This is a genomic window from Falsirhodobacter deserti, from assembly GCF_004015795.1.
Taxonomy (GTDB): domain Bacteria; phylum Pseudomonadota; class Alphaproteobacteria; order Rhodobacterales; family Rhodobacteraceae; genus Falsirhodobacter; species Falsirhodobacter deserti.
Genome location: NZ_ML137218.1, coordinates 1,279,329 through 1,336,999 on the forward strand (window position 1 = coordinate 1,279,329; position 57,671 = coordinate 1,336,999).

The window sequence follows — 57,671 nt, forward strand, 5'->3', positions numbered from 1 at the left end:
TCGGGCACGCGCTGCACGCGGTGCACGCCGGATTCGTACTTCAGTCGGGCGAAGACCCCTTCGCCCTGCACCAGCGCAGTTGCTTCGCGGATACCGCCAAGATCGCTTTCCGCAAGGTCGATGATCTGGAAGCTCCATCCCTGCGCTTCGGAATACCGTTGGTACATTCGCAGCAGATCGCCTGCGAAAAGCGCCGCCTCGTCGCCGCCGGTGCCCGGGCGGATCTCAAGGATCGCGGGCCGCGCATCGGCGGCATCCTTGGGCAGCAGCGCAAGGCGCAGGGCCTGCTCCATTTCAGGGATACGGGCGCGCAGAACGGGGATCTCATCCTCGGCCAAGGCGCGCATCTCGGGGTCGGACAACATCGCCTCGGCTTCGGCCAGATCGTCCAGCGCCTGGCGATAGGCGGCGATCTCGGTCACCACGGGTTTCAGATCGCCATATTCCCGCGACAGGGCGGCAATCTCGGACGGCGCGGCGCCAGAGGACAGCTTCGCCTCGAGATATTCGAAGCGGCGGGTGATCTGCGCGAGTTTATCCATCGGAACCATGCGCGTCGGAATGGCGCATGGCGTGACGCCGGTCAAGGGCCGACAGGAATCAGCGCCGCCGCAATGCGCCGCCCCTCTGACAGAAGGATGTTATAGGTACGGCAGGCAGCGGGGGAGTTCATGACCTCCACCCCCACGCCGGCAGCTTCGATTGCCTGGCGAAAGGCGCGCGGTGCATGGGCGATTTCGGAACCGGTTCCAAGGAACAGCACGTCTATCCTGTCCGCAAGCGCCAGCGGCGTTGCGGTATCCTCGTATCCGCCCCAGCCGACCGTGCTCCACGGGGAAACCAGCAAGGGGCCTTCGAGCACTTTGCCGGCAATGCGGAAGAAGCCGGGGCCGTAGCCTTCCACCGGCTGCGCTTCGGGGTACGAGATTTCCTCGATCAGGGGCATCAGGCGTCGATATCCGCAAACTTGGTGCCGGCCTTCGGATTGGCCTTCGGCTCGCGGTTCACACCGATCCAGAGGACAAGGTTCTTGGCCATGTAGATCGAGGAATAGGTACCGAGGATCACGCCGAAGATGATCGTGGAAACAAAGCCGCGCAGCACGTCGCCGCCAAAGATCAGCAGTGCGAACAGTGCGATCAGCGTTGTGACGACCGTCATGATCGTGCGGCTCAGCGTTTCGTTGACCGACAGGTTCATCACGTCGCGCAGCGGCATGGTTTTGTATTTCCGCAGGTTTTCGCGCAGGCGGTCGAATACCACAACCGTGTCGTTCACCGAATAGCCAAGGATCGTCAGAAGCGCCGCAACGGTGGTCAGGTCGAACCGTATCTGGAACAGCGCGAGAATGCCGACGGTTACCAGCACGTCATGGACCGAAGCCACGACCGTGCCGAGTGCGAACTGCCATTCGAACCGGAACCAGATATAGATCCCGATGCCAAGCGCCGCGAGGACCAGCGCGATCACGGCCGAGCGGACAAGCTCCCCCGAAACCTTCGGGCCCACGGATTCGACCGACGGAAAGGTGATCGACGGGTCGATCTCGCGCAGGGCATCCTGCACCCGCGCGACGGTTTCGGGCGTGGCGGCTTCGGCATTCTCTTGTGCCTCGATCCGGATGGAGGCGACGTGCTGGTCGGCGCGGAACCCGGGATCGAACACCTCGGTGATGATGATGTCACCGATGCCCAGCGGCTGCAGGGCAGAGCGATAGGTGCCCACATCCACCTCTTGCGTGGATTCGGTGCGGATCGTGGTGCCGCCGCGGAAGTCGATGCCGAAGTTCAGCCCCATGACCGCCACGATCACCAGCGAAGCGATCATAAGCGCGATGGAGCTGCCAAAGGTCAGCCACTGCCAGCGGAAGAAGTTGATCGTCGTGGTATCGGGGACGAGCTTCAGACGAAGGGCCATGTTCGCCTCTCCTTACACGGTGATGGTCTTGGGCCGGCGCCACGCATACCAGGTGGCGATCAGCGAACGGGCGACGAAAATGGACGTGAACATCGACACGATGATACCGATCCCCAGCGTCACGGCAAAGCCGCGCACTGGGCCGGAGCCCACGGCGAACATGATCACTGCCGTCAGGAACGTGGTGATGTTGGCGTCGATGATGGCCGAAAGCGCCTTCTGGAAACCTTCATCCAGCGCACGCACCGCGTTGCGGCCTGCCCGCAGCTCTTCCCGGACACGCTCGAAGATCAGCACGTTGGCGTCCACGGCCATGCCCATGGTCAGCACGATCCCCGCGATGCCCGGCAGCGTCAGTGTCGCGCCGATCAGCGACAGGACCGCGAAGATGGCAATGACGTTCACGGCCAGCGCGATGTTGGCCATCATCCCGAACCAGCCATAGCAGGCGACCATGAACACCACGACCGCGATCATGGCAACGATCGAAGCCGTCCGCCCGGCATCGATGCTGTCCTGCCCAAGCTCCGGCCCGATGGTGCGTTCTTCAAGGAATTCCAGACCGGCCGGAAGGGCCCCGGCGCGCAGCAGGACGGCAAGTTCCGTCGACTGTTCGACGGTGAAGTTGCCGGTGATGATCCCCGATCCGCCCGGAATGGCCGAGTTGATGACGGGGGCCGAGATGACGCGTTCGTCCAGAACGATGGCAAAGGGACGGCCGATGTTCTGAGCGGTGTAATCGCCGAAGATGCGCCCGCCCGATCCGTTGAAGCGGAAGTTCACTGCAGGGCGGTTGTTCTGGTCGAAGGCGGGCTGCGCATCCACAAGTTGTTCGCCCGAAACCACCGGCGTGGCCTGAACGACATAATAAACGCCCGGCTCATCCTCGGATTCCAGCAGTTCCTGCCCCGGCTCCACCGGCGTGTTCGCGTCGGTGGTGCGGTTGACAACCGTGTTGAAGGTCAGTTGGGCCGTGGTGCCGATCAGCGATTTGAGTTCGGCGGCAGAGCCGATGCCCGGAACCTCGATCAGGATGCGGTCATCGCCCTGACGCTGGATCGTCGGCTCGCGCGTGCCCACTTCGTCCACGCGGCGGCGGATGATTTCCAGGCTCTGCTGCAACGTGCGCTGGTCGGTGGCGGTGCGTTCGGCCTCCGACAGCTGGATGACGATGGTGTCCCCCTCGCCCCGGACGTCAAGATCGTTCTGGCCGGTGCCGGTCACGCTTTGGACGGGTTGGGCCAGACCGCGGGCGATCTGGACCGCACGTGCAATGCCATCGGGGTTGGAAATCTGGATGCGCAGCACGCCCGGTTCGGACGGTGCGCGGCGGATGCTCCCGACCTCTGCCCGTGCGGCGCGCAGGGCGTCGCGCATTTCGGGCCAAAGCCCGTCGATCCGGTCGGCATATACGTCGGAAAGCTGCACTTCGGCCAGAAGATGCGCCCCGCCCCGCAGATCGAGGCCAAGGTTCATCAGGCCCGAAGGCATCCAGCTGGGCCAGCTTTCGATGGCCGCCTGCTGCTGGGGCGTGGGGGCAGTGCCTTGCACCGCCACCGCGGCCAGCGCGTCGTTGTGACTTTCGACCCGGCCATAAAAGGCATTGGGGATGGCGAACAGCACCGCAAGGGCGCAAATGCCCCAGATGAGGAACCGTTTCCAGAGGGGTATCTGCAGCATCTTCAGGTCCGGGTCATGAAAATCAGGCGACGGGTTCGGTCTTGGAGATGACCTGCGCGATCGTGTGGCGCAGGACCTTGACCTTCACGCCCTCGGCGATCTCCACCTGGATCTCATTGCCCTCGGCAACGTGCGTCACCTTGCCGATGATGCCGCCCTGCGTGACGACCTGATCGCCGCGGCGCAGCTGTTCCACCATGTTGCGGTGTTCCTTGACCTTCTTCTGCTGCGGACGGATCAGCAGGAAGTACATGATCACGAAGATCAGGATCAGTGGCACGAAGCTGGTCAGCGCGCCGGCGGCGCCGCCCGAAGCTGCGGATTGTGCGAAGGCGGGGGTTGCGAACATGCGTTTTCCTCGTCTGGCGCGGGGCAATGCCCCGGATGTCGGTGGCGCACCCTAATGGCGCCCCCCTCCGATGGCAAGCCGGCGGGTGCGGGGCATATACGCGCAGCCGCCTCACGTTTCTACGGCGCGGGCTGCGGGATTTTTCCGGTTCCCCGGCGCGCCGCGATGGGGCATAGGAAAGGCCGAAGTTCATTCATCAGGAGCAAGGACATGCACGACATTCGCGCCATCCGCGAGAACCCAGCCGCTTTCGATGCGGCCTTGTCGCGCCGCGGGGCCGAACCGATGTCGTCGCGCATCCTTGCCATCGACGAAGCGCGGCGCGGCAAGATCCTTGCTGCCGAAACCGCGCAGGCCGAACAGAACCGCGCCAGCAAGGATGTTGGCGCAGCCAAGGCTTCGGGCAACGAGGCCGAGTTCGAGCGTTTGCGCGCCCTTGTCGCGCAGAAGAAAGCCGATATCGCGCGCCTGAATGAAGAAGCCGCCGCCGAGGATGCGCGCCTGCGCGATCTGCTGCTGACCATCCCGAACCTTCCCCGCGCTGATGTGCCCGATGGCGGAGGCGAGGACGAGAACGTGGAGCTGCGCCGCTGGGGCACCCCGCGCACCTTCGACTTCCCCCCGAAAGAGCATTTCGAAATCGCGGGCGCCAAGCCCGGCATGGATTTCGCCACTGCGGCCAAGCTTTCGGGCAGCCGCTTTGTCGTGCTGCAGGGCGCGGTCGTCCGCCTGCACCGCGCGCTGGCGCAGTTCATGCTGGACACGCATGTGACCGATCACGGCCTGACGGAAACATGGACGCCGGTCCTTGTGCGTGACGAGGCGATGCTTGGCACCGGCCAGCTTCCGAAATTCTCGGAAGACAGCTATCGCACCACCAATGGCTGGTGGCTGGTTCCCACTTCGGAAGTAACGCTGACCAACACCGTTGCCGGCGACATCCTTGACTGGGAGGTCCTGCCGATCCGCATGGCGGCCCATACCCAGTGCTTCCGCTCTGAAGCGGGTTCGGCCGGCAAGGACACATCCGGCATGCTGCGCCAGCACCAGTTCGAAAAGGTGGAGATGGTTTCCATTACCACGCCCGACCAGTCGGAAGCCGAACATGACCGCATGACCGGCTGCGCCGAGGCGATCCTGCAAAAGCTGGGCCTGCCTTATCGCGTGATGGTTCTTTGCACCGGCGACATGGGCTTCGGTGCCACGAAGACCCACGATCTGGAGGTGTGGCTGCCCGGCCAGAACACCTATCGTGAAATCTCGTCCGTGTCGGTTTGCGGCGATTTCCAGGCGCGGCGCATGAATGCCCGCTTCCGCCCCGAAGGCGGAAAACCGGAATTCGTTCACACGCTGAACGGATCGGGACTTGCCGTGGGCCGCTGCCTTATCGCGGTACTGGAAAACGGCCAGCAGGAAGACGGGTCGGTGGATCTGCCCGAGGCAGTTTGGCCGTATCTTGGTGGCAAGACGCGCATCTCGGCCGAAGGCGCACTGGTCTAAGGCGCGGGGGCACCTGCCCCCGATCAGCCGCCCGCGATGACCTTCACATAGGCCTGCGTTTCGGCATAGGGTGGAATACCGCCATACCGCTCAACAGCCATGGGGCCCGCATTATAGGCCGCCAGCGCGTGCTGCCAGTTGCCGAACCGGTCATACATCATGCGCAAATAGCGTGCGCCGCCATGAAGATTCGATGCCGGATCATCGATGGCCGCGCCCAGCAGGCGCGCCGTATCGGGCATCAACTGTGCCAACCCGCGCGCGCCCTTGACGGAAACCGCCATGGGGTTCCATCCCGACTCCTGCTGCACAAGACGCAGGAAAAGCTCCTCCGGCACGTTGTATTTCTGCGCGGCTGCACGAGCCGTGGCCAGATACTGCCCGCGATAGGATCCGGTATAACGGGGACCCTCCGGCTCTTTCACCTCGGACGGTGGGCGCAACCGGGTAGATCCGGAATATTGCCGCCCTGCCCGCCCGTCCAGCACGCTGAACTGTGCCGAAAGGCGCGATCCGCCCCCGCCGCCGCTGCTTGCGAAAATTCCTTCGGCACCGGCCGTTCCGGCCATCATCGCGGCCATGCAGGCCGCAAGCGCAATGCGTTTCATCCATCCGCCCTTCGCTGTCCCGTCCGCGACTATACGCGAAAACGTCAGCGGTGCCAGCCTGCGCGGCCTGAAACCTTCCTTGCGGGTGGAAGGGCACGCGTGTAAGCCCTGTCGCAAGGTTTTACTGGGGAACGCACATGGCAGGTTCGGTCAACAAGGTCATCATCATCGGCAATCTCGGCCGCGATCCCGAGGTGCGCAGCTTCCAGAACGGCGGGCGCGTGTGCAACCTGCGCGTTGCCACCACCGAAACGTGGCGCGACCGCGCTTCGGGGGAACGGAAGGAGCGTACCGAGTGGCATTCCGTTGCCATCATGGACGAAAACCTCGTGAAGGTGGCTGAACAATACCTGCGCAAGGGCTCCTCGGTTTATCTGGAAGGCCAGCTGGAAACCCGCAAATGGCAGGACCAGTCCGGCGCCGACCGGTATTCCACCGAGGTGGTGCTGCGCCCCTTCCGCAGCCAACTGACCATGCTGGGCGGACGCGGTGAAGGCGGCGGCGCATCCTCGGGCGGCGGATATGAAGATCGTGGCGGCCAGTCCGGCGGATATGATTACGAAGGCGGCCGCAGCAGCGGCGGCGGGCGTTCGGGTGGCGGTGCGCCCGCAGCCGGTCGCTCCAACGATTTTGACGACGAAATCCCGTTTTAAGACGGGCTTCGCGGCAGGTCCAGACCTGCCGCAGCCACGCCGGTTAAGCCCCGCTGTCGGACAAGATTTTTCGGCAGGCGCGGACAGCAGGCGGCAACGGCCTGCGGACCGCCAGATGGCCAACCTCTGGCACGCTGCTTGTCGTAAAAATCTCGGGAAAGTGCGCGTCGGCACATGATTGATGCTGCCGGAACAGCACCGGATGACACCAGCCGCCCGTCACGATTCCCCACCGATCATGCGGCGAAGAATCAAGGGCATGATCCCGCCATTCTGCAACGTCTCCACCTCCAGTGAGGTTTCGATCGCTGCAACGCAGTCGATCCGCAGTTTCTCACCCGAGAAGCGATCTACGATGACCTGCATCTTGGCGCGAGGCGTCAGCTTTGCAGGGTCCAGATCAAGGTCGATCCCGTCGCGCACATCCAGGGCAAGTGACGCAGGCGTTTCCGACACCATGCGCAGGGGCAGGATGCCCATCCCGATCAGGTTGGAGCGGTGGATGCGTTCGAAGCTGGCAGCAAGGACGGCCCGTGCGCCAAGCAGCGCCGCACCTTTTGCGGCCCAGTCGCGTGAAGATCCCATGCCGTAACGTTCGCCCGCAACGATAACCACCGGTGTGGCAGTTTCGCGGTATCGTTCGGCTGCGTGCCACAAAGGCAGGATTTCTCCGTTCGGCATCACGGTGGATCCCGGCGGGATGTCCTTTCTCAGCAGGTTCATTACCGAGCGGTTCGTGAACAACCCCCGCAGCATCGCCTCCCAATTCCCACGCCGGGATGAAAAGACGTTCAGATCCTTGGGGTCTTCTCCGTTCTCGATCAGATATCTTCCTGCCTCGCCGCCTGCAGGGATCTGGCTGGCGGGCGAAATGTGGTCGGTCGTGACATCATCCCCGACAACAAGGATGGGCGTTGCCCGGACCGCATGAAGACCCCTTCCCTTGTTGAACGACGCGAAAGGCGGGCGTCGGATGTACGTGGACTTCGGGTCCCAAGGAAAAAGCGGAGTGTCGGGCGCGTCCAGTTCCGCCCACATCTCGCTGTCTTCCGCAGCTTGATAGGCAGCCGCGAAATCGGCGCTGTCCATCGCGAGCGCCAGCGCGGCATCGATCTCGGCCCCGCTTGGCCAGATATCGCGCAGATGAACACCCAGTGCGAGCGGGTCCCGCAGAATGTCGCGCTCCACGTCCCCTGCCAGTGCAAAGGCTATGACCAGCGGAGGGGAGGCAAGAAAGCCCGCTTCCAACTGCGGATGCACACGACCGGGAAAGTTGCGGTTGCCCGACAGGACCGCAACCTGAAGGCGCCCTTCGGCCTGCGCCTCCACCGCGACGCGGGGTAACGAACCGGAATTGCCGATGCAGGTGGTGCAACCGAAACCAACGATACCGAAGCCGACGGCCTCCAGATCCTCCAGCAGGCCTGAACGCTCCAGGTAACGCTGCGCGGTTGGCGATCCGGGCGCGAGCGATGTTTTCACATGCGCGGGTGGCTTCAGCCCAAGCGCACGCGCCTTGCGGGCCAGCAGGCCTGCGGCGATCAGCAGACGCGGGTCCGACGTGTTGGTGCAACTGGTGATGGCAGCGATCGCAACCCCCCCATCAGGCGACTGGCCCGCAAGGGCCGCAACCGGCGGCCCGCCCCGCACCCTGCTTGCCGCATCCGCTGTTGCCGACGCGGGCATCCGGTCCTGCGGACGGCGCGGCCCTGCGACACTGACCTCGACCTCTGACAGGTCTATCTCGACGACGCTGGTGAAAACCGGCTCCTCGTCGGGATCGAACCAGAGCGATTGTTGGCGGCAATAAGCTTCCAGCCTCGCGACATGATCTGCCGGGCGGCCCGTGCCAAGAAGATAGGCCGTGGTGGCATCATCCACAGCGAAGAACCCGGAATTTGCGCCGAATTCCGGCGTCATGTTGGCAACCACCGCCCGATCCCCTGCCGAAAGCGAGGATACGCCCGGCCCGAAGAACTCGACGAACTTGTCCGCAAGATCGATCCGGCGCAGGCGCTCGGTCACGGTCAATGCGAAGTCGGTTGCCGTCACCCCCTCGTGCAAGGCGCCCGTCAGTCGCACGCCCACGATGTCGGGCACACGAAGCATCACCGGCATGCCGAAGAAGACGCTTTCCGCCTCGATGCCGCCGACGCCCCAAGCCAGAACGCCGATGCCGTTGATCATGGGCGTGTGGCTGTCCGTCCCGATCAGGGTGTCGGGGATGAGCCAGCCGTCCCGCTCGGTCACGACCGTTGCCAGCCGTTCAAGGTTCAGCGTGTGCATGATCCCGGTGCCGGGTGGATGCACCCGGAAATTGCTCAGCGCCTTCGTCGCCCATTTCATGAAGCGATACCGCTCGCCATTGCGGCGGTATTCATTGGCCAGGTTCCGCTGCACTGCATCGGGAGAGGCGAAGACATCCACGGCAAGCGAATGATCGGTCGAGACATCCACGGGCAGAACGGGATTAAGAAGTTGCGGATCATGCCCTGCTTCGGCAAGGGCCGACCGCATCGCCGCAATGTCCACCAAGGCGGGCCCGCATGTGGTGTCATGCATGAGCACGCGCGACGGAAGAAATGGTATCTCCTCTTCGCTTCGTCCCGTTTCCAGCCATGACAGGATCGCCCTGCGCGCCCGCCCGGCGTCATCGCCCGCCGTCCGCAGAACGTTTTCAAGAAGAAGCCGATGGATATGGGGAAGCTTGCGCAGCTTGCCTTCCGCGGCCCCGTGAAGATCGGCAACGCGATAATCCGTCCCGTTGAACGAGAACGTCGAGTCGTTGGCCATCGTTTTCTCCCCCCGGCTGCGGCAGGGTTAGCATTTTTGGTCGATAAAGTGCAATATCAGTTGATCAGCCGCACCTTGATGCTTCCTGCCTCGCGCACGTGGCGATGCAGGAAGGTTGCGGCGGCATGCATGTCCTTCGCCTCGATAAGATCAAGGATCTGCAGATGCTCACGGCATTGCTGCGGCAGGCGAGTGCGGTCGTTCGTTATGCGATATTCCAGCAACCGCCGGATACGGTTGATGCGGCGCACGGCATCAAGAAAGAAGTCGTTGTTGGCGCATCGCATCAGCATCTCGTGGAAACCGATATTGGTGCCAAAGATCGCCGAGCGGCTTTGGTCTTCATAATGCTGCAGCAATGCCGTCTGATGCTGGCGTGCGGCAGCAAAGGCTTCCGGATCGATCCGGAAACTTGGCAAAAGCAATGCCTGCATCTCGATCGCGGCCCGGAAGTTATAGGCGTCCTCATAGGTCTTGCGCGAGGTCAGGGTTTCCCGGAACTGCCATCCATTGCCGGGAAGGCGGTCGATCCATCCCTCCTCGGCGATGCGGTGCAAAATGCGAAGCAGCCTGCCGCGCGGGAGCCCGTAGATCCGCATCAGCTCCGTCTCGCTGATCCGGTCGGCAAGCTTGCCGGCAAGACGGTCCTCGGCGATCTGGAAATAGTCGGGATCCTCCCCCTCCTCTGCTGCCGGGGGCAGATCACCGGCATCATGGGCAAGAAAGAAGCCCCGGTTCGGTTCGGAGCGGACAAGGCCCTGCTCCGCCAGCTTCTTCAGCGCCGCGACGATGGGCGCGCGCGACACGCGGCACGTGTCGGCCAGCACCTGCGCAGGCAGATGCTGGCCGGCCTTGAAGCCGTTGGCGCGGGCATGATCCAGGATCCGAGAGATGATCTGGGGGGATAGACTGCCGCGTGCCATGACTGCTCCTTCTTCTGGGGCCTCAATCCTCGTCCTGGCGGAATTTTGCAAGGCCGCGGAACAGGAACGGGGCCACAAGCGCCAGCGTCGCAATGCCGATCATGATCGCCGATCCGGGATGCTGCAGCAGGATCATCGGATCGCCGAGGCTCATCTGCAGCGACCGGCGCAGCGCGCTGTCCGCCAAGGGGCCAAGGATCAGCCCGACCACGACCGGCGCGATGGGATAATCGTAGCGGCGCATCAGAAAACCGAGGAAGCCGAAGCCAAGCAGAAGCAGCAGTTCCACCACCGAAGGATTGGCCGCAATGGTTCCCATCGATGCAAAGACAAGGATGCCCGCATAAAGCCATGGCACCGGGATCTTCAGCAGGCGCACCCATAGCCCGACCAGCGGCAGATTCAGCACCAGCAGCATGACGTTGGCGATGAACAGCGACGCCACCAGCCCCCAGACCAGCGCCGGATACTGCACGAACAGCAGCGGGCCCGGTTGCAGGTTGTATTGCTGGAAACCCGCCAGCATCACCGCGGCAGTGGCCGAGGTTGGCAGGCCCAGCGTCAGCAGCGGCACCAGCGTTCCAGCGGCAGAGGCGTTGTTGGCAGCCTCCGGCCCGGCAACGCCCTCGATGGCGCCAGTGCCGAACTCCTCCGGCTTCTTCGACAGCTTGCGTTCCATGGTATAGCTGAGGAAGGTCGGAATCTCTGCCCCGCCCGCAGGAAGGGCGCCGATGGGAAAGCCCAGGGCGGTGCCGCGGATCCACGGCTTCCACGACCGCGACCAATCCTCACGGGACATCCAGATCGACCCCTTGATGGCAATGGGCTTTTCAGAGGTGCGAAGATGACGGGACACGACATGCAGCGCCTCCCCGATCGCGAAAAGCCCGACGGCCAGCGTGGTCACCTCTATCCCGTCAAAGAGGTTGGGCACGCCGAAAGCCAGCCGCGTCTGGCCGGTCAGCTGGTCGATGCCGATCAGGCCCAGCCACAGGCCGATCGCAAGGCTGGTCAGCCCCCGCAACGGCGAGCTTCCGAAGGTTGCCGACACCGTCACGAAGGCGATCAACATCAGGCCGAAGTAATCCCATGGACCGAATTTGACGGCAACCTTCACCAGCAGCGGCGCAAGGAAGGCAAGCCCCAGCGTCGCGATCAGGGCGGCCACGAACGATCCGATCGCCGCCGTCGCCAGTGCGGGCCCGCCGCGCCCGCGCCGCGCCATCTGGTTGCCCTCTAGCGCCGTCACGACCGAGGCGCTTTCACCCGGCGTGTTCAGCAGGATGGCCGTGGTCGATCCGCCATACATCCCGCCATAATAGATCCCGGCAAACATGATGAGAGACCCGCCGGGGTCCAGCTTGAACGTCACCGGCAGCAGCAAGGCCACCGTCAAGGCAGGGCCAATGCCCGGCAGCACACCAACGGCGGTGCCAAGAAGAACGCCGATGGCGGCGAAAACCAGATTCATCGGCTCCAGCGCCGTAGCGAATCCGCCGAGAAGATAAACCAGCGAGTCCATGGCGACCTCAGAAAAGCCGCTCGAACGGCCCCATGGGCAGCGCGAGGGTAAGAATCTTGTTGAACAGAAGGAAGATGCCGATGGCCAACACCGCGCCGATGGCCGCGTCCTTGATCAGCGCCCGGCGCCCGAAGGCGCGCGCGGTGAACACGAACAGCAGCGTGGAGGCGAGGATGAAGCCCGCGCCCAGCCAGATCGCGCCGACCAGGCCGAACAGCCCAAGGACAACCCAGCTGAAGGCCTTCCAGGCCGCCTGCTCTGCCTCGATCCCCGGACGGAACGCGGCAAACAGGTGCCCGACGCCCAGGATCGCAAGAAAGGCCGCGACGAAATAGGACGCTGCGTCCGCACCCATGCCATAACTCGCACGGATGTTCATGTTGCGCGCATCATTGAAAGTGATCGCCGCGATCGCGAACAACGCGACCCCGATGATAAGCGTGGGCCGGTGAAATCCGGTAGTGGCTGGCTGGATCATGGCTCCCCCCTTCTTGTCCCGTGACGGGCGGGCGGTTTTACCGCCCGCACCTTATTCAGTTCGCAAGACCGATGGAGCTGAGAACCTCGTGCACGCGCTCGGCTTCCGAAGCGATGAAGTCGGTGAACTCTTCCGACCCGGCGTAATAGTCGGACCAGCCGCGGGCGGCGATCAGTTCCTGCCATTCGGCGGATTGGACGGTGTTGGAAACGGCTTCCTCCAGCACTGCCTTGTCTTCGTCGCTGATGCCGGGGCCAGCGAAGATGCCGCGCCAGTTGACCAGTTCGATGTCATAGCCTTGCGCCTTCAGGGGCTGCGCATCGATCCCCTCGATCGGCTCGGGGTAGGAAATCGCAAGGGCGCGAAGATCGCCGGATTCGATCTGGCCCTGCCACTCGCCATAGCCCGAGATGCCCGCCGTGACCTGCCCGCCCAGCATGGCTGCAAGGGCCTCTCCGCCGCCGGAATAGGCGACATAGTTGACCTTGGCAGGATCCTGACCGGCCGCCTGCGTCACCAAGGCTGCCAGAATGTGATCTGCACCGCCCGCCGAGCCGCCGGCCCAGATCGTACGCTCCACGTTGCCTTCGATGCCGGCCATCAGGTCGGCCATCGTCTGATAGGGCGAGGATGCGGGAACGGCGATCACCAGCGGATCGCCCGTCAACCTGGCGATCGGCGTGACGTTGGTCAGATCATAAGGGGCACCGTTGGTGATGATGGCGCCCACCATCGTGATCCCGCCAACAAGCATCTGGTTGGGTGAACCTTCGGCGCTTTGAACGAACTGGGCCAGACCCACGGTGCCTCCCGCACCGGGAACATTGACCACCTGAACGCTGCGGGCATTGCCCGTGGACATCATCACTTGCTGAAGCGACCGCGCAGCCGAGTCCCATCCACCACCTGCGCCCGCGGGCGCGAGGATCGAAACTTCAAGATCCTGCGCCGCCGCCGGACCGATGGCGACAAACGTCGCCAAGCAGGCTGCAACCAGCCTGTTTGCAAAAAACGTCATGACTTCCTCCCTTTGAGCTACAGCAGGATAGCTCCACTTCTTTCTGCATTATTTGCGGATAAAACGCAATATAATTTAGGGATGGAAGCTGGCGACGAAGCAATATGTCCTGAACCCAAGCGTGGCCGCAAGGAAAGATGCGCGCGCCTTCATGCCATCCCTCGCAAGCTACATGTATCTGCTGCGATTCTGGTGGGTTAATATGCACTTGGCTGCACCGGATGGTTTAGGCACGTCGCTCCGTGCAAAGCGGGCCGCCGAAAATGGGCGGCCGATTGGCCGCCCAATTAATTCCGCAAGCCCTTCAGCGCATCGGCGAAGGCATTTCCGCCCGAGCTGCGAGGGGCAGATTGCATCGGGCCGCGCACCTTCGGCTTTTCTTCCCGCTTTTCGGGCGCGGCGCCGCCATCCTTGCGCATCGTCAGGCCAATCCGCTTGCGCGGCACGTCCACCTCGGTCACGCGCACCTTCACAACATCGCCGGCCTTCACCACTTCATGGGGATCTTTCACGAAACGGTCGGCCAGTTGGCTGACATGCACCAGACCGTCCTGATGCACCCCGATATCCACAAAGGCCCCGAAAGCGGCCACATTGGTCACGGTGCCTTCCAGCATCATGCCGGGCTTCAGGTCCGTGATCTCGTTCACGCCTTCGGCGAAGGTGGCTGTCCTGAATTCGGGACGCGGGTCGCGGCCCGGTTTTTCCAGCTCGGCCAGAATGTCCTTGACCGTAGGCAGGCCGAACCGCTCGTCGATGAAGTCGCGTGGGTTCACCGATTTCAGCGCGGCGCTGTCCCCCATCAGTGCGCGCAGATCCCGCCCGCAGGAGGCGACAATCCGCCGTGCCACATCATAGGCCTCCGGGTGGACGGAGGATGCATCCAGCGGTTCTGTCCCGTCGGGAATACGCAGGAAGCCTGCCGCCTGCTCGAACGCCTTGGGGCCAAGACGGGCTACCTTCAGCAGTTCACGGCGGGAGTTGAAGCGCCCCTGCGTATCCCGATGCGCCACGATCGCCTCGGCAAGCGACGTGCCAAGCCCGGACACACGCGCCAGCAGCGGGGCCGATGCCGTGTTCAGATCGACACCCACCGCGTTCACGGCATCCTCGACCACGGCATCAAGCTGCCGGGCCAGACGGGACTGATCGACGTCATGCTGGTACTGGCCGACGCCGATGCTTTTCGGCTCGATCTTCACGAGTTCGGCCAGCGGGTCCTGCAAGCGCCGCGCGATGGAAACGGCGCCGCGAAGCGAAACATCCAAGCCCGGAAACTCTTTCGCGGCAAGTTCGGATGCGGAGTAAACCGATGCGCCCGCCTCCGATACGATCACCTTTACCGGCTTTTCCGGCAGGGCCGAAATCACGTCCGCCACCAGCTTTTCCGTTTCGCGGCTGGCGGTGCCATTGCCGATGGCCACCAGCTTCACGCCATGCGCGCGGATCAGGCGCGCCAGATCGGCCGAAGCGCCGCGGATGTCGTTCCTGGGCTGGAACGGATAGATGGTTGCCGTTTCAAGAACCTTGCCCGTTCCATCCACCACCGCCAGCTTGCAGCCCGTTCGGATGCCCGGGTCCACGCCCAGCGTTGCCTTCCCGCCCGCCGGCGCGGCCAGCAGCAGATCCTTCAGGTTGCGGGCGAACACGTCTATGGCCTCGGCCTCGGCCCGCTCTCGCAGATCGGTCATCAGGTCCAGTGTCAGCGAGGTTTTCAGCTTCACGCGCCAGGTCCAGGCCGCCGCGTCGCGCAGCCAGGCATCGCCCGCGCCCTGCCCGTTCGCTCGAAGCGCCGCGCCCGCCATGCGTTCGGCCGGACTTTGCCCGCGCGGTGCATCGGCATCGACGCCCAGATCAAGGTTCAGGACCCCCTCGTTCCGCCCGCGCAGCATCGCCAGCACACGGTGCCCCGGCGCCTTCGACCAATCCTCGTCATGGGCGAAATAGGCGGCGAACTTCGCGCCCTCGGCCTCCTTTCCTTCCACCACGCGGGCGGACAGGCGGCCGACTGTTTTCATGTGGCCACGCAGGCGGGCCAGCAGGTCGGCATTCTCGGCCAGTCCCTCGGCCACGATGTCGCGTGCGCCTTCCAATGCTGCCTTCGCATCGGCGACGGCTTCGGTCACGAAACCTTCGGCCAGTTTCGCGGGGTCCGCGTTGCGGTTGGCAAGAATACGTTCGGCCAGCGGCGCCAGCCCGTTTTCCCGCGCGATCATAGCCTTCGTCCGGCGCTTGGGCTTGTAGGGCAGATAGATGTCCTCAAGCTCTGCCTTCGTGGTGACGCCGGCGATGCGCGTTTCAAGATCGCCCGTCAGCTTGCCCTGATCGGAGATGGATTTCAGGATGGCCGTCCGCCGCGCCTCCATCTCGCGCAGATAGCCGAGCCGCTCGGAAAGAAGGCGCAGCTGCGTATCGTCCAGCCCGCCCGTCACCTCCTTGCGGTAACGTGCAACGAAAGGGACCGTCGCCCCGCCATCCAGCAAGGTGATGGCGGCGGTTACCTGCTGCGGCGCGGCCCCGATTTCGGCAGCGATGATGGTGGGAATGCGGCGTGTGGGATCGGGGGTCATGTCGTCTCCGGCAGTGGGAACGGCCACCATATCCCGACGCTACGGTATGGGAAAGGGCGCGACGAAGGCAGTTGACTTGCCCTTCATTTCGCAGGACTTCTGGATCATCAAGCAATAACGCACAGGGAGTAACTTCACATGGCAGCACGTGATCTGCTGGCAGCATCGGCGCTTGCGCTGGTGCTTGGCGCGGGCGCAGCCTCGGCCGAAGTCGTCATCAATCGCGGCAACGACACCGATCCCGCGACGCTCGACCCCCACCACACCCAAACCGTGTCGGAAGGCCGCATTCTGAAGGATCTTTTCGACGGCCTGGTCATCCAAAGCGCCGAGGGCGAGGCCGTTCCCGGCGTTGCGGAATCGTGGGACCTGTCGGAAGACGGCACCGTTTACACCTTCCATCTGCGCGATGCCAAATGGTCCAACGGCGATCCGGTCACCGCGCATGACTTCTCGTTCGCCTATCACCGGATCGTCGATCCGATGACCGCTGCGGGCTATGCCTCCAACCTGTTCGCGATCAAGAACGCCGAGGCGATCGCCGGTGGCGAGATGCCGGTCGACCAGCTGGGCGTGCGCGCCATCGACGACAAGACGCTGGAGATCACGCTCAAGGCCCCCACCCCCTATTTCATCGAGCTTCTGACCCACCAGGCCGCGTTGCCAGTGCACCAGAAATCGGTCGAGGAATTCGGCGACCAGTTCACTCGCCCCGAGAATTTCGTGACGAACGGCGCCTACAAGCTGGAATCGTTCACGCCGAACTCCCAGCTCGTGATGGTGAAGAACCCGCATTACTACAACGCGGATGAAGTCGCGATCGACCGTGTGAACTGGATCCCGTTCGAAGACCGGTCGGCCTGCATGCGCCGCTTCGAAGCCGGCGAGGTGCAGATCTGCTCCGACGTTCCGGCCGAGCAGATGGATTACGTGCAGCAGAACCTTGCCGACGAACTGCGGATCGCGCCGTATCTGGGCACCTATTACCTGCCCGTGAAAGGCGCCGAGGGCAGCCCGCTGAAGGACGCACGCGTGCGCCGCGCCATCTCCATGGTCATCGACCGCGACTTCATCGCCGAGTCCGTCTGGGCCGGCACGATGCTTCCCTCCTTCAAGCTGGTCCCCCCCGGCATCGCCAACTATGACGGCGATGCGGTCACGGTGGATTACGCCGACAAGGACCTGTTCGACCGCGAGGATGACGCCCTTGCCCTGCTGGAAGAAGCCGGCGTCGAACCCGGCAGCCTTACGGTGGAACTGCGCTACAACACCGGGGAAAACCACAAGAACACGATGGCCGCCATCGCCGACATGCTGTCCAACATCGGCATCAATGCGCGCCTGAACGAGGTCGAGGGCACGACCTATTTCAACTATCTGCGCGAGGGTGGGCCCTTCGACATGGCGCGGGCCGGCTGGATCGGCGACTACAACGATCCGCAGAACTTCCTGATGCTTTACGAATCCGGCGTGCCCTTCAACTATTCGCGCTGGAGCAACGAACAGTACGACGCGGATCTGGACAAGGCCGCCATCACGCAGGATCTGCAGGAACGGGCGAAGATTCTGGCAGATGCCGAACAAACGCTGCTGGACGAACAGGCGATCATCCCGATCCTTGCCTATTCCTCGCGTGCGCTGGTCTCCGCCGACGTTCAGGGTTACGAGGACAACCTGATGGATGCCCACGCCACACGCTGGCTGTCCCTGAACTGATCCACACGGGCGGGTCGAAAGGCCCGCCCTTCAACTTATAGGTATTCGATGCTTGGATACACCTTGCGACGAATGGCCAGTGCCGTGCCGACGATCTTCATCATCGTTACGCTGACCTTCTTCGCGATCCGCATTGCGCCGGGTGGCCCGTTCGATCTGGAACGCCCACTGGACCCCCTCATCCTTGCCAACCTGCAGAAGGCCTACAATCTGGATGCGCCCTTGTGGCAGCAATACCTGATGTACCTGGGCAACCTGCTGCAAGGCGATCTTGGCCCCAGCTTTACCCGCCGCGACTTCTCGGTCAACGAGCTTTTCGCACAGGGTCTGCCGGTGTCGATCCTGCTGGGCGGGCTTGCCCTTTCGGCGGCTACCGTTCTTGGGATCATCCTTGGCGCCATCGCGGCGCTTCGGCAGAATTCATGGCTGGACAACCTGATCGTCGCCATTGCAACGCTGGGCATCACCACCCCGAATTTCGTCATCGCCCCGTTGCTGAGCCTGTTCTTCGGCGTCATCCTTGGTGTTCTGCCCGCCGGGGGGTGGAGCAACGCAAATCCCGCCTATTGGGTGCTGCCGGTCATCACGCTTGCCTTGCCGCAGGTGGCCGTGATCGCGCGCCTTGTGCGCGGCGCCACGGTGGAGGCGCTGCGTGCCAACCATGTCCGCACCGCCCGCGCCTATGGGCTGCCTTCGCGCGTTGTCGTGGGGGTTCACGCGCTGCGTGCGGCGATGCTGCCCACCGTTTCCTATCTTGGCCCGACTGCCGCGGCGCTGCTGACGGGGTCCGTGGTGGTGGAAACCGTGTTCGGCCTGCCGGGCGTTGGCCGGTATTTTGTCCAGGGCGCGCTTGGCCGTGACTATACGCTGGTGATGGGCACAGTGGTGGTGATTGCCGTATTCGTGGTGATCTTCAACCTGCTGGTGGACCTCGCCTATGCCTGGCTTGACCCGAGGGTGCGCTATGACTGATATCCCCATGACTGCGGCGATGCCCAGCCGCTCTCTCTGGCAGGATGCGTGGATCCGCCTGAAAAAGAACCGTGCCGCACTGGCCAGCCTTGTGATCCTTGTGGTGCTGGGACTGGCAGGTGCCTTCGGGCCCATGATCTCGCCCCACCCTTACGGCGCGATCTATCAGCAATATGTCCGCGTGCCGCCAAGCCTCGAAGCCTACCCCCGCGCAGAGGAAATCGAACCCGCGGTCGAAAGCCTGATCCGCCGCGCGCGTGTGGAAACGACGCAAACAGACGTCTCCGGCGATACCGTCACCGTTTCCGTCGCCTCGGACCAGCCGATCGATGAACGGCTTGTCAGGTATTTCCAGCGCTCGGACCAGTTCTTCAACCCCGAGTTGGTGCTTGCGGATAACGGGCTGACCGGAACCCTGACGCTGGAGGTGGAGCGTAACTACTTCTTCCTCGGCACGGACAACCTTGGTCGTGACATGCTGTCCCGCATCCTGATCGGGGTTCGCATCTCGCTGGCGATCGGGATTTTGGCATCGACCATGGCACTGGTTCTGGGCGTGGCCTATGGCGCCATCTCGGGGTATCTGGGCGGGCGCATCGACAACGTGATGATGCGGATCGTGGATATCCTTTATTCGTTGCCCTTCATCTTCTTCGTGATCCTGCTGCTGGTGTTCTTCGGGCGAAGCCTGCTGATCATCTTCATCGCCATCGGGGCAACGGAATGGCTGGACATGGCCCGCATCGTGCGCGGTCAGACCCTTTCACTGAAGCGCCGGGAATTCGTGCAGGCGGCCGAAGCGCTGGGCGCAACGCGGTCGGGCATCCTGCGCCGCCACATCATCCCGAACGCCCTTGGCCCCGTGATCGTGTTCGTCACGCTGCTGGTTCCCAAGGCGATCCTTGCCGAAAGCCTTCTGTCTTTCCTAGGGCTTGGTGTTCAGGACCCGATGACATCGCTTGGCCTGCTGATCTCGGAAGGGGCGCAGAACATGCGCGGCGCATCGTGGCAGCTGATCGGACCGGCCGCCGTGCTGACCGTGATCCTGTTCGCGCTGAACTTCCTTGGCGACGGCCTGCGCGACAGCCTTGACCCGAAGGAGCGTTGACATGACCGACAACACGATCCTGTCCGTGCGCGACCTGCGCGTAACGTTCCAAACCAACGATGGTCCAGTCGATGCCGTGAAAGGTGTCAACTGGGACCTGAAATCGGGTGATACGCTGGCCATCGTGGGCGAAAGCGGCTCGGGCAAAAGCCAGACGACGATGGCGCTGATGGGGCTGCTGGCCGCCAACGGCGCGGCCACGGGGTCCGTCCGGTATCGCGACCGCGAGGTTCTGAACCTGTCGGAGAGGGAGCTGAACAAGATCCGCGGCAAGAAGATCACGATGATCTTCCAGGAGCCGATGACCTCGCTCGACCCCCTCTACCGGATCGGCGACCAGCTGGCCGAACCGCTGCGTCATCATGCCGGCATGTCCAGGAAGCAGGCGCGTCCGCGCATCCTGGAACTGCTGCGCCTGGTCGGCATCCCCGAGCCGGAGCGGCGCATCGACAGCTATCCACACGAGATGTCGGGCGGGCAGCGCCAGCGCGTGATGATCGCCATGGCACTGGCCAACGATCCCGACATCCTTATCGCGGATGAACCGACCACCGCGTTGGACGTGACCATTCAGGCGCAGATCCTCGAACTGCTGGCGGATCTGCAGAAGCGCCTTGGCATGGCAATCGTGTTCATCACACACGATCTGGGCATCGTCCGCCGCTTTGCCGACCACGTTGCCGTCATGCGCCGCGGCGAAGTGGTGGAGGATGGCACGGCCGAACAGGTGTTCACCGCGCCCAAGCACCCCTACACCCGCATGCTGCTGGATGCCGAACCGGAGGGGACGAAGCTGCCCCCTGCCGACAACGCGCCCGAACTGCTGCGCGGCGATGATGTGCGCGTGACGTTCCCGCTGGGCGGCGGGCTGTTCAGGAAGCCCGATTACCTGCACGCCGTGAAGGGCATTTCGATAAATCTGCGCGAAGGGCAGACAATCGGCGTGGTGGGCGAATCCGGATCAGGCAAGTCCACGCTGGGCCGCGCCCTGCTGCGCCTGACCGAAAGCCACGGCCGCGTGGCCTGGCTGGGCAACGAACTGCCGCGCGGCATCGACGAAATGCGCCCCTTCCGCCACGATCTGCAACTGGTGTTCCAGGATCCCTTCGGATCGCTTTCGCCGCGCATGACGGTGGGGCAGATCATCACCGAAGGTCTGCTGATCCACGAACCGTCCATGTCACGCGCCGAACGCAACAAGCGCGCGGGCGAGGCGTTGGAGGAGGTCGGCCTCGACGCCTCCATGCGCAACCGCTATCCGCACGAATTCTCGGGCGGGCAACGCCAGCGCATCGCCATCGCCCGCACCATGATCCTGCGCCCGCGCGTGATCGTGCTGGACGAGCCGACCTCGGCGCTTGACCGGTCCGTGCAAAAGCAGATCGTGACGCTGCTGCGGGACCTGCAACAGAAATACAAGCTGTCGTATTTCTTCATCAGCCACGATCTTTCGGTCGTGCGGGCACTGGCCGACCACATCATCGTGATGAAATCCGGCGAGATCGTGGAACAAGGTGCGACGGATCAGGTCTTCGACGCCCCGCGCGAGGAATATACCCGCCGCCTGATGGAAGCGGCGCTTTCGACCACGCGTTTCCGGGACGCATCCTGACCGGGCCGGGGGGCGTTGTTCGCAATGCCCCCCCGGCAGCGTCTTGAACAACGGGCTGTGCCGCTCACATCTAGGGCAACCTGTTGCCGGGGGCACATCCATGTTCCGCTTCGCCATTCTTTGCCTTTTTCTTGGCGCAGCGCCCCTGCACGCGCAGGAGGCGTCTCTGCCTGCCCTGACCGTGACCGAAGCACGGCGCGAGGTGCTGACAGACCGCGTCATCGTTTCCGGCCTTGTCCAGCCGGTGCAGCGGGTGGAGGTGCAGCCCCTGATCGACGGCCAGCCGGTGGAAGCGCTGGAGGCCGACGTGGGCGATTACGTCGCCGCCGGTCAGGTTCTGGCCCGCCTTTCCACCGCAACCCTTGAACTGCAACGTGCACGGCTGCAGGCCCAGCGCGCGCAGGCCGAAGCCGCCGCCGCACAGGCCGAAGCGGGACGCGTCGAAGCCGATGCCAGCGCCGTGGAGGCCCGCGCGAATGCCGAGCGCACCAGCCAGCTTCAAGCCCGTAACGCAACCTCGCAGGCGGCGGTCGATCAGGCACGGGCGGGCGCTGCCACGGCCGAGGCGCGGGTGACCGCCGCCGCCCAGCAGGTCGCTGCGGCCAAGGCGGATATACGCGTTGTCGATGCGCAGCTTGCCGATCTGGATCTGCAACTTCGCCGGACCGACGTGACAACGCCCGTTGCGGGCCGCGTCATCACCCGCAATGCCGCCATCGGCCAGATTGCCAGCCCTTCGGCAGAGCCGATGTTCGTGCTGATCCGCGATGGGCAGCTTGAACTGCGCGCCGACGTTTCCGAAACTGACTTGCTGCGCCTTGCGCAAGGCCAGCCGGCCACGCTGACCCTGCCCGATGGCAGCACGCTGCAAGGCCGGGTGCGGCTGGTGGAACCGCAGGTGGACGAGACGACGCGCCTTGGCCGCGTTCGCATCGCGGTGGATGACAGCTCGCGCCTGCGGGCCGGCCTGTTCGCGCAGGCGGAGATTGCGGCCGCGCAGCGCGAAACGATGGCCCTGCCCGCCACCGCCGTGGGCCGCGACGCCGAAGGCAGCTTCGTGATGACCGTGACGGACGGCACCGTTCACCGCACCCCCGTCACCACCGGCATCCGCGAGGGCGGCATGGTAGAGATTGCGAACGGCCTTTCCGAAGGCGTGCAGGTGGTGGCCAAGGCCGGCGCCTTCGTGCGCGAGGGTGACCGCATCAACCCCGTTCCGGCGGAGAGCTGAATGAACTTCTCGGCCTGGTCCATCCGCAATCCTGTCGCGCCGATCCTCGCCTTCGTGATGCTGATCGTGCTGGGGATGCAAAGCTTCTTCGGCCTGCCGGTGACGCGCTTCCCCAATATCGACGTGCCGCTGGTGGCGGTGACGGTGGTGCAGGAAAGCGGCGCGCCTGCTGAATTGGAAAGCCAGATCACGCGCGAGGTGGAGGATGCCGTTTCCGGCATTCCCGGTGTGAAGCATGTCACCTCCACCATCAGCGACGGGTCGTCCCGCACGATCATCGAGTTCGACATGGGGGTGCCCACCGATCGCGCCGTGCAGGACGTCAAGGACGAGATCGACCGCATCCGCGCCGATCTGCCGGGTGATGTGGAACCGCCCATCGTGGCGCGGGTGAACGTGGAGGGTCAGGCGATCCTGACCTACGCCGTGTCCGACCCTTCCATGACGGTGGAGGAGCTTTCGTGGTTCGTCGACGACACCGTGATCCGCGCCCTTCAGGGCAGCCCCGGCGTCGGGCAGGTGGACCGCTTCGGCGGGGCCGAGCGCGAGGTTCGCGTGACGCTGGATCCCGTGAAACTGGACGCCTATGGCCTGACGGCGGCGGAGGTCAGCCGCCGCATCGGCGCGATCAACGTGGATCTGGGCGGCGGACGGGGGCAGATCGGCGGCACCGAACAGGTGATCCGCACGCTGGGCGATGCGCCGGATCTGGATGTGCTGGCCGCAACGATGATCCCCACCGCCGGGGGGCAGGTACGCCTGTCCGACCTGGGCCGGATCGAGGATACTTATGAGGAGGTCCGCTCGTTCTCGCGCGCGGGGGGGCGCCCCGCGGTGACCTTCGCCGTGTTCCGTGCCCAGGGCGCCTCGGAAGTGTCGGTCGCCGAAACGGTGGAAGCGGCGCTGCAGGATCTGCGCCGCGCCCATCCCGACGCGCGGATCGTCAAGGTCGATGACATGGTCAGCTATACCATCGGCAACTATGAAACCGCGCTGCACACGCTGATCGAAGGCGCGGTTCTGGCCGTGCTGGTGGTGCTGGCCTTCCTGCGCAACTGGCGGGCAACCGCCATCGCGGCGCTGGCCCTTCCGCTCTCGGCCATCCCGACCTTCTGGATCATGGACCTACTGGGCTTTTCGCTAAACCTCGTCAGCCTGCTGGCCATCACCCTTGCCACCGGCATCCTTGTGGATGACGCCATCGTGGAGGTGGAGAACATCGCCCGGCACATGCGCATGGGCAAATCCCCCTATCGCGCCGCCATCGATGCCGCGGACGAGATCGGGCTGGCCGTGATCGCCACCACCATGACCATCGTTGCCGTCTTTGCACCGGTATCCTTCATGCCGGGGATACCGGGACAGTACTTCCGGCAGTTTGGCCTGACGGTGGCGATCGCCGTACTGTTCTCGCTTCTGGTGGCGCGGCTGATCACCCCGATGATGGCGGCCTATCTGATGCGCGACCGCGATGCCGCGCATGAAGAAAAGGATGGCCGGGTGATGCGCGGCTATCTGCGGCTGATCGGAACCACGACCCGGTGGCGCTACACCACCATTGCAGTGGCGGTGGGAATGCTGGCCGTGTCGCTGATGTTCATGCTTCGCATCCCCGGCAGCTTCCTTCCGCCCGAGGATGTGAGCCGCATCCCCGTCAGCGTGGAACTGCCCCCGGGCGCAACGCTGGAGGAGACAGATGCCGCGACCCGCCGGATGGAGGACGTCATCCACGAGGTTGACGGCGTCAGCGAGGTGTTCGTGCTTGGCGGCTCTTCCCCCACGGGGGATATGGATGTGCGCCGCGCTTCTGTGACCGTGTTTCTGGACGATCCTGCCGACGGGCTGGAGGGGCGGCTTTACCAAATCTTCAGCCCCCTTTCCCATTACGTTCTGCCGCAACCCGAAGGGCGCCTGCGCCCCCAATCGGACATCGAGGCCGAGATCTTTGAACGGCTTGCCGCCATTCCCGATCTTCGCGCCTTCAAGCTGAATGATCGCGGGCAGCGGGATATCGAATTTTCGGTCCTTTCACAGGATCAGGCCGCCCTGACCGAGGCCGCATCGCGGCTGGAGGCGGCCCTGCGGGAAGAACCGCTGCTGTCGGGCATCGCAGCGGAAGGCGCATTGCCCCGACCCGAGGTGCATGTGGTGCCGCGTATGGACGAAGCCGCGCGGCTTGGCGTGGATACAGACACCATCGCCCGCACCGTGCGCGTAGCCACGCTGGGCGATGTCGATGCCGCTCTGGCCGAGATTTCGCTGGATGACCGGCAGATCCCGATCCGCGTACGGCTGGAAGATGCCGTGCGGGACGATCTGGCCCGCATCGCCGCCGTGAAGGTGGCAACGGCCAGTGGCGCGCTTGTTCCCCTTTCGGCGGTTGCGGATGTGTTCCTTGCCGAAGGGCCAAGCATGATCGACCGCTATGACCGTGAGCGGCGGGTGACCATCGGCGCGAACCTTCCGCCCGGCGTTGCCCTTGGCACCGCGACCGAGGCGTTCCGGCGCGTGGCCGCATCCGTGGATCTGCCCCGGGGCGTTCGCATCGCCGAAGTGGGCGATGCCGAGATCCAGGCCGAAATGCAGCGCAGCTTCGGCAACGCGATGGTGATGGGGCTGTTGCTGGTGCTTTCGGTGCTGATCCTGCTGTTCCGTTCTGTCGTGCAGCCATTCACGATCATCCTGTCGCTTCCGCTTGCCATCGGGGGCGTGGCGGGCGCGCTCATCCTTGCCGGAGAGCCGCTTTCGATGCCGGTGCTGATCGGCATCCTGATGCTGATGGGTATCGTGACCAAGAACGCGATCCTGCTGATCGATTTCGCGATCGAGATGAAAGCCCGCGGCATGGACCGGATTTCCGCCGTGATGGAAGCGGGGCATAAACGGGCGCGGCCCATCGTCATGACGTCCATCGCGATGTCTGCGGGGATGCTGCCTTCGGCACTGGGCGTCGGGGCTGGCGGATCGTTCCGCGCGCCCATGGCCATCGCCGTGATCGGCGGGATCATCGTTTCCACAGTGCTGAGCCTTGTGGTGGTGCCGTCGTTCTTCCTGATCATGGATGATCTGGGCCGCCTGCTGGGCCGCCTTTTCGCGCCACTGATCGGGCCGAAGGAAGAAGAACCGCCCGTCCCCACCACCGAGGATCTGGCAGCCGAGGCCGAGCTGCGCGAGGCGGAGCTTGCCGCCCTCAGGAAGCGTGTGGCGGTGCTGGAGGAACGCCGTCCGCCCCCGTGGGTTGCGTGATGTTGCGCAACTCTTCCAGCCAGCTTTCGACGCGCGAACGTTCCGCCTGCGGCAGCCGCGGAAGATAACGGGCGCGGGCATGAACGGTCACCCGAGTTCCCTGCCCGTCGGGGATCAGCCGGACAGAGGTGAATGTGGGCAGGCCAAGCACCGCAGACCGGGTGATCCATGTGCGGTGGAACCCCTCGCCCGCGAACATCTTTGTGCGGGGCGTATGCCGGGCCACCGCCTCCAGCCGCGCGGCCACCTGATGCGGGGGCAGCGGAAGTAAGGGGCCATCATCGCGCAGCAGAAGGTGGTTCGGCCGCGACGGCTTGCGCACTGTCATCGGATCGACGTGCCAATCCTGCGAATCCGAGGGGGTATAGCGCAGAAACGCCCAGATCACCAAAAGGGCGACAAGAAGAAGGATCAGAAAATCGGCCAGGCTCATGGTGGTTATCCCCGCTATGTCCTTCATATGTCTGCTCTGTCCCCTGCAGTATCAATGGGCTGAAGTGAAACGCGCGATCTTTGGCCAGGGGGGCAGACACGTCGAGATATACGATTTTGATAAAGAAGTGATGAGCGGCCGGGGATGTCGCGCAACTGTCACCTATCCGTCACCGATCCGTTGATATTGGCGCGCTAGTCGCAGCGCATCCAAGTCAAGAGGACGGACATGAAGATCACCTCGACCATCGCGATTCTCGCTCTCGGCGCTTCCACCCTTGCCGCTTCCGCACAAACCGCCACCGACATCACCTGGTGGCACGGCATGGGTGGCAGCAACCAGGAAGCCATCAACCAGATCTCGCAGCAGTTCAACGACTCGCAGGATCAGTGCAACCTGACGCCCGTCTCGCGCGGCACCTATGAAGAAGCCCTGTCGGCCGGTATCGCCGCCTTCCGTTCGGGCGAACAGCCCAACATCCTGCAGGTGTTCGATGCCGGTGCGGCCACGATCATGAATGCCCCCGGTGCCGTGGTGCCGGCCGAGGATCTGATCAAGAACGCCGGATACGACTTCGACCGCGAAGCCTTCATCCAGGGCGTGCGGTATTTCTATGCCGATGCCGAAGGCAAGTTCGTCGGCATGCCGTTCAACTCCTCCGCGCCGATCATGTACATCAACACGGATGCGCTGGAAGAGGCCGGGGTCGAGGCGCCCAAGACGTGGGAAGACTTCGAGAAGATCGCCCCCGCGCTGAAAGAAGCCGGCTATATCCCGATGACGGCCAGCCAGCTGACATGGATGATGGTCGAGAACTTCTTCTCGCGTCACAACATCCAGTTCGCGTCGAACAACAACGGCTATGACTCGGTCGAAGGCACGACCATCAACATGACGGATGAACACCTGATCCGCATGTTCGAAAAGCTGAAGGAGTGGCACGACGAAGGCTATTACGCCTATTACGGTGCCGGCTGGTCCGATAACCAAGGCCCGTTCGAACAGGACAAGGTGGCGCTGTGGATCGGATCGTCGGGTTCGTTCGGCGGCCTTCAGCAGACCGCTTCCATGCCCTTCTCGGCAACGTTCCTGCCCTATTGGGGCGATGTGGAGGGTGCGGGCACCAACACCTTTATCGGCGGCGCGGCGCTGTTCGCGATGGCCGGCAAGCCGGACGCGGAAAATGCCTGCACGGCTTCGTTCTTCCAGTTCCTGACCTCGCCCGAGGTGCAGAAGTTCTGGCACGAGACCACCGGCTATGTTCCGGTGACCGAGGCCGCATACGATCTGGCCAAATCCGAAGGACATTACGAAGAACAGCCGGTCGCTGAAGTCGGCATCCAGCAGCTGATGCTGGAAGGCGGCGAATGGTCGCGCGGGTACCGCCTTGGCTTCTATCCGCAGATCCGCTCGATCATGGAGCGTGAGTTCAACCGCATCTTCGCTGACGAAACCACGGTCACCGAAGCGTTCGAAACGATCAAGGAAGAGGGCGACGCCCTGTTGGCACGTTTCGCGCGCACCGCAGGCTGATCCGGCCCTGATCCTGTTCGGGCCCCCTTCGCGGGGGCCCTTCCACGTTGATGAAGGAGAGTGCGCTTGGCCGAACTGACCTCCCCCCCGGCGGCGGCGCCCCGCATGATGGCGCGGATGGCGGCGCGCCTGCGCGGCAAGGCTGCCGATCCCGCAAAGCGGGTCCAATTCGACAGCCGCCTGCTGCCATGGCTGTTTCTTGCCCCGCAACTGGCGGTCATCGCCGTGTTCTTTTACTGGCCGTCCATTCAGGCGGTGCAGTCGTCCTTCTATCTGGAGGACCCGTTCGGCTTCGGATCGACCTTCGTTGGCATGGCGAACTATGCCGACGCGCTGACCAGCAACTCTTATCAGCGGGTGGCGCGCTTCACCGCAATCTTCACCGTTCTGGTGACCTTCCTGTCGCTGTCGCTTGGCTTGCTGCTGGCCGTGAAGGCGGATGCAGTGATCCGCGGGGCAGCAACCTACAAGACGCTTCTGATCTCCGTGTACGCGATCGCGCCGCCGGTTGCGGGGCTGATCGGCATGATGTTCTTTGACATGCATATCGGCCCCTTCGTGAAGCTGGCGGCCTGGTTCGGCTGGGACATGCGCGTCGGGCTGAACTATTTCGACACCGCCTTCGCCATGATCTTCGTGTCGGTGTGGAAGCAGATCCCGTACAACTTCATCTTCTTCCTGTCTGGCCTTCAGGCCGTGCCCGTATCCGTGCGAGAGGCCGCCTTCATCGACTGCAAGAACGGCTGGACGCGGTTCCGCACCGTCGTGATGCCCCTGCTGGCGCCGACAGCGTTCTTTTTGCTGATCATCAACATCACCTATGCGCTGTTCGACACCTTCGGCGTGATCGACGTGATGGTGAAGGACAAGCCGGCCAACAACCCGATCACGCTGGTCTACAAGGTCTATGACGACGGGTTTCGCGGCAATGACATCGGCGGATCCTCGGCCCAGTCGGTGATCCTTATGCTGGTCGTGTTCGCGCTGACCATCGTGCAGTTCCGCTTCCTTGAGAAGCGCATCCATTACGGTTGATCCCATGCATCGGACGAAACCCCTCGACCATGTCATCCTGATCATCGGCGCGCTGTTTCTGGTGATGCCGGTGGTGGTGGCCTTCATGACCTCCACGCACACGGCGGCAGAAATCCACCGTCAGGGCCTGCAAATCCTGCCGGGCAGCCATCTTGCGGAAACCTATGGCACCGTGCTGACGCAGCGTGGCGGCTTCACCGGCGAGATTACGGGCATGCGGATGCTGATGAATTCGTTCATCCTTGGCATCGGCTTTGCGGTGGGCAAGATCGTGCTGTCGATGATGGCGGCCTATGCGCTGGTGTATTTCCGCTTTCGTGCGGCCACCTTCATGTTCTGGGTGATCTTCACCACGCTTCTTCTGCCGCTGGAAGTGCGGATCATGCCGTCTTACGGCGTGATGTCGGATCTGCATCTGCTGAACACCTATACCGGCCTGATCGTGCCGCTTCTGGCCTCGGCCACTGGCACCTTCTATTTCCGGCAGTTCTTCAAATCGATCCCGGACGAACTGCTTGAAGCCGCCCGCATCGACGGTGCAGGACCGATCAAGTTCTTCATCGACGTGATCGTGCCCCTGTCCAAGACAATGATCGCGGCCATCTTCATCATCATGTTCGTTTATGGCTGGAACCAGTATCTTTGGCCAATGCTGATGACGACGGATGAGTCCTTCTTCACCCTGATGCGCGGGATTAAATCGATCCTTCAGGTGTGGGTCGGCTCGCAGATCCCCGATTACAACCAGGCCTTCGCGATGGCGGTGCTGGCCATCATCCCCCCCGTTGCGGTGGTGGTGATCTTCCAGCGCTGGTTCATCAAGGGCCTGACCGAAAGCGACAAGTAAGGAGCCGTCATGGCCAAGATCACGATCGACAACGTGGTAAAGACCTATGCGGGCGGCAACACGGCCGTCCACGGGGTTACCCTCGACATTCAGGATGGCGAGTTCATCGTGCTGGTGGGCCCTTCCGGCTGCGGCAAATCCACCCTGCTGCGCATGGTTGCGGGACTGGAAACCATCAGCGGGGGCGAGGTTCGCATCGGTGAGCGGCGCGTCAACGATCTGGACCCGGCCGATCGTGACATCGCGATGGTGTTCCAGAACTATGCGCTTTACCCCCATATGACGGTTCGCGAAAACCTCGCCTATGGTCTGAAGAACCGGGGCACTGCGAAAGCCGAGATCGAGGCGCGGGTGGCCGAAGCCGCACGGATGCTGGAAATCAGTCAGTATCTTGATCGCAAGCCGCGCGCCCTTTCAGGTGGCCAGCGCCAGCGCGTCGCCATGGGCCGCGCCATCGTGCGCAAGCCCGCGGCCTTCCTGTTCGATGAACCGCTTTCCAACCTTGACGCCAAGCTGCGCGTCACGATGCGGGGCGAGATCCGCAAGCTTCAGAAACGGCTGGGCACGACATCGCTTTACGTTACGCATGACCAGCTTGAAGCGATGACGCTGGCGGACCGGCTTGTCGTGCTGAATGGCGGCCGGATCGAACAGATCGGAAAGCCGCTGGAAATCTATCACCGCCCCGCCTCTACGTTCGTGGCAAGCTTCATCGGCTCTCCGGCAATGAACCTTGTCGATGCGCGGATTGATAACGGAACGCTCTCCTTCGGCGGGCTGACCGTTGCCGTCGGATCGGCAGTAAACGGTCCTGTAACGCTGGGCCTGAGGGCCGAGGATATGCAGGTTGCGCCCCCCGGTCAGGCCGGCATGAGCATGCAGGTCGAGTATATCGAAGAACTGGGCGCGCAAAGGCTCGTTCATGGGATGGTCGGCGATCAGGCACTGACGGTCACCCTTTCCCCCGCTGTCCCACTGACGGATGTGATGCAGCTGACCCTTCCTGCCGACCGGCTGCACCTGTTCGACGCGCAGACCGGCACGCGCCTGCACGCCGAGCCGCGCCGCGTGGTTCAGCCCGCCTGATCAGGCCACCCTGCTCGTTTCAGCCGGTTCGGGCAGGGTCAGGGCACCGGGGCGGCCCAAGAAATAGCCTGCGCTTCATCACATCCTTCATGCTGCAGCAGCGACAACTGCGCGGGCGTTTCCACACCCTCGCCAGCACCGGCACTTCGCGGCTGCGCCCAAGCGCGAGGATCGCGCGGATGATGGCCATGGAGTGCCGGCTCGTCCCCACGTCGCGGATGAAGCTTCGATCCAGCTTGATGTTGTCGAAGGGGAACGCGCGCAACGTTTCAAGCGAGGAGTAGCCCGTTCCGAAACCGTTTATGGCGATCGTCACCCCAAGCTCCTTGATCTGGCCAAGCATGGACAGCGCCCGCTCCTTCCCGGCGATGATAGTGCTTTCCGTGATCTCCAGCTCCAGCCGCCAAGGATCAAGACCGGTTTCGACCAATATCGCCTGCAGGTGCGGCACAAAATCGGGGTTGTTCAACTGTACGGGCGAAAGGTTCACCGCGATGTGCACCTTGCCGGCCCATCCTGCAGCAAAATGGCGAGGCTCGCCTCTACCGGGATGACCATGCCGGCGCGAGCCCAGATGTCGATGACCTGCAGTGTTCACAGGCAGCATGGGTCCGTCGGTGAATGGATCCTTTACCGCTTGTACGGATTTTGAGATATTTCCGACCTAATTCGAATGAAAAAGGGCACGCAATGATCATTTACGGCATCCCTACCTGCGACACATGCCGCAAGGCAAGGAAGGCGCTGGCGGGTCATGATCCACAATGGCGCGATATCCGCGCCCTGCCCTTGTCGAAAGACGAGGTGACCGAGATCGTGGCGGCGTTTGGGGATCGTGCCGTCAACCGTTCTTCGACAACGTGGCGCGGCCTTGGCGATGATGAACGGGCGTTGTCGCCCCGCGATCTGATCCTGAAGCACCCGACAATAATGAAACGCCCCGTGATCCGGAGCGATTCAGGTCTTCACCTTGGTTGGGGAAATGACGTGCAGGCCGCCCTGCTGCCTTAAAGAAGGCGCAGGTCACCCGCCGAGGAACGCCCATCGCGACCGGACTGGAGTTCGTAGCCAATCTTCTGATTGTCGTTCAGCTCGCGAAGCCCGGCCCGTTCCACCGCAGAGATGTGAACGAAAACGTCTTTGCCACCGTCATCCGGTGCAATGAAGCCGAAGCCTTTCGTGGTGTTGAACCATTTAACAGTCCCGGTCGGCATGACACTCCCTCATCACAGTCGCCTTATACGAGCAGCATGCCCCAAGCCGCGACAAATGCAAGCGGTTAGATGAGTTATATTCAACCTTGGATTGTGACACTCCGCTTTATGGTTTTTGTGAAGAACCCACTTGAACATATATGCCATATCGGTCTATTCACCGCTCAACGGAGAGGTGGCCGAGTGGTCGAAGGCGCACGCCTGGAAAGTGTGTAGGCGGGGAACCGTCTCGAGGGTTCGAATCCCTCTCTCTCCGCCATATATTTCTGATGTCACTGGGCCGTGATAAGAGTTCTACGTCCCCCGAAGTATCTCGCCAACCTTGAAGCGAATATTGGCAATGGGATGCAACGACTCATCTCTTCATTTCTGCGCTAAGCGCCGCATATGGAACATCCCTGAGCGACAAAAGCGATCTTCGTTGAGTACGCCAAGGCTTGCACGGTGTTCCAGTCCTTCAACCTGTTCCCGCGGATGACCGCACTGGACACGTCGTGTTCGGTCCCTGTTACCACGGCGTGAGCAAGGAGGCCGCAGAGCAGGTGGCGATGACCCCCTTTGCCTGCGTGGGCATGGCCGCCCATGCCGCAAGTTCCCGCACCAGCTTTCGGACGAGCAGAAACAGCATGTCGTAATCGCCCGCGTGCTGGCCTCGAAATGTGGTTTGCCAGTCTTGTCAGCGACCGGGTGATCATGATGGAGAGTGACGATATCGCCGCCAACATCACGGCGGACAAGCTCGCCAAAGCGCCGGACACAAGCCGGATTTGCCGCTTCATGGCCACCGGCTGAGGGCTCTGGCAACCTCGATGCCGGTGATGAAAAGAGCGGGCACTGCCCGCTCTTTTCGTTTGATCAACGCGGCTCGGCCATCAGGCCCTTGATCAGCGCCACGCACGCAGCAAGCAGAACGACCGCGAATGGAAGGCCGGTGGATACCGCCATCGCCTGCAGCGCCGTCAGGCCACCGCCCAGAAGCAGCGCAATCGCGACCAAGCCCTGCACGGTTCCCCAGAACACCCGCTGCGGAACGGGCGCGTTGATCTTGCCGCCGGCGCTGATCGTGTCGATCACCAACGAGCCGGAGTCGGACGAGGTCACGAAGAACACCGCGACCAGCACGATCCCGATAAGAGAGGTGATCGCCGTCAGCGGCAGATGGGCCAGCATCTCAAACAGTTGCAGTTCCACGCCCGCATCCTGCACCGAGGTGATGCCCTGTGACACCACCTGCGAAATGGCTGTCCCGCCCAGTGCCGTCATCCACAGCGTGGAGAAGAGCGACGGAACCAGAAGAACCGCGATCAGGAACTCGCGCACGGTGCGCCCGCGGCTGACGCGCGCAATGAACATGCCGACGAACGGCGACCAGCTGATCCACCATGCCCAATAGAAGGCCGTCCAGCCCTGGCGATAGTTGTCGTCCTCTCGGCCGATCGGGTTGGCCAAGGCAGGCAGATATTCGACATACGCCAGCAGGTTCTTGAAGAAGCCGAAAAGGATCTGAAGCGTCGGCCCCACAAGGATGACGAACAGCAGCAACAGGACCGCCAGCACCATGTTGATCTCGGAAAGGCGCTTGATGCCCTTTTCCATCCCGTTGATGATGGATGCGATGGCAAAGCCGGAAATCACGATGATCAGCATGACCATCGAGCCGATGGTGGCCGGAATACCGAATAGGAAGTCCAGACCCGCAGCGGCCTGCTGCGCGCCGATCCCAAGCGACGTGGACAAGCCGAAGATAGTGGCCAGAACCGCCACAATGTCGATGATGTGGCCCGGCCACCCCCACACACGCTCTCCGAAGATCGGATAAAATACGGAACGCAGGGTCAGCGGCAGGCCCTTGTTGAAGGCGAAAAGCGCCAGCGACAGCGCCACGATGGCATAGATTGCCCACGGGTGAATTGCCCAGTGGAAGATCGTGGCAGCCATGGCAAGCCGCCGCGCGCCTTCCGCATCCCCTTCGGCACCCCCCAGCGGCGACCAGTCGGTGCGCACGCCATCAGGGCCGAACACGGGGCCGTCGAAAGCTGCCGTGAAGTTCCCCATCGGTTCCGCAACACCATAGAACATCAGACCGATGCCCATGCCTGCCGCAAACAACATCGCCAGCCACGACGCATAGCTGTAATCGGGCGTCGCATCCGGCCCGCCCAGCCTGATCCGCCCCAGCGGCAGCACGATCAGCACCAGGCAAACCAGCACGAAGATGTTGGCCGCCATGATGAAGAACCAGGCCATGTTGCTGGTCAGGAAATCCCGCAGACCGGTGAACAGCGGCCCCACGGTCGTCTGGAAGATCAGCGTCAGGACCGTGAAGCCCACGATGCCAAGCGCCGCGACGCTGAACACCACGTTGTGGATGTCCATCTCGAAGACGAAGCGCCGCCGATAGTTGGTGTTGTCCTGCCCGATCTCATAATCGGTATCGATGATTTCGGTGGCACCCTCGGGTGCCGGAACCGCCTCGGACGGCTCCTGATCGTCGGGAACTTGGGTGTTCTCTGCCAAGTGTCTTTCCTTTTGCAGTCTTGATCATCTGACGCCCGAAGCCAAACGGCCGGACGCTGGCGCATAGACGCGCCTCGCTAAGATGTGATGTCTTAAGCAGTTACTATAGGTGAAATGCTGCCAATGCTCAACCAATCAAGGGTTCTGGTGCAGGAACAGCATCTGCCGGCGCGTATATTTCAACCCACGATTGCGGGCCCTGAACCGCCTGATCTTGCCAATCACGGGCGCAGAAAGGGACTGTCCCTGGACCCGACCGCTACCAGACAGCTGCATCGCAGTAAGCCGAAAAGAAGGAGGCACGACGATCATGAGCGAGCTGACACCGCCTGATCCCGTGCGCCCCGGCAATGCTGCCGGGGAAACCAGTCATTCCGCAGCGGCGGCCCGTTTTGCGCGATCAGCCTGTAACAGCGCAAGAAGGTCGGCGTTGATGCGGCTTGCAACCGTGGAGGGACTGCGGAACCACTCGGTTGACCAGATGCGCAGGATGGACCAGCCCAGCCCCTCCAGCACCGTCTGGCGGACCTTGTCGCGATCGCGTGCCGTGGCCGAGGAGTGGTAAGTTGCCCCGTCGCATTCGATGCCCGCAAGATAGGTACCCGCGCGATCGGGATGGACCACGCCCAGATCGATGCGAAAGCCCGATACGCCGATCTGGGGGCGAAGCTCCCATCCATGCGCCTCGATTGCCGATTTTATCGCCGCCTCGAACGCATTTTCCACCGGACCAAGCGAGCCATGGTCCTGTGCGGGCAGCGCAACCGCCCCCCGCCCCGCAAAATCAAGAAACGCCTTCAGGTCGCGCACGCCTTGGGCGCGGGTGCGGGTCAGGTCGATCTCGTCCGCATGGACCGAGGCGAAAACGTGCAACTCCCGCCTTGCGCGGGTGACGGCAACGTTCAGCCGCTTTTCGCCCCCATCAAGGTTCAGCGCGCCGAAGGCCATCGAAAGCTTGCCCGCCTGATCAGGTCCAAACGTGACGGAAAACAGCATCACGTCCCGTTCATCCCCTTGGATGTTTTCAAGGTTCTTGACGATGACCGGCTCTTCCCTTTCGTCATCGAAGAACCATTCAAGGTCGGGGTTCTGGCGGCGTTCCTCGTCCAGCAGATCGAGGATCAGCTTTTGCTGTTCTGCGTTGAAGGTGATGACGCCAAGGGTCAGGCGGTCAGCTTCGGGCAGGCCCAGCCATTCGGTCAGCCGCGTCACGATCATGGCGGTAATGGCGCGCGCTTCCGCCTCGTTGGTGCGCCCCTGCCCGCGGCCATAAACACCGCCGACATGATGCAGTTGCACCGCCTTCGATTGCGTGTCCGGCGACGGGAAGGTGACCAGCCGCCCGCCATAGTAATGCCAGTTGGAAAACGCGATAAGCGATTCATCGCGACTGCGGTAATGCCAGTCCAGCTGCCGCATCGGGATGCCCGCAGCCGAAACCTCATCAAGGATGGAGGGGAGGTCGCGGTCGATTTCGGGCAGGTCCTCCTCGTCGTCGTCGCTGCGGCCGAAGAAATTGGTGGGCGGAAGCTGTTTGGGATCACCCACCACGATGGCCTGCCTGCCGCGGGCGATGGCGCCGATGGCATCCCACGTCGTGATCTGCGAAGCCTCATCGAAGATCACCACGTCAAAGGCCGCCTGCCCCGCCGGCAGATACTGCGCCACCGAAAGGGGCGACATCAGCACGCAAGGGGCAAGGCGCGTGAAGCTGGTGGGCATTTCGGCGACCAGCGTCCGGATCGGCATGCTGGGCCGCTTCAGGCCCATCTGGTGGCGCAGCGTCCCCAGTTCCGACTTCTTCGGCACGGCATCCTTGGCGGGCAGGCCGTGCTGGATCCGGCGCATCACCTGCGTGGCCGCCAGCTGCGTTGCGCGGTTGTCGAGGGCACGGAACCTTTCGATCGCATCCTCATGTGCCCAGTGGGCGAACTGGCGCAGCGTATCCGAGGCATCCATCGCCAGAGGCAGCCACCAGCGGGCATAGGCGATGTCGAAGGCATCTTCGGCCGAACAGGGCAGAGACGGCAGCGCGGCCACAAGCGGGCCAAGGCCTGCCGCCTCGGCCTCGTGCCGCGCCGCGCACCAGCGGGTCCAGTCGGAAAGGGCGGCGCGGCGCGCCTCAATCTCGTCCAGCCCAGAGGCCAGTTCCGTCAGTGGCAGGTCCGTCCTGCTGCCCGAGGCGGCTTCAAAGGCCCGTGCGGCATCCTGCCAGCGCGGCAATGCAGCCCCAAAGGCGACGAGTGCGGTCTGCAATGCGCCCTGATCCCGCCGCGCAAGGGCGATGCGCGCACGATCCCAGCGGGCCGGATCCGTCACATGCGCGTCCAGCATGCGCAGGCCCTTGTGCAGCCTTCCCGCGGCATCAAGCCACGCCGAAAACGCCGCCATATCCGTATCCGCACCTGCAAAGGCGGGGCAGCCCGCAAGGCCCAGCGCGTCGATGCGCTTGCGCAGATCGCGCAGTCGGATCAGCGCCGGCAAATCTCGCTCCGGATCTGCCGCGCCCTTCGCATAGGTTTGCAGCAGCTTCGTCACGCCCGATTTCGCAAAAGCGGAAAGCGGCCATATCCTGGTCTGCGCGACGCGCCAGTCGGTATCCATCTTCTCCAACGGCATGGAGGGAAGGCCGTCCAGCGCGTAATCGGCAGCCAGCCCGTCCCTTGCCGACTGATGCTGGCGCAGAAGGCTGGCAAGATCCGTCTCCAGCGCGCGCAGGGTATGGATGTCGCGGTCCAGCGCCCATGAAAGGTCCGGCCCGTCCGTCAGGCCCGAAAGCTGCGCCAGCCCTTCACGTCCTGTAACCGAACCTTCCGGATCTGGGCGCAGGCCCAGTTCGGCGCGCAAGGCAGTCATCGCCTCCAGAAGCGCCCGGCCCGCGTCGCGCAGGGTGGCAGTGCGGTCCAGAAGCTCCGCCTCCCAGCTGAACGACCATTCGTCAGTCGCGATCAATGCAAAGCCGGATGTGCCCGCGATCTGCCACGTGCGCCCCGCCGTTTCGGCCAACCCGCGCAAGCGGCGATAGCTTTCGGCATCATGCGCATCGCGATTGCCGAAGGCCAGCGTGAAGCCCAGATCCGGCGCAGAGGCGACCCGACCGATTGCCTGAAACACGCTGAAGCCTTGCGAACCCTTGCGGTGCAGGGCTTCCACATAGGCGTTCAGCCGGTCACGATGCAGGCGCAGGTCATCGGCCACCTGCACCCATTCTTCGTCCGAGGCCTGAACGCTGCGGTCCCAGCTGCGCCCAAGTTGTTCCAGAACCGACTTGCGGTCGGCCTTGCTGGAATGAAGCTCCAGCGTGGCATCGCCAAGGCCATGGGCCGAAAGGCGGCGATGCACCACATCCAGCGCCGCCGATTTTTCTGCCACGAACAGCACCGTCTTCCCGAAGGCAAGGCACTGGGCGATGATATTGGCGATGGTCTGGCTTTTCCCCGTGCCGGGCGGACCGATCAGGACGAAGTCATGCCCCTCTTGCGCGGCCAGAACGGCGGCAAGCTGCGAGCTGTCGGCAGGCAGCGGCGCGAACAGGTCGGTCGGGGCGATGCGGCGGTCCACATCCTGCGGGATGGGCAGACCGGGCGCGCCTTCGGGCAGAAAGGGATTTTCAGGATTGTCCACCAGATGCCGCACCAGCCGGCTTTCACGCAGGCTGTCGGTCCGGTCCACCAGATCCTTCCACATCAGGAACTTGGCGAAGGAGAAGGTGGAAAGCGCCAACTCCTCCACCACCTCGAACCCAGCCACGTCACGCACGCGGCGGCGGAGGGCGTCGAAAATGCGCGGCAGATCCAGCCCGCTTTCATCGCGCGGAAGCTCCGCTTCCAGTTCGGGGATCTGCAGGTCGAAGTCGCGCTTCAGGAATTCCAGCAGCGTGGCGTTGAAGCGCACGTCATCCTCATGGGCCTCCATCACGTATTCGGACTGGGCCGACCGGCGGGTCAGCTTCACCGGAATAAGCAGAAGCGGTGCGCGATAGCTGCGGCTGTCATCTTCGGTCTTTTTCCAGCGCAGGAACCCGGCGGCAAGAAACAGCGTGTTGGTGCCGCCTTCCTGCATGTCGCTTGCGGCGCGGCGGTAAAGCTCCACCAGGCGGGCATTCGTTTCCTTCCCGGTCAGGGGAACGGCAAGCTGCCCCCGATCGAAGGCGTCGCGGGCAACCTCGAGGTTCAGGGCCTTCGCCTCGGCCGCCAGAAGATCGCGCGGGCCAACGGGATCTTCGTCCTTCAGGGCCAGCATGGTGAACCGGGCGCCGCCCGACAGCCGATCCTCCAACATCGAGATGTCGGGGCAGATGAAGGGCAGCGTCTGCCGTGTATCCTTGAAATTCAACAGCCGGTTGCGCAGCGACAAATCCAGCAGCTTGCGCTGCCAGCGTGCGATGCGATCCGCAGCGGTGGAGGGTTGGATCTCGATCACCTCGCCCGGCAGCCGGCCAAAATCCAGCGGTGGCGGCAGGATGGCAGGGCTGACCTCCACCTCGGCGGCGGCCTCGTCGGTTATGCGGTGGCTTGCAAGCGGACGGATACGGGCGGCGCGGGCACGCTTGATGTCAATGGCCAGCAGGAAGTCATGCTCCCGGTCCTCGTCCACGTGGGCACGGCCTTCGGCCACGGCATCATGGAAGCCAACAGACGGGCGCCTTGTCAGCAGCGTGGTTTCCGCCATGACAAATTCGCGCGCATCGGCGGCCTTGCGAACCGCCATGACGTCAGGCTCCGTGACCGCGCCGAAATCGCCCGACACCAGCCAGACCCCCGTCCATGCATGCCCTTCGCTGAACAGGATCACGGGATGCAGGCCGGCGGCCTCGAAGCAGGCCGCCAGCAGAAGCGCACTGTCGAGGCAGGTCGCAAGCCCCTCGGCCCGGATGCGGGCGGGATCGCGCAGCTTCTGGCCCTCTCTCTCGAACGAGGCGGGGGGAACGGCATAGGACAGCCCCATCCCCGTCAGCGCCGACCAGATCGCGCCGGCCAGCATCCATGCCCGCTCGGGCCGCTTGGACTGATAACCGTCGATGGCACCGCTGTGCCCTGCCCGCTCCAGCAGCAGCGAGGCCTCCTTCAGAACCCCTGCCACCACCGCATCATTGGGCGAGACATGGGCCGCCAGAAGCTGGGCCATTTCCGTCAGCCCGCCCCACTCGTCGCGGGCCAGCATCTCGATGTTGCGGGTATCCTGTGCCAGCAACACCTCCCCCTGCCGGACGGTCAGGGTCAGGCTGCCAAGTTCAGCTTCGTTCAGGCCACCAAGAAGTGCAGGATCAAGCGGTGTTTCCAAGCCCGGAAGCGCCACCTCTGCCCCCGGCGCGATGCGGTCCAGCATCCACGTCCTGGGCCGGAAGATGGCGGGCGAACTTTCCACCGTGACCGTCACGCCCTCCAGCGCCTCCTCGCCGTGATTGCGCACGACGAGCCGCTGAAGCACCGACACGCCGTTCTGCGAGGATGCGAAATTGACGCGGGAGGCGGCGGCAAGATCGACGGTCACCCGATCATTGCCTTCAACGTCAGCCATTTTGTTCATGATATAACCCCGCAGTCTTTGGCGCTCATTAACGCTCAGTGCGGGCGGATGCCAGAGGCAGATTCGGAAGGCGGCAGCAGAATGCCGCCTATCCGTCAAGGCGTAAATACCGCGCGAAGGCAGCCATCCTGCTTCGTCTTGAACATCTCGTACCCGCGGGGCGCGTCCTCCAGCGACATGCGGTGGGTGGCAAGGAAGGTCGGATCAAGCTCGCCTTCTTGGGCATGCTCCAGCAGGCGGGGAAGATAGGCCTGCCCGTGCTGCTGGGCCGTGCGGAGCGTCAGGCCCTTGTTCATGATGACGCCCATCGGAAACTTGTCGACCACGCCGTAGACGCCAAGAACCGACAACACCCCGCCCTTGCGGCAGGCGACGGCAGCCTCGCGCAGGGCGGTCGCGCGGTCGGTATGGGCGAACAGCTGCTGCTTCACGAGATCATAGGCATGGCCAAGGCCGGTGCCATGTGCCTCCATTCCCACTGCATCGATGCAGGCATCCGGGCCGCGGCCATAGGTCATTTCCTTCAGCGCCTCGGGCACGCTGTCGACCTTGGTATAATCCAGCACCTCGGCCCCCACGTGATCGCGGGCCATGGCCAGACGTTCGGGCAGACGGTCGATCGCGATGACGCGGCCCGCCCCCATCAGGAAGGCGGACTTCTGCGCCATCAGGCCGACCCCGCCGCAGCCCCAGACGGCCACGGTGTCGCCCGGACGGATATTGCAGAAATCTGCCCCCATGTACCCAGTGGGTGCCGCGTTCGACAGGAACAGCGCCGCCTCGTCCCCCCCCGTCGGGCACCTTGAAGCAATCCACATCGGCATGGGGCACACGGATATATTCGGCATGGCTTCCGGCATAGCCGCCAAAGGCATGGGTATAGCCATAAATACCCGCCGTGGCATGGCCCATGATGGGCTCCTGAAGCTCTGGCTTGGGGTGGGTCGTATCACACAAGGAATAAAGATCGTGCTGGCAATACCAGCATTCCCCGCACGAGATGAACGAGGGCACGACCACCCGGTCGCCCTTCCGGACCTTCTTCACGTCGCGGCCAACCTCGACCACTTCTCCCATGAACTCGTGGCCGATGATGTCCCCTTCACGGGCCGAAGGGATGTACCCGCCGATGAAGTGCAAGTCCGAACCGCAGGTCGTCGTTTTCCGGACGCGCAGGATCACGTCGCGGGGATTGAGGATGGCGGGATCGGGGACTGTTTCCACCCGCAGATCGTTGATGCCGTTCCAGCAAAGCGCGCGCATGGCGGTTCCTCCTGTTATCTCAGCGTGGGTCCGGCCGTGCTGCGGGCTGGCCGTGGATGGTTGGCACTTCACCCGTCAGCGCAAGGCTTTTCAGGAAGTGCAGCGCCTTCATCGCAAAAGCCTTCGGCACCGTTGGACCGAAGAAAGACACGGCAGCGCGGCCAAGCATCCCGCCCGGCGGATCGAACCGTGCATGCAGACGGACAGCCGTCCCGCGCCCCGTATCGGTCAGATGAAACGCAAGAACCGAAAGCGCGCCGCCATCCTCGCTGCGCCATATGACCGACCCTTCGTCATCACGATCAAGCCGCATCGTCCATGGCCGGATCACCCCGTGCAACGAAGGCATTGCCCAGCGGACCCGGTCCATGCCGTCCGGCTCCACCACCGCGTGGAAGCCGCCGATGCGGGCCAACATCTCGGGGTCGCGCAGAAGCTTGCGGATGTCGTGTGCCGGACGCTCGATCAGGATTACCTGCTCCACCTCGGGGTCGTCGGCAGTGGGGCCACCGGTGAGGCGGCGCGCCTCGCCACGCGGCGAAGGCTGCTGCGAAAGGACATAAGCGCAATAGGCATCGGCAGCGGCAACACCGCCCAGCGCCAGCAAAACGCCCGCATTGCCGCGTCCGGCAGCAACGGTGGCCATGTCCATCGCATCACCCGCCACACGGGCCGCCATCCAGGGGGCACGATCGGCCCCGCGGGAGGTGAGGATGCCAAGACCGCAAGCGATTTCCCGGATGCCGCAGGCCTGAACAAGGCCCGCATTCGCACCCGTCAATCGCGCGAAACGCTGCGGGGCCACCAGTTCGGCAAGGCCAAGCCCGATGGAGAACCAGCCAAGGCCGGTTGAAAGCGTGTTCGCGGTTTCATGGTCATCGTGAAGGGCGGGGTCTTGTTGCATCATGCTTGTCCATCTGTCCTTGCGGATGCCGGCGGTTCGCCTGCGCTTGATCCGCAACACGAAAAGATGGCCAAGGTTCCAAGACCCCGAGCCTCGTGCGGGCACCATCGTGCCCGCACGGTTATTCTGCGGCCATCCGCTTCTGCTTCAGCATGGGCGCAAGATAGCGGCCCGTATGGCTCGCCTCCACCCGCGCCACATCCTCCGGGGTTCCCTCGGCCACGATCCGGCCACCGCCATCCCCACCCTCGGGGCCGATATCGATCACCCAATCCGCGGTCTTCACCACATCAAGGTTGTGTTCGATCACCACGACCGTGTTGCCCTGATCGACCAGCTCGTGCAGCACCTCCAGCAGCTTCTTCACATCCTCGAAGTGCAAGCCGGTTGTCGGTTCGTCCAGAATGTAAAGCGTGCGGCCCGTGGCCCGGCGCGACAGCTCTTTCGACAGCTTGACACGCTGCGCCTCACCGCCCGAAAGCGTCGTCGCCTGCTGGCCGACCTTGATATAGCCAAGGCCGACACGCAGCAGTGCATCCATCTTTTCGCGGATGGAGGGTACGGCCTGGAAGAAGGCCTGCGCATCCTCCACTGTCATATCCAGAACATCGGCGATGCTTTTGTCCTTGAACTTGATCTCCAGCGTTTCGCGGTTATAGCGCGCGCCCTTGCAGGTTTCGCAGGTGACATACACGTCGGGCAGGAAGTGCATCTCGATCTTGATGACGCCGTCACCCTGGCACGCCTCGCACCGGCCGCCCTTCACGTTGAAGGAGAACCGGCCGGGACCATAGCCCCGCGCCTTCGATTCCGGCAGGCCCGCGAACCAGTCGCGGATGGGCGTGAAGGCGCCGGTATAGGTGGCGGGGTTCGACCGCGGGGTGCGCCCGATGGGGCGCTGGTCGATGTCGATCACCTTGTCCAGATGCTCGAACCCCTTGATCGTCTCGCACGGGGCGGGCGTTTCACGCGCGCCGTTCAGCTTCAGCGCCGCCGTCTTGAACAGCGTTTCGATGGTCAGCGTGGATTTACCCCCACCCGACACGCCCGTCACGCAAACGAACTTGCCCAGTGGGAAATCGGCCGTCACGTCCTGCAGGTTGTTGCCGCTGGCCTTCACCACCGTCAGCTTCTTGCCGTTGCCTTTCCGGCGTTCGGCCGAGAAGGGGATGAACCGCGTGCCGTTCAGATACTGGCCGGTGACGCTTTGCGGATTGGCAGCAATCTGTTCGGGTGTGCCGTGGGCCACCACCTGCCCGCCATGGACCCCTGCCCCCGGACCGATATCGAAAACGTAATCGGCCTCGCGGATGGCATCCTCGTCATGTTCGACCACAAGGACGGAATTGCCCTGATCGCGCAGGTTCTTCAGCGTGGTCAGCAGGCGGTCATTGTCGCGCTGGTGCAGGCCAATGGACGGTTCGTCCAGCACGTAAAGCACGCCCGTCAGACCCGACCCGATCTGGCTGGCCAACCGGATGCGCTGGCTTTCACCGCCCGAAAGCGTGCCGGCGGCACGGCTCATGGACAGGTAATCAAGACCGACATTGACCAGAAAGCCCAGACGCTCGCGGATTTCCTTCAGGATGGCGCGGGCGATCTCGTTCTTCTGGGCGCTCAGCGCCGCGGGAACGGTGTCCATCCACGCGTAGGCATCCTTGATCGACATCTCGACCACCTGACCGACATGCATTCCGCCGATCTTGACCGCCAATGCCTCGGGCTTGAGGCGATAGCCCGCACAAACGCCGCAGGGACGCTGGTTCTGGTACCGCTCCATCTCCTCGCGGCTCCACGCGCTGTCGGTTTCGCGGTAACGACGTTCAAGGTTCGGGATCAGCCCTTCGAAGGTGCGCGCGATCTGGTAGACGCGGCCCGCCTCGTCATAGCGGAACGTGATCTCGTCCTTGCCCGAACCGCTCAGGAAGACCGACTGGACCTTCTCGGGCAGATCTTTCCACTTCGTCTTGCGATCGAAACCATAATGGGTCGAAAGCGCCTCGATCGTCTGGGTTACGTAGGGGGATTTCGACTTGGCCCAGGGCGCAAGCGCCCCTTGGGCGATGGACAGGTTCTGGTCCGGCACGATCAGGCGCGGGTCGAAGAACAGCTCCACCCCCAAACCGTCACAGGCGGGGCAAGCCCCGAAGGGCGCGTTGAACGAAAACAGGCGCGGCTCGATCTCGGGGATCGTGAAGCCGGACACCGGGCATGCGAACTTTTCCGAGAAGGTGGTGCGTTCCGGCTCCTCCCCCTCGGGCACGGCGGTTTCAAAGATGGCGATGCCATCGGCAAGGTTCAGCGCGGTGCGGAAACTGTCGGCAAGGCGGATCGCGATATCGCCGCGCACCACGATCCGGTCGACCACGACGTCGATGTTGTGGCGGAACTTCTTGTCCAGCGTCGGCGGCTCGTCCAGCTCATGGAACTGGCCGTTCACCTTTACCCGCTGGAAGCCCTGCTTGCGCAGCTCCAGAAACTCTTTCCGATACTCGCCCTTCCGGTCACGCACGATCGGCGCCAGCAGATAGCCGCGCGTGCCTTCCGCCATGCCCATGACGATGTCGACCATGTCCTGCACCTGCTGCGCCGTGATGGGCAGGCCGGTGGCGGGGGAATATGGCGTGCCTGCACGGGCATAAAGCAGGCGAAGATAGTCATAAATCTCGGTCACCGTGCCAACGGTGGAACGCGGGTTCTTGGAGGTCGTCTTCTGTTCGATGGAAATGGCCGGCGACAGGCCGGAAATGCGATCCACATCCGGCTTGCCTGCCATGTCAAGAAACTGGCGGGCATAGGCGGACAGGCTTTCGACATAGCGCCGCTGGCCTTCGGCATAGATCGTATCGAACGCAAGGGAGGATTTTCCCGATCCCGAAAGCCCGGTGATCACCACGAACTGATCGCGCGGGATGTCGACGTCCACGCCCTTGAGGTTATGCTCGCGCGCGCCGCGCACCTCGATGAACTTCTGTTCCATGCCACTCCCCGGATCGGTCAGGCTGAAGATAGGGACTGGCAGCCGGACTGCCAAGGCGGATGCGAACGATAGGTGAACGTCAGCCGCCGTAGACAGTTATCTGCGGCAGATCCGTCAGCCCCAGGCCCAGCGCGCGATAGGCCGCAAGCGAAAGCTGGGCCGATCCCGCACCCGGAAGAAGATCAACAGCCACCGACTGGCCACCCGCCGTTTCGACGCGCCCCTTCTGCGGCTGCTTCACGAGCGAGGACCGCAGCCAGAAGCCCGGCTCTGCCGCGTTACCCAGCGCCACGACCACCTGCCCCAGCTGATCGGCCCCTGCATCGGCGGGCGTGGATAGGGCCCGCTGGCGCTCTGCCTCCGAGGTGAGGTCGTAGCTTTCCACCGACCGCGCGGCGCTTTGACCCACCACAGCAGATGCCGTGGACGTGGTCGTAGCCGGGGCCGGCCGTTCGGCAGGTGCCGCGCGGAATGGATTGGAAACGCCCGAACAGGCGCCAAGGATCAGAAGCGGGGCAAGAAGCAGAAGAACACGCATGCAGCAAAAGTTAAGCCAGCAGAGTTTGGTGTCAATCGCACTTGAGCGTGATGACCTTCAGCCCTAGTTTCCCGACATGCAAGCCCCACTGATCGATCCATTCCAGAGAGCCATCTCCTATCTGCGCGTTTCGGTCACGGACCGCTGCGATCTCCGCTGCCTTTACTGCATGGCCGAACAGATGACCTTCCTGCCAAAGGCCGAACTTCTGACGCTGGAGGAGTTGGACCGCCTGTGTTCCACCTTCATCGGGATGGGCGTGAAGAAACTGCGCGTAACCGGAGGGGAGCCGCTGGTCCGCCGCGGCATCATGGACTTCTTCCGCGCCATGTCGCGCCATCTTTCATCCGGCGCGCTGGAGGAACTGACCCTGACGACAAACGGGTCGCAATTGGCGAAATATGCGGATGATCTGGCGGCCTGCGGCGTGCGCCGCATCAACGTCTCGCTTGATACGCTGGATGACGGCAAGTTCGCCCATATCACCCGCTGGGGCCGGTTGAACCAAGTCATGGACGGGATTGCCGCCGCAAAGGCCGCGGGGATGCGGGTTAAGATCAACACCGTCGCCCTGAAAGGCTTCAACGAGGACGAGCTTTTCACCCTGCTGGACTGGTGCGCCACCCAGCAGCACGATCTGACCTTCATCGAGGTGATGCCGATGGGCGAAACCGGCGACAGGCTGGATCAGTTCTGGTCCCTTAAAGACCTGCGCCGCAGCATTGGCGAACGTCTCAGCCTGATCCCGCTGGCAGAGCGGACCGGCGGCCCCGCCCGTTACGTGCAGGTGGCCGAGACGGGTCAGAAGGTCGGGTTCATCACCCCCCTGTCCCATAACTTCTGCGAAAGCTGCAACCGCGTGCGCCTGACCTGCACGGGAGAGCTTTACATGTGCCTTGGCCAGGAAGATCGCGCCGATCTTCGCGATGCGATGCGCAGTGGGCTGTCGGATGGCGGGCTGGAAGATGCGATCCGCCGCGCGATCTCCCTCAAACCCAAAGGGCATGATTTTGATTATTCCCGCCGCGAAGTGGCCGGACAGATGCCCCGCCACATGAGCCATACTGGCGGCTGAACATCAGCCCCGCAGCGTGGCCACCAACTGCTGGACCATCGACCAGCCGCGGTCGAACTGTTCCATGCTGATGTATTCATCGGCCTGATGGGCCTGCGCGATATCGCCGGGCCCGCAGACGATCGCGGGGAAGCCAGCAAGCTGGAACTGACCCGCCTCGGTGCCATAGCTGACCATCCCGCCATCATTGGCACCCAGCACCCTGCGCATCAGTGCCTCTGCCGCGTTAGCGGGCTGCGGAAGCAACGGCGGAACATGATGTGTTGCCGTGATCGTGATGGAGGCGTCGGGATGAACGTTTCGCGCCTCGGCCTCCAGCCGCGCCGCCTCGTCCCGGATGCGGCGGATCCAGACCTGCGGATCGTCAGTCGGCATTACGCGCATGCTGAGGCCGAAGCGGCAATCGCGGGCGGTAATGTTTTCTGCCGTGCCGCCGGCAATCGTCCCGACATGCAGCGTCGTCCAGGGCGGGTCGAAATCGCTGGCCACGGCATCGACGGCGCTTTGCGCGTTCATCCGGTTCGCCCAGTCGATCAGGCGCGCGGCCAGCATGATGGCGCTGACCCCCTTGTGCATCCGCGACGAGTGAACCTCGTGCCCCCGCACATGCACCTGAAAGCCATAGCTTCCCTTGTGCGCAAGAACCGGCACAAGCATCGTCGGCTCTCCCACCACCACGGCGGCGGCGGTCGGCAGGCTGCGCTGTATTTCTTCGATCATCGCGGGCGCGGCGATGCAGCCCAGCTCCTCGTCATGCGAAAGCGCGAGAATCAGCGGCCGGGCAAGATTGTCCTTTGCTGCCTGCGCCATTCCTGCCAGCGCCAGTGCGACAAATCCCTTCATGTCGGCGCAGCCACGCCCGTAAAGCCGCTGTTCCCTTTCGCAAACCGTCCACGGATCGCCGGTCCAGTCCTGTCCGTCCACGGGCACCACGTCGGAATGCCCCGACAGGATGATCCCACCCTCCACCTCCGGCCCGGCCAGCGCGTAAAGGCTGGCCTTGGTGCGATCGGCATTCCAGACGCGGTGGGCGGTGATGCCATGGCTGTCCAGAAACTCCTCCACCCAGTCCACAAGGGGAAGATTGCTGTCACGGCTGACGGTGGGAAAGGATACAAGCTTGTCGAGGATCTGGCGCGGTGTCATCTGCATCTGGGATCTCCTGTCCTCCGCACAGGATGGCCCGCGCATGGACGTCCGGTCCAGCAGGAAACCCAGTTGCAAGCGCTGCAGAGGTGTTCGATTGTGGAAGAAGGTGAGCCAGCGCTCCAAACCAGAGGCAGGGGCGATCCGCAAAAAAAAGCGGTAGCGGTGAAAAAGTTGGGAACCCGATCCGGTCGACCTGCATTGGGTGGCCTGACGGATGTGGTAATCGTTTACAAAGTGTGTGCTGGTGGCTTTTTCAGCGGGTTGTGTGGCCCATCCGTCTGCCACCCTCTAGCGTTCGGTGCGGCGCTTCAGGATACTGCATGCTGTCATGGCCAGACAGATCCGCCAGTACCGAACCAGCCTCCCAAAGCTTGCCAAGTCGGTATTTCGGCTGAGCTGGATGTTGATGCCGGATTGATCGGCCTGATCGTCCTTGAGAGTGTCCGAGCTTCTGTGTATTCGTGATGTGGTCCATGCTTCCTGAGAGGAGCACGGCTGATGACGATTTCGAACGAATTGCTGGACGAGCTGCTGAAGGGCTGCAAGCGGCCTGACGATCTGCTTGGCGAGGCCGGGCTGATGAAGGAGCTGAAGATCCGTCTGATGGAACGGATGCTCGGGGCCGAACTGACCGCGCATCTGGGCTATGAGGCCGGTGCCGAGGCCCCGCCGGAACAATCCAACCGCCGCAACGGGATTTCAACCAAGCGGGTCAAGGGTTCGGATGGCGAGGTGCCGCTGTCGGTTCCGCGCGACCGGGATGGCAGCTTTGAGCCTGAGCTGGTGAAGAAGGGTCAGACCCGGATCGACGGGGTGGATGACAAGATCATCGGGCTCTATGCCGCCGGTTTGTCGGTGCGCGACATCCAGTCCCATCTTGAGGATCTGTATGGCCTGCGGGTCTCGCCCGACCTGATCAGCCGCGTGACCGATGCAGTTCTGGACGAGGTGCGCGAGTGGCAGCACCGGGCGCTGGACCGGATGTATCCGATCGTCATTTTCGACGCGCTCAGGGTCAAGATCCGCGATGCCGACAGTCGGATGGTCAAGAACAAGGCGGTCTACATCGCCCTGGGTGTCACCAGGGATGGGGAGCGCGAGGTCCTCGGACTCTGGATCGCCGACAACGAGGGCGCCAAGTTCTGGCTGTCGGTGATGAACGAACTGCGCAACCGGGGGGTTCAGGACATCCTGATCGCGGTCGTGGACGGCCTGAAGGGCTTCCCGCAAGCCATCACAGCGGCCTTCCCGGATACCACAGTTCAGACCTGCATCGTTCACCTGATCCGGCATTCGATGAACTTCTGCAGCTGGAAGGACCGCAAGGCCGTGGCCGCCGATCTGCGCCCGATCTACCAGGCCCCGACGGCGGAGGAGGCCGCCCGACAGTTGGACGGGTTCGAGGAGAAATGGGCCGGGAAATACCCCTCCATTGCCCCGGCCTGGCGCCGGGCCTGGGCCGAGGTGATCCCGTTCTTTGCCTTCAGCGCAGCGATCCGGAAGATCATCTACACCACCAACGCCGTGGAGTCGCTGAACCGGGTGCTGCGGAAGACGCTGAAGACCAAGGGCTCATTCCCCACCGAGGAGGCCGCGACCAAGCTGATCTACCTGGCCATCCGCAACTTCGAGAAGGGCGGTCGTGCGGTTCGTGAATGGGTTGCGGCCCGCAATCAGCTGGCCATAATGTTCGCCGGGCGCTTCGACGCCTGACTGTATCTGAAAACCGTATGGGCCCCGTCAGATACACAGAGTTTCAGACACTCCCATCGTCCTTGTAATCAACACACTGACAAAAGCTGAACAGAAGGGCCGCCCGCTGTCACATCACCCGGTTATCCCGGTGCCGCCGAAGCACATACGTGGACTGGTCCGCCAGCTTCCCCTGCCGAAGAGCCGCCGCTCCCCCTTCTTCTGCCCTCCGACGGAACTTTCTCGTAGACTCGGCAGGTGATCCCACTGAGATTGAGTGCTTCGCAGCCTCACAAGTGAACCCATGAAGTCCATCGTATCCGCGACCCTGTTGGCGATCATCGCCTTGGGCTTTGCAGCATCTACCGCCTCCGCCCACGGCGGCGGTTGTCGCAAGTCCTCGCCTCCCGGCCAATGCTGCCACATGGACAACGGCACAGGCTCCGTGCACTGCCACTGATCCTCACTGGCCGCCACTCGTCGAACAGGATCACCAGCGACAGCAGCACAACCTTGCAACCTAGAAGTCGACGATCGGCATTGCGTCCCTAATGGGAAAGCGGCCCCCGAAGGGGCCGCTTCAATGCCGCCAGTATGGCAAGTGAGATAAGGGAAGCGTCGGCCCCTAAGTCACATGACCAGAGGCTGCCCGTTGGAAACATGCCGCATGGCCAGTTTGCGACCCTGACGACCCGACAGCAACAAACGGGCACCGATCGCTTCGTAGTCTTCCTCTTTCAGTTCCGGGAAGATTGCGAAGATCTCGTCCAAGGCCGCCTTGCCGACGCCGCTCAGCGCCTGCGCACCGGTGTAGAGCGACTCCGTCTCGGCACCGTTCGAGATCACCACCTCATGCTGATCAAACAGGAAGTGGTAATAGTGCACCTCTTCCAGATCGTCCGCGATGTCGATCCCGTCGAGGCAAAGAAGCTGCTTCGCGGCAACGAGAACCTCGTTCGTGTCGAACATGCGGATCGCGATTTTCGAACGGACAAGCACGCGGTGCTGCGGAGAGACCAGAAGGTCGGAGGAAGGAACGCCGTCCCCGAGAGCACCAGCCTTGATGCGGATCGGGCGAAGCTTCGGGTTCGCCTGCAATGTCGTGGCCAGCAGCCTGCGCGAGCCGATCCATTTGAGCGGCTTGTCACCATTGTCCTTGGTGCACACCAGATCGCCGACCTGCAGCTCCTCAACCGGACGGTAGCCTTGGGGGGTCAGGATCAGGGTTCCAGCCGCGAAGCAGACGATATCGTTGATCTCTCCGGGCGGGATGACGAGATCAGCATTAGGATCTGCTGTCTGAGTGGTCACCACCGTGTTGAGCAGGCCATTCACACCACCGGGAATGAGAGGCGAGACAACTGGGTTGGCGACAAGTTCGGTCAGCGAAACATCCACGAGAGGAGTCGTAGAAAGGGGGGTCGAAAGGGTCCCGGTGACTGTCAGGTTGTCCGCATCCAGAGGAGCTTCGGTGATGATGTAAACGCTTCCATCCTCGCCGATAAAGTAGTTCCCTTGGACCGGGTTCACCTGCAGAGTCAGTCCCGTACCGAGAACGCCGAGCTCCAGTTCAGCGTTGCTGAAGGTAACACCGCCCCCGTAGGTTCCGGGTACAGGAGCACCGTCCACCACAGGCGCCAGAAAATCGCCCGTCGATACGGTTTCTGGCTCGGAGCCATCGCCGGTACCGTCTACGTTGTAGCCGGAGAAAGCGGTCGACTGCCCGAAGGAGTTCAGCACCCCGGTCGGAGGCAGGATAACAACGGGTGTTTCAGCGGCAAGGTCAATCGTCGCGCCGTTGATCTGTGTAATATATGGCATCTAAATCCTCATGATTCACCGATGTCCCCACCAAAAGTGGGAGACGAAAGCAGGCGATTAAGTGGAAGATAGCTACCCCTCAGACTGATTATCATAACGCGATACAGAGTTACGAACATTTTCAGTTTTAATTATATTTTACATGGCTGTACGACGGGAACGCTTTTTTGTGGCTTCGCCAGGATTGCGTCCAGAAGCTTACCGAGATCCTGACTGACCTGCTCGCCCTTCACGGCCTCATAGGGCGCGGGCACCGCTCTTTGTTGCTGTCCTGCACCTGCGCGAGATAGGCGCGGGACATCAGTATCGCGGGTCCGCATAACGGTCGGCGGCTGCGGTAAAGCCGGATTTTTCGAGATCCATGGCTCTCTCCTTGGCCCGGGATGTCGTTCATGATGTGGGCGCATACTTACCGCTTGCGCCAAGGCGGCGCAGGACCAGCGGAACGGATCGCTTCCGGAACGGGATTGTTGAAAGCTTTGTTGAGAGCAACCTCTTGCGTCGCGCCATCACGTCGGCTAAACCCCTTTCTACCTTGAAGGCTGGCGGGTTGGCGGAGAGGTTACGCAGCGGATTGCAAATCCGTGAAGACCGGTTCGATTCCGGTACCCGCCTCCACATCTCTTCAATAATCTGCATCACCTTCGGTCTGCGATTGGGATCACGGGTCGTGGGCAATTTGCATGTCCCTTCCGTGTTTTTAGCCTGGACGGCTGAAGCCGGGACCATCCGCCCGAGGAACGCCCCCACCCGAAGTTATCTGAAGCCCCGACGGTGCCGAGGATTCACTTGAACGAGATGGATCAGCGGTTTCCAGCTCCGAATATCCACAGCAAGGGTTCGGACCAAGGTGCAGATCTTTCAAATGGAAAGTGCCGCAGATTGTGCATCATCCGCCGCTGCGAGGCGACCGACAGGCAATCAGGCGCCGGAACATTCACCCCTGCCTGACGTTGCAGAACGCAGCGTGAACAGGAGCAGCCAATGACGAATCCGAAAGCACATCCCGAAGGCAATGCCGAGAAAGATCCAGCTGATTGGGTCACGGGCGACGAAGCGATGACCGGCGCACAGGCGAGTTATCTCAAGACCCTGAGCGAAGAAGCGGGAGAGACGTTCGACGACAGCCTGACGAAGGCGCAGGCAAGCGAGAGGATCGAGGAGTTGAAGGCCCAAACGGGCCGCTGATGCCTTGAACGAAAACGGCGGGCAAAGTTGCCCGCCGTTCGTGTCAGCTGTCCATCTTCAGGGCGCTGATGAAAGCTTCCTGCGGAATCTCCACCTTGCCGAACTGGCGCATCTTCTTTTTACCCGCCTTCTGCTTTTCCAGAAGCTTCTTCTTCCGGGTCGCGTCACCGCCGTAACATTTGGCCGTCACGTCCTTGCGCATCGCAGAGATCGTTTCCCGCGCGATCACCCGTCCGCCGATCGCGGCCTGCACGGGGATCTTGAACATGTGACGCGGGATCAGCTCTTTCAGCTTCTCGCACATCACACGGCCACGGGCTTCGGCCCGGTCCCGGTGCACCATCATCGAAAGCGCATCCACAGGCTCGTCATTCACGAGGATGGACATCTTCACGAGGTTATCCTCGCGGTATTCGCTGATCTGGTAGTCGAAGGATGCATAGCCTTTCGTGACCGACTTGAGGCGGTCATAGAAGTCGAACACCACTTCGGCCAGCGGCAGGTCATAGACGACCATTGCGCGGCTGCCGGCATATGACAGATCCAGCTGGATGCCGCGACGATCCTGGCACAGCTTCAGAATGTCGCCCAGATACTCGTCCGGCACCATGATCGTGGCCTTGATGCGCGGCTCCTGGATATGGTCGACATAGGTCAGGTCGGGCATGTCGGCAGGGTTGTGCAGCTCGCGCACCTCGCCGTCCTTCATGTGAAGCTTGAACACCACGCTCGGGGCGGTGGTGATAAGGTCCATGTCGTATTCGCGTTCCAGACGGTCGCGGATCACTTCAAGATGCAGCAGGCCAAGGAAGCCGCAGCGGAAGCCGAAGCCCAGTGCTGCCGATGTCTCCATCTCATAGCTGAAGGAGGCGTCGTTCAGGGCCAGCTTCTCGATCGCGTCGCGCAGATCCTCGAAATCGTTCGCATCAACGGGGAACAGGCCGCAGAACACGACGGGCTGGGCCGGCTTGAAGCCCGGAAGCGGCTTGTCGGTGCCCTTCTTTTCATGCGTGATCGTGTCTCCGACGCGTGTGTCGCGCACCTGCTTGATCGAAGCTGTCAGCACGCCGATCTCGCCCGGGCCCAGTTCGGCGATATCCACCATGGCGGGTTTCAGCACGGCCAAACGGTCGATGCCGTAAACCGCTCCGGTCTGCATCATCTTCACGCGGTCGCCCCTGCGGATCACCCCGTCCATCACGCGGATCATGACCACGACGCCCAGATAGGGATCGTACCACGAATCGACCAGCATCGCCTTCAGGGGCGCGTCGCGGTCGCCTTTCGGGGCGGGAAGACGCTGAACGATCGCCTCCAGCACCTCCGGAATGCCCATGCCCGACTTGGCCGAGATCGGAATCGCCTGCGAGGCGTCGATGCCGATCACATCCTCGATCTGCGCCTTGACCCGGTCCGGCTCTGCCGCGGGCAGGTCGATCTTGTTCAGCACCGGCACGATCTCGTGATCGGCATCCAGCGCCTGATATACGTTGGCAAGCGTCTGCGCCTCGACCCCCTGGGATGCGTCCACGACCAGAAGCGAGCCTTCAACGGCCCGCATCGACCGGCTGACTTCATAGGCAAAGTCCACGTGGCCGGGGGTGTCGATCAGGTTCAGGATATAGGTGTGGCCATCCTTTGCCGGATACTCGATCCGGACGGTGTTGGCCTTGATGGTGATGCCGCGCTCACGCTCGATATCCATCGCGTCAAGCATTTGCGCTTTCATGTCGCGTTCGGCCACCGTCCCCGTCAGCTGGATCAGCCGATCTGCAAGGGTGGATTTGCCGTGGTCGATATGCGCCACGATGGAGAAGTTGCGGATGCGGTCGAGCTGGGTCATGACGCGCATATGACCATGAAACAACACCCGGTCAATGCCCTTCGCGTGACGTCACAACCCCGCGAGGGAAAGAGCGACCCCGGCGCCGGTGTTGCATAATCCTTAACGGCCCTCATACTCGCACGTATTCGGCACAGGGCAGCACAAGACCGCCCGAAACACGAGGCAGACAGATGAAGAAAACAATGCTTGCAGCGGCGCTGATCGCGACCGCGTTCCCGATGATCGCATCCGCCGGCCCGGTGGAGCGGGCCTGCCTGCGATCCGACCGCGGCGCAGGCAATGCCCAGATATGTTCGTGCATCCAGCAGGCGGCCGACATGACGCTGAACTCCTCGGATCAGCACCGCGCCGCCGCCTTCTTCAAGGATCCGGACGAAGCGCAGGCGATGCGCGTGTCCCGCAAATCCAGCGACAGCGCTTTCTGGAACCGCTACAAGAGTTTCGGACAGGCGGCGCAGGCCTATTGCGGCTGAACCGGAGGGCGGATTTTCCGCCCTTCCCCTCCGCACCAATGAAACGCAAAAAGCCCCGCCGCATGGGCGAGGCCTTGATCTTGCGGATATCGGCGTGGGATCAGGCGGTTGCCTGAGCCTTCGCAATCTCTTTCTTGATCTTCAGTGCGTTCGCCGACAGGTCGCCATCGGCGGTTTTTGCCAGATAAGCGTCCAGACCACCGCGGTGATCGACCGTGCGCAGGGCAGCTGCCGAAACGCGGAACTTGAACGATTGACCCAGAACGTCAGAGATCAGGGTAACGTCGTTCAGGTTCGGCAGGAAGCGCCGACGGGTCTTGTTGTTGGCGTGCGAGATTTTGTTGCCCGTCATCGGGCCCTTACCGCTCAGTTCGCAGACGCGCGACATGATGTTGATCCTTCAAACATGATGGGCACCGCCGAAAGGCAGAGCGCCGAAAATCCGTTGGGCGTCCTTAATGGCATGCCACCCCGGCGTCAAGCAGGAAGCGACATGGCAACACCGCGTATCTGCAATATATAGGTCGGACTGCCGAAAGGACACCCGATGCGAAAGATCACCCTTGCCCTTCTTGCCTTTCTGCTGGCCCTTCCGGCCACGGCCCAGCAGACCGAGCAGGCAAGCTATTCCCTGACCATCCGCGGCATCACCGCCGGCAGCCTGCGGATCGCCGCGCGGGTGGAGGATGGCCGTTATTCCGTCAACGGCGTGCTGGAAAGCGGCGGGCTCGTCGGCATCCTGCGCCGCATCCGTTATGACGCCAGTGCGCAGGGGCGCGTGACGGGGAACAGGTTCATCCCCTCCTCCTATGCCGAGCGTGCGGACAATAACGGGCGTACGCGCAGCGGCACGATGGATTATCGCGCCGGTGTGCCGCAGGTGAAGGAATACGATCCGCCCCGGCGCGCGGATGAAGATGACGTGGACGCCGCGACGCAAGCCGGAACCGTCGATCCGCTGACCGCGCTTTATGCCACGTTGCGCGATGTGCCACCCGGGCAGGAATGCGGCCGGTCGCTTCGCATCTTCGACGGGCGGCGTGCGACCGAGATCGCGCTGTCCCAGCCCCGCAGGCAGAACGGGGCGGTGACGTGCAACGGCGAATTCCGCCGCTTGGGTGGCTATTCCGCGCGGGAGATGGCCGAAAAACGTGTCTTTCCCTTCACGCTGACCTATCGCCCCGCGGGCGACATGATGCGCGTCACCCAGATCACCACCGATACCGTTTACGGTCAGGCACGCCTGACACGGCGCTGATGTCTTGAGGGCCTCTTCCGCGCTTGGTATGCCTGCGCGGGTAAGGAGACCCCAATGCCCCAGTTCCTGTCCACCCGCGACGCCGATTTCGAACAGGCCTTCACCGCGCTTCTGGGAATGAAGCGGGAGGACAGCCCTGATGTGGATGCCATTGTCGGCACGATCATCGCGGATGTGCGCGAACGGGGCGATGCGGCGGTGATCGAGCTTACCTCGCGTTTCGACCGGCTGGACCTGACGCCCGCAACGCTCTCTTTCACCCCTGACGAGATCGAGGCAGAGATCGCCAAGGTGTCGCCCGAGGATCGGGCTGCGCTGGAGCTGGCTGCAGAACGTATCCGCGCCTATCACGCCCGCCAGATGCCGGAGGATCAACGATGGACGGATGCAAGCGGTGCATCCCTTGGCTGGCGCTGGACGCCGGTCTCGGCGGCGGGGCTCTATGTGCCTGGCGGGCTGGCAAGCTACCCCTCTTCCGTCCTGATGAACGCGATCCCTGCCAAGGTGGCGGGGGTTGAACGGCTGGCCATCGCCTGCCCCACGCCGGGCGGTGTGGTCAATCCGCTGGTATTGCTGGCAGCGTCGCTGGCCGGCGTTGATGTGGTGTACCGCATCGGCGGCGCGCAGGCGATCGCGGCACTTGCCTATGGCACCGAAACCGTCGCTCCGGTGGACAAGATCACCGGCCCCGGCAACGCCTTCGTGGCAGCGGCCAAGCGGAGGGTGTTCGGCAAGGTCGGGATCGACATGATCGCCGGCCCGTCCGAGATTCTCGTGATTGCCGATGCCGAAAACGACCCCGACTGGATCGCGCTGGACCTGCTGTCACAGGCCGAACATGACGAAAGCGCCCAGTCGATCCTGATCACGGATGACGCCGCGTTCGGGCGCGCCGTGGCCGAAGCCGTCGAAGCCCGCCTGCAAACGCTGGAACGTCGGGCGATCGCTGCCAAAAGCTGGCAGGATTTCGGCGCGGTCATCGTGGCGGATGATCTGGAACAGGCCGCCGCGCTGTCCAACCGCGTCGCCCCCGAACACCTGGAGCTTTGCGTGGCCGACCCCGAAGCCCTGGCCGATCGCATCACCCATGCCGGCGCGATTTTTCTTGGCGCATGGACGCCCGAGGCTATTGGCGATTATGTCGGCGGCCCGAACCACGTGCTGCCCACCGCCAGATCGGCCCGCTTCTCCTCGGGGCTGTCGGTGATGGATTTTCTCAAGCGTACCACCCTTGCCCGCATGACACCCGAGGCGCTGGCCGCCATCGGCCCTGCCGCCGAACGTCTGGCAATCTCGGAAAGCCTTGAAGCGCACGGCCTGTCCGTTCGCGCGCGGCTGGACCGGCTGAACCGATGACGCGGCTGGTGAACATCACGATCGACGCCGAACCGGGC

The 57,671-nt window shown here is 63.1% G+C and carries 46 protein-coding genes, 2 tRNA genes and 1 pseudogene (2 of these 49 cut by a window edge); 23 read left to right on the forward strand and 26 right to left on the reverse strand.

Annotated features, from left to right (window positions below):
• The 5 genes in view from prfA to yajC are tightly spaced (at most 32 nt apart) and all read right to left on the reverse strand, a layout consistent with a single transcriptional unit that may run on beyond the window.
• Positions 1 to 551: the 5' portion of a peptide chain release factor 1 gene (gene prfA, locus JX25_RS06440; RefSeq protein ID WP_128254231.1), read on the reverse strand. 505 nt of this gene lie to the left of the window's left edge; 551 of the gene's 1,056 nt are visible here — the first part of the coding sequence; it begins with the start codon at positions 549 to 551; its stop codon lies beyond the left edge, outside the window.
• A 32-nt stretch (positions 552 to 583) separates the two neighbouring features.
• Positions 584 to 946 carry an Mth938-like domain-containing protein gene (locus JX25_RS06445; protein ID WP_128254232.1) on the reverse strand — a complete coding sequence of 121 codons (363 nt, stop codon included), beginning with the start codon at positions 944 to 946 and terminating at the stop codon, positions 584 to 586.
• Entirely contained in the window at positions 946 to 1,917 is a 972-nt protein-coding gene (secF, locus tag JX25_RS06450) for a protein translocase subunit SecF (RefSeq protein ID WP_128254233.1), read from the reverse strand. The genes JX25_RS06445 and secF overlap by 1 nt, the downstream gene beginning before the upstream one ends.
• Positions 1,918 to 1,929: 12 nt before the next feature.
• Positions 1,930 to 3,597 carry a protein translocase subunit SecD gene (secD, locus tag JX25_RS06455; protein WP_128254234.1) on the reverse strand — a complete coding sequence of 556 codons (1,668 nt, stop codon included), beginning with the start codon at positions 3,595 to 3,597 and terminating at the stop codon, positions 1,930 to 1,932.
• A 22-nt stretch (positions 3,598 to 3,619) separates the two neighbouring features.
• Positions 3,620 to 3,946, reverse strand: coding sequence for a preprotein translocase subunit YajC (gene yajC / locus JX25_RS06460; RefSeq protein WP_128254235.1), 327 nt, complete (start codon positions 3,944 to 3,946; stop codon positions 3,620 to 3,622).
• A 210-nt stretch (positions 3,947 to 4,156) separates the two neighbouring features.
• On the opposite strand from yajC, the gene serS reads away from it, so the two are divergent.
• The gene (gene serS, locus JX25_RS06465; protein WP_128254236.1) at positions 4,157 to 5,446 is read left to right on the forward strand and encodes a serine--tRNA ligase; all 1,290 of its coding nucleotides are present in this window, start codon (positions 4,157 to 4,159) and stop codon (positions 5,444 to 5,446) included.
• 23 nt (positions 5,447 to 5,469) lie between these two features.
• On the opposite strand, the gene JX25_RS06470 is transcribed toward serS, so the two are convergent.
• Positions 5,470 to 6,054 (reverse strand): lytic transglycosylase domain-containing protein, encoded by a 585-nt coding sequence (locus JX25_RS06470; protein WP_128254237.1) that lies wholly within the window; start codon positions 6,052 to 6,054, stop codon positions 5,470 to 5,472.
• 137 nt (positions 6,055 to 6,191) lie between these two features.
• Here JX25_RS06470 and ssb point away from each other — a divergent pair, with 137 nt between their 5' ends.
• Positions 6,192 to 6,707 (forward strand): single-stranded DNA-binding protein, encoded by a 516-nt coding sequence (gene ssb / locus JX25_RS06475; protein ID WP_128254238.1) that lies wholly within the window; start codon positions 6,192 to 6,194, stop codon positions 6,705 to 6,707.
• 219 nt (positions 6,708 to 6,926) lie between these two features.
• On the opposite strand, the gene acnA is transcribed toward ssb, so the two are convergent.
• The 6 genes from acnA to JX25_RS06505 form a co-directional block, all read right to left on the reverse strand.
• A complete protein-coding gene (gene acnA, locus JX25_RS06480) occupies positions 6,927 to 9,500 on the reverse strand; it encodes an aconitate hydratase AcnA (RefSeq protein ID WP_128254239.1) in 2,574 nt (857 codons plus the stop codon).
• Between the two features lie 56 nt (positions 9,501 to 9,556).
• On the reverse strand, positions 9,557 to 10,423 hold the full coding sequence (locus JX25_RS06485) for a GntR family transcriptional regulator (RefSeq protein ID WP_128254240.1): 867 nt from the start codon (positions 10,421 to 10,423) through the stop codon (positions 9,557 to 9,559).
• 22 nt (positions 10,424 to 10,445) lie between these two features.
• Positions 10,446 to 11,945 (reverse strand): tripartite tricarboxylate transporter permease, encoded by a 1,500-nt coding sequence (locus JX25_RS06490; RefSeq protein WP_128254241.1) that lies wholly within the window; start codon positions 11,943 to 11,945, stop codon positions 10,446 to 10,448.
• A gap of 7 nt (positions 11,946 to 11,952) precedes the next feature.
• Positions 11,953 to 12,423, reverse strand: a complete 471-nt coding sequence (locus tag JX25_RS06495; protein WP_128254242.1) for a tripartite tricarboxylate transporter TctB family protein — start codon at positions 12,421 to 12,423, stop codon at positions 11,953 to 11,955.
• Positions 12,424 to 12,478: 55 nt separating this feature from the next.
• Entirely contained in the window at positions 12,479 to 13,441 is a 963-nt protein-coding gene (locus JX25_RS06500; protein ID WP_128254243.1) for a Bug family tripartite tricarboxylate transporter substrate binding protein, read from the reverse strand.
• Between the two features lie 287 nt (positions 13,442 to 13,728).
• Positions 13,729 to 16,011: a Tex family protein gene (locus tag JX25_RS06505; RefSeq protein ID WP_128254244.1), complete on the reverse strand. Its 2,283-nt coding sequence runs from the start codon at positions 16,009 to 16,011 to the stop codon at positions 13,729 to 13,731.
• Positions 16,012 to 16,149: 138 nt separating this feature from the next.
• Here JX25_RS06505 and JX25_RS06510 point away from each other — a divergent pair, with 138 nt between their 5' ends.
• The 6 genes from JX25_RS06510 (at position 16,150) to JX25_RS06535 (ending at position 25,896) form a co-directional block, all read left to right on the forward strand.
• On the forward strand, positions 16,150 to 17,727 hold the full coding sequence (locus JX25_RS06510; RefSeq protein WP_128254245.1) for a peptide ABC transporter substrate-binding protein: 1,578 nt from the start codon (positions 16,150 to 16,152) through the stop codon (positions 17,725 to 17,727).
• 48 nt (positions 17,728 to 17,775) lie between these two features.
• Positions 17,776 to 18,699, forward strand: coding sequence for an ABC transporter permease (locus JX25_RS06515; RefSeq protein ID WP_128254246.1), 924 nt, complete (start codon positions 17,776 to 17,778; stop codon positions 18,697 to 18,699).
• Positions 18,692 to 19,807, forward strand: coding sequence for an ABC transporter permease (locus JX25_RS06520; RefSeq protein ID WP_128254247.1), 1,116 nt, complete (start codon positions 18,692 to 18,694; stop codon positions 19,805 to 19,807). Before JX25_RS06515 ends, JX25_RS06520 begins: the two co-directional genes overlap by 8 nt.
• Position 19,808: 1 nt before the next feature.
• On the forward strand, positions 19,809 to 21,419 hold the full coding sequence (locus JX25_RS06525; RefSeq protein ID WP_128254248.1) for an ABC transporter ATP-binding protein: 1,611 nt from the start codon (positions 19,809 to 19,811) through the stop codon (positions 21,417 to 21,419).
• A gap of 100 nt (positions 21,420 to 21,519) precedes the next feature.
• Positions 21,520 to 22,650: an efflux RND transporter periplasmic adaptor subunit gene (locus JX25_RS06530; RefSeq protein WP_128254249.1), complete on the forward strand. Its 1,131-nt coding sequence runs from the start codon at positions 21,520 to 21,522 to the stop codon at positions 22,648 to 22,650.
• Positions 22,651 to 25,896 (forward strand): efflux RND transporter permease subunit, encoded by a 3,246-nt coding sequence (locus JX25_RS06535; RefSeq protein ID WP_128254250.1) that lies wholly within the window; start codon positions 22,651 to 22,653, stop codon positions 25,894 to 25,896. It abuts the gene before it with no gap.
• Here JX25_RS06535 and JX25_RS06540 read toward each other — a convergent pair.
• Positions 25,841 to 26,329 (reverse strand): DUF1499 domain-containing protein, encoded by a 489-nt coding sequence (locus tag JX25_RS06540; RefSeq protein WP_128254251.1) that lies wholly within the window; start codon positions 26,327 to 26,329, stop codon positions 25,841 to 25,843. The two genes, JX25_RS06535 and JX25_RS06540, sit on opposite strands and share 56 nt — an antisense overlap.
• 228 nt (positions 26,330 to 26,557) lie before the next feature.
• Here JX25_RS06540 and JX25_RS06545 point away from each other — a divergent pair, with 228 nt between their 5' ends.
• The 4 genes from JX25_RS06545 (at position 26,558) to JX25_RS06560 (ending at position 30,830) form a co-directional block, all read left to right on the forward strand.
• Positions 26,558 to 27,862, forward strand: coding sequence for an extracellular solute-binding protein (locus JX25_RS06545; protein ID WP_128254252.1), 1,305 nt, complete (start codon positions 26,558 to 26,560; stop codon positions 27,860 to 27,862).
• A gap of 108 nt (positions 27,863 to 27,970) precedes the next feature.
• Entirely contained in the window at positions 27,971 to 28,897 is a 927-nt protein-coding gene (locus JX25_RS06550) for an ABC transporter permease subunit (protein ID WP_421780793.1), read from the forward strand.
• Positions 28,898 to 28,901: 4 nt separating this feature from the next.
• Positions 28,902 to 29,744 (forward strand): sn-glycerol-3-phosphate ABC transporter permease UgpE, encoded by an 843-nt coding sequence (gene ugpE, locus JX25_RS06555; protein WP_128254253.1) that lies wholly within the window; start codon positions 28,902 to 28,904, stop codon positions 29,742 to 29,744.
• Between the two features lie 9 nt (positions 29,745 to 29,753).
• Positions 29,754 to 30,830 carry a sn-glycerol-3-phosphate import ATP-binding protein UgpC gene (locus tag JX25_RS06560; RefSeq protein WP_128254254.1) on the forward strand — a complete coding sequence of 359 codons (1,077 nt, stop codon included), beginning with the start codon at positions 29,754 to 29,756 and terminating at the stop codon, positions 30,828 to 30,830.
• Between the two features lie 19 nt (positions 30,831 to 30,849).
• Here the strand turns inward: JX25_RS06560 and JX25_RS06565 are convergent, their stop codons facing one another.
• Complete coding sequence (locus JX25_RS06565; RefSeq protein ID WP_206611524.1) at positions 30,850 to 31,332, reverse strand: EAL domain-containing protein; 483 nt, start codon at positions 31,330 to 31,332, stop codon at positions 30,850 to 30,852.
• 188 nt (positions 31,333 to 31,520) lie between these two features.
• Here JX25_RS06565 and JX25_RS06570 point away from each other — a divergent pair, with 188 nt between their 5' ends.
• Complete coding sequence (locus JX25_RS06570) at positions 31,521 to 31,841, forward strand: arsenate reductase family protein (RefSeq protein WP_128254255.1); 321 nt, start codon at positions 31,521 to 31,523, stop codon at positions 31,839 to 31,841.
• On the opposite strand, the gene JX25_RS06575 is transcribed toward JX25_RS06570, so the two are convergent.
• Complete coding sequence (locus JX25_RS06575) at positions 31,838 to 32,044, reverse strand: cold-shock protein (protein WP_128254256.1); 207 nt, start codon at positions 32,042 to 32,044, stop codon at positions 31,838 to 31,840. The genes JX25_RS06570 and JX25_RS06575 overlap by 4 nt on opposite strands.
• A 169-nt stretch (positions 32,045 to 32,213) precedes the next feature.
• Here JX25_RS06575 and JX25_RS06580 point away from each other — a divergent pair.
• Positions 32,214 to 32,303 (forward strand) — tRNA-Ser (locus tag JX25_RS06580).
• Between the two features lie 323 nt (positions 32,304 to 32,626).
• Positions 32,627 to 32,836: a hypothetical protein gene (locus tag JX25_RS06585; protein ID WP_128254257.1), complete on the forward strand. Its 210-nt coding sequence runs from the start codon at positions 32,627 to 32,629 to the stop codon at positions 32,834 to 32,836.
• A 63-nt stretch (positions 32,837 to 32,899) separates the two neighbouring features.
• Here the strand turns inward: JX25_RS06585 and JX25_RS06590 are convergent, their stop codons facing one another.
• From JX25_RS06590 to JX25_RS06615, 7 genes and pseudogenes are all read right to left on the reverse strand, one after another.
• The gene (locus JX25_RS06590) at positions 32,900 to 34,561 is read right to left on the reverse strand and encodes a BCCT family transporter (RefSeq protein ID WP_128254258.1); all 1,662 of its coding nucleotides are present in this window, start codon (positions 34,559 to 34,561) and stop codon (positions 32,900 to 32,902) included.
• Between the two features lie 369 nt (positions 34,562 to 34,930).
• Entirely contained in the window at positions 34,931 to 40,090 is a 5,160-nt protein-coding gene (locus JX25_RS06595) for a DUF4011 domain-containing protein (RefSeq protein WP_128254259.1), read from the reverse strand.
• 95 nt (positions 40,091 to 40,185) lie between these two features.
• Positions 40,186 to 40,938, reverse strand: a complete 753-nt coding sequence (locus JX25_RS15075; protein ID WP_241557867.1) for a zinc-binding dehydrogenase — start codon at positions 40,936 to 40,938, stop codon at positions 40,186 to 40,188.
• A gap of 4 nt (positions 40,939 to 40,942) precedes the next feature.
• Positions 40,943 to 41,353: pseudogene (locus JX25_RS15080) on the reverse strand (alcohol dehydrogenase catalytic domain-containing protein); the annotation flags it as partial.
• 19 nt (positions 41,354 to 41,372) lie between these two features.
• Complete coding sequence (locus tag JX25_RS06605; protein ID WP_128254260.1) at positions 41,373 to 42,257, reverse strand: SRPBCC family protein; 885 nt, start codon at positions 42,255 to 42,257, stop codon at positions 41,373 to 41,375.
• Between the two features lie 121 nt (positions 42,258 to 42,378).
• Entirely contained in the window at positions 42,379 to 45,237 is a 2,859-nt protein-coding gene (gene uvrA, locus JX25_RS06610; protein ID WP_128254261.1) for an excinuclease ABC subunit UvrA, read from the reverse strand.
• Between the two features lie 79 nt (positions 45,238 to 45,316).
• Positions 45,317 to 45,775, reverse strand: coding sequence for a hypothetical protein (locus JX25_RS06615; protein ID WP_128254262.1), 459 nt, complete (start codon positions 45,773 to 45,775; stop codon positions 45,317 to 45,319).
• A gap of 76 nt (positions 45,776 to 45,851) precedes the next feature.
• Here JX25_RS06615 and moaA point away from each other — a divergent pair, with 76 nt between their 5' ends.
• Positions 45,852 to 46,850, forward strand: a complete 999-nt coding sequence (moaA, locus tag JX25_RS06620) for a GTP 3',8-cyclase MoaA (protein ID WP_128254263.1) — start codon at positions 45,852 to 45,854, stop codon at positions 46,848 to 46,850.
• Between the two features lie 3 nt (positions 46,851 to 46,853).
• Here moaA and argE read toward each other — a convergent pair whose 3' ends face one another.
• Complete coding sequence (argE, locus tag JX25_RS06625) at positions 46,854 to 48,002, reverse strand: acetylornithine deacetylase (protein ID WP_241557868.1); 1,149 nt, start codon at positions 48,000 to 48,002, stop codon at positions 46,854 to 46,856.
• Positions 48,003 to 48,497: 495 nt separating this feature from the next.
• Between argE and JX25_RS06630 the strand changes: the two genes are divergently transcribed.
• Positions 48,498 to 49,712, forward strand: a complete 1,215-nt coding sequence (locus JX25_RS06630) for an IS256 family transposase (RefSeq protein ID WP_128254264.1) — start codon at positions 48,498 to 48,500, stop codon at positions 49,710 to 49,712.
• A gap of 609 nt (positions 49,713 to 50,321) precedes the next feature.
• On the opposite strand, the gene JX25_RS06635 is transcribed toward JX25_RS06630, so the two are convergent.
• Positions 50,322 to 51,512, reverse strand: a complete 1,191-nt coding sequence (locus tag JX25_RS06635) for a Hint domain-containing protein (RefSeq protein WP_128254265.1) — start codon at positions 51,510 to 51,512, stop codon at positions 50,322 to 50,324.
• Positions 51,513 to 52,056: 544 nt separating this feature from the next.
• On the opposite strand from JX25_RS06635, the gene JX25_RS06640 reads away from it, so the two are divergent.
• Both JX25_RS06640 and JX25_RS06645 read left to right on the forward strand, forming a co-directional pair.
• A tRNA-Cys gene (locus tag JX25_RS06640) sits at positions 52,057 to 52,130 on the forward strand.
• A gap of 366 nt (positions 52,131 to 52,496) precedes the next feature.
• Positions 52,497 to 52,700 (forward strand): DUF3072 domain-containing protein, encoded by a 204-nt coding sequence (locus JX25_RS06645; RefSeq protein WP_128254266.1) that lies wholly within the window; start codon positions 52,497 to 52,499, stop codon positions 52,698 to 52,700.
• A gap of 43 nt (positions 52,701 to 52,743) precedes the next feature.
• On the opposite strand, the gene lepA is transcribed toward JX25_RS06645, so the two are convergent.
• Complete coding sequence (gene lepA, locus JX25_RS06650; RefSeq protein ID WP_164876080.1) at positions 52,744 to 54,543, reverse strand: translation elongation factor 4; 1,800 nt, start codon at positions 54,541 to 54,543, stop codon at positions 52,744 to 52,746.
• A gap of 173 nt (positions 54,544 to 54,716) precedes the next feature.
• On the opposite strand from lepA, the gene JX25_RS06655 reads away from it, so the two are divergent.
• Positions 54,717 to 55,019, forward strand: a complete 303-nt coding sequence (locus JX25_RS06655) for a hypothetical protein (protein WP_128254268.1) — start codon at positions 54,717 to 54,719, stop codon at positions 55,017 to 55,019.
• 100 nt (positions 55,020 to 55,119) lie between these two features.
• Here JX25_RS06655 and rpmB read toward each other — a convergent pair whose 3' ends face one another.
• Positions 55,120 to 55,407: a 50S ribosomal protein L28 gene (gene rpmB, locus JX25_RS06660; RefSeq protein WP_128254269.1), complete on the reverse strand. Its 288-nt coding sequence runs from the start codon at positions 55,405 to 55,407 to the stop codon at positions 55,120 to 55,122.
• A gap of 159 nt (positions 55,408 to 55,566) precedes the next feature.
• On the opposite strand from rpmB, the gene JX25_RS06665 reads away from it, so the two are divergent.
• The 3 genes in view from JX25_RS06665 to JX25_RS06675 are tightly spaced (at most 54 nt apart) and all read left to right on the forward strand, a layout consistent with a single transcriptional unit that may run on beyond the window.
• Positions 55,567 to 56,277, forward strand: a complete 711-nt coding sequence (locus JX25_RS06665) for a DUF3108 domain-containing protein (protein ID WP_128254270.1) — start codon at positions 55,567 to 55,569, stop codon at positions 56,275 to 56,277.
• 54 nt (positions 56,278 to 56,331) lie between these two features.
• Entirely contained in the window at positions 56,332 to 57,633 is a 1,302-nt protein-coding gene (gene hisD, locus JX25_RS06670) for a histidinol dehydrogenase (RefSeq protein ID WP_128254271.1), read from the forward strand.
• Positions 57,630 to 57,671: the start of a UPF0262 family protein gene (locus JX25_RS06675; RefSeq protein WP_128254272.1), read on the forward strand. Its footprint extends 384 nt past the window's final position; the window shows 42 of its 426 coding nt (coding positions 1-42); the start codon lies at positions 57,630 to 57,632; its stop codon lies off the right edge, out of view. Before hisD ends, JX25_RS06675 begins: the two co-directional genes overlap by 4 nt.

Excerpts from the sequence above, each read along its gene's own strand:
- JX25_RS06655 (WP_128254268.1), top strand. The coding sequence starts at position 54,717 with ATGAAGAAAACAATGCTTGCAGCGGCGCTGATCGCGACCGCGTTCCCG.
- ssb (WP_128254238.1), top strand. The coding sequence starts at position 6,192 with ATGGCAGGTTCGGTCAACAAGGTCATCATCATCGGCAATCTCGGCCGC.
- JX25_RS06585 (WP_128254257.1), top strand. The coding sequence starts at position 32,627 with ATGCCGCAAGTTCCCGCACCAGCTTTCGGACGAGCAGAAACAGCATGT.
- JX25_RS06570 (WP_128254255.1), top strand. The coding sequence starts at position 31,521 with ATGATCATTTACGGCATCCCTACCTGCGACACATGCCGCAAGGCAAGG.
- serS (WP_128254236.1), top strand. The coding sequence starts at position 4,157 with ATGCACGACATTCGCGCCATCCGCGAGAACCCAGCCGCTTTCGATGCG.
- JX25_RS06615 (WP_128254262.1), bottom strand. The coding sequence starts at position 45,775 with ATGCGTGTTCTTCTGCTTCTTGCCCCGCTTCTGATCCTTGGCGCCTGT.
- JX25_RS06550 (WP_421780793.1), top strand. The coding sequence starts at position 27,971 with ATGGCGCGGATGGCGGCGCGCCTGCGCGGCAAGGCTGCCGATCCCGCA.
- JX25_RS06630 (WP_128254264.1), top strand. The coding sequence starts at position 48,498 with ATGACGATTTCGAACGAATTGCTGGACGAGCTGCTGAAGGGCTGCAAG.
- JX25_RS06525 (WP_128254248.1), top strand. The coding sequence starts at position 19,809 with ATGACCGACAACACGATCCTGTCCGTGCGCGACCTGCGCGTAACGTTC.
- JX25_RS06665 (WP_128254270.1), top strand. The coding sequence starts at position 55,567 with ATGCGAAAGATCACCCTTGCCCTTCTTGCCTTTCTGCTGGCCCTTCCG.
- JX25_RS06595 (WP_128254259.1), bottom strand. The coding sequence starts at position 40,090 with ATGAACAAAATGGCTGACGTTGAAGGCAATGATCGGGTGACCGTCGAT.
- JX25_RS06605 (WP_128254260.1), bottom strand. The coding sequence starts at position 42,257 with ATGCAACAAGACCCCGCCCTTCACGATGACCATGAAACCGCGAACACG.
- JX25_RS06575 (WP_128254256.1), bottom strand. The coding sequence starts at position 32,044 with ATGCCGACCGGGACTGTTAAATGGTTCAACACCACGAAAGGCTTCGGC.
- JX25_RS06485 (WP_128254240.1), bottom strand. The coding sequence starts at position 10,423 with ATGGCACGCGGCAGTCTATCCCCCCAGATCATCTCTCGGATCCTGGAT.
- JX25_RS06495 (WP_128254242.1), bottom strand. The coding sequence starts at position 12,423 with ATGATCCAGCCAGCCACTACCGGATTTCACCGGCCCACGCTTATCATC.
- JX25_RS06540 (WP_128254251.1), bottom strand. The coding sequence starts at position 26,329 with ATGAGCCTGGCCGATTTTCTGATCCTTCTTCTTGTCGCCCTTTTGGTG.
- JX25_RS06545 (WP_128254252.1), top strand. The coding sequence starts at position 26,558 with ATGAAGATCACCTCGACCATCGCGATTCTCGCTCTCGGCGCTTCCACC.
- JX25_RS06645 (WP_128254266.1), top strand. The coding sequence starts at position 52,497 with ATGACGAATCCGAAAGCACATCCCGAAGGCAATGCCGAGAAAGATCCA.
- JX25_RS06505 (WP_128254244.1), bottom strand. The coding sequence starts at position 16,011 with ATGACCCCCGATCCCACACGCCGCATTCCCACCATCATCGCTGCCGAA.
- acnA (WP_128254239.1), bottom strand. The coding sequence starts at position 9,500 with ATGGCCAACGACTCGACGTTCTCGTTCAACGGGACGGATTATCGCGTT.
- ugpE (WP_128254253.1), top strand. The coding sequence starts at position 28,902 with ATGCATCGGACGAAACCCCTCGACCATGTCATCCTGATCATCGGCGCG.
- rpmB (WP_128254269.1), bottom strand. The coding sequence starts at position 55,407 with ATGTCGCGCGTCTGCGAACTGAGCGGTAAGGGCCCGATGACGGGCAAC.
- lepA (WP_164876080.1), bottom strand. The coding sequence starts at position 54,543 with ATGACCCAGCTCGACCGCATCCGCAACTTCTCCATCGTGGCGCATATC.
- uvrA (WP_128254261.1), bottom strand. The coding sequence starts at position 45,237 with ATGGAACAGAAGTTCATCGAGGTGCGCGGCGCGCGCGAGCATAACCTC.
- secD (WP_128254234.1), bottom strand. The coding sequence starts at position 3,597 with ATGCTGCAGATACCCCTCTGGAAACGGTTCCTCATCTGGGGCATTTGC.
- JX25_RS06530 (WP_128254249.1), top strand. The coding sequence starts at position 21,520 with ATGTTCCGCTTCGCCATTCTTTGCCTTTTTCTTGGCGCAGCGCCCCTG.
- JX25_RS15075 (WP_241557867.1), bottom strand. The coding sequence starts at position 40,938 with ATGCCGAATATATCCGTGTGCCCCATGCCGATGTGGATTGCTTCAAGG.
- JX25_RS06535 (WP_128254250.1), top strand. The coding sequence starts at position 22,651 with ATGAACTTCTCGGCCTGGTCCATCCGCAATCCTGTCGCGCCGATCCTC.
- secF (WP_128254233.1), bottom strand. The coding sequence starts at position 1,917 with ATGGCCCTTCGTCTGAAGCTCGTCCCCGATACCACGACGATCAACTTC.
- argE (WP_241557868.1), bottom strand. The coding sequence starts at position 48,002 with ATGCAGATGACACCGCGCCAGATCCTCGACAAGCTTGTATCCTTTCCC.
- JX25_RS06635 (WP_128254265.1), bottom strand. The coding sequence starts at position 51,512 with ATGCCATATATTACACAGATCAACGGCGCGACGATTGACCTTGCCGCT.
- moaA (WP_128254263.1), top strand. The coding sequence starts at position 45,852 with ATGCAAGCCCCACTGATCGATCCATTCCAGAGAGCCATCTCCTATCTG.
- JX25_RS06520 (WP_128254247.1), top strand. The coding sequence starts at position 18,692 with ATGACTGATATCCCCATGACTGCGGCGATGCCCAGCCGCTCTCTCTGG.
- JX25_RS06445 (WP_128254232.1), bottom strand. The coding sequence starts at position 946 with ATGCCCCTGATCGAGGAAATCTCGTACCCCGAAGCGCAGCCGGTGGAA.
- yajC (WP_128254235.1), bottom strand. The coding sequence starts at position 3,946 with ATGTTCGCAACCCCCGCCTTCGCACAATCCGCAGCTTCGGGCGGCGCC.
- JX25_RS06490 (WP_128254241.1), bottom strand. The coding sequence starts at position 11,945 with ATGGACTCGCTGGTTTATCTTCTCGGCGGATTCGCTACGGCGCTGGAG.
- JX25_RS06560 (WP_128254254.1), top strand. The coding sequence starts at position 29,754 with ATGGCCAAGATCACGATCGACAACGTGGTAAAGACCTATGCGGGCGGC.
- hisD (WP_128254271.1), top strand. The coding sequence starts at position 56,332 with ATGCCCCAGTTCCTGTCCACCCGCGACGCCGATTTCGAACAGGCCTTC.
- JX25_RS06500 (WP_128254243.1), bottom strand. The coding sequence starts at position 13,441 with ATGACGTTTTTTGCAAACAGGCTGGTTGCAGCCTGCTTGGCGACGTTT.
- JX25_RS06510 (WP_128254245.1), top strand. The coding sequence starts at position 16,150 with ATGGCAGCACGTGATCTGCTGGCAGCATCGGCGCTTGCGCTGGTGCTT.
- JX25_RS06515 (WP_128254246.1), top strand. The coding sequence starts at position 17,776 with ATGCTTGGATACACCTTGCGACGAATGGCCAGTGCCGTGCCGACGATC.
- JX25_RS06470 (WP_128254237.1), bottom strand. The coding sequence starts at position 6,054 with ATGAAACGCATTGCGCTTGCGGCCTGCATGGCCGCGATGATGGCCGGA.